Annotated in this window: 45 protein-coding genes (1 of these 45 only partly in view); 22 read left to right on the plus strand and 23 right to left on the minus strand. The window is 39.8% G+C overall.

Going from position 1 to position 57,671, the window contains the following annotated elements:
- Positions 1-59 precede the first annotated feature (59 nt).
- The 8 genes from ACOB82_RS01365 to ACOB82_RS01400 all read right to left on the minus strand — a co-directional run bounded on the left by ACOB82_RS01365 (position 60) and on the right by ACOB82_RS01400 (position 9,078).
- The gene (locus ACOB82_RS01365) at positions 60-1,841 is read right to left on the minus strand and encodes a GGDEF domain-containing protein (RefSeq protein ID WP_448211107.1); all 1,782 of its coding nucleotides are present in this window, start codon (positions 1,839-1,841) and stop codon (positions 60-62) included.
- A gap of 48 nt (positions 1,842-1,889) precedes the next feature.
- Positions 1,890-2,120, minus strand: coding sequence for a hypothetical protein (locus tag ACOB82_RS01370; RefSeq protein ID WP_448211108.1), 231 nt, complete (start codon positions 2,118-2,120; stop codon positions 1,890-1,892).
- A gap of 21 nt (positions 2,121-2,141) precedes the next feature.
- Entirely contained in the window at positions 2,142-2,948 is an 807-nt protein-coding gene (locus ACOB82_RS01375) for an SAM-dependent methyltransferase (RefSeq protein WP_448211109.1), read from the minus strand.
- Between the two features lie 80 nt (positions 2,949-3,028).
- Positions 3,029-3,622, minus strand: a complete 594-nt coding sequence (locus ACOB82_RS01380) for a GNAT family N-acetyltransferase (RefSeq protein ID WP_448211110.1) — start codon at positions 3,620-3,622, stop codon at positions 3,029-3,031.
- On the minus strand, positions 3,606-4,925 hold the full coding sequence (locus ACOB82_RS01385) for a pepsin-like aspartic protease (protein WP_448211111.1): 1,320 nt from the start codon (positions 4,923-4,925) through the stop codon (positions 3,606-3,608). The genes ACOB82_RS01380 and ACOB82_RS01385 overlap by 17 nt, the downstream gene beginning before the upstream one ends.
- Positions 4,926-5,030: 105 nt before the next feature.
- Positions 5,031-5,858 carry a substrate-binding domain-containing protein gene (locus tag ACOB82_RS01390; RefSeq protein ID WP_448211112.1) on the minus strand — a complete coding sequence of 276 codons (828 nt, stop codon included), beginning with the start codon at positions 5,856-5,858 and terminating at the stop codon, positions 5,031-5,033.
- A 654-nt stretch (positions 5,859-6,512) separates the two neighbouring features.
- Positions 6,513-6,737 carry a GIY-YIG nuclease family protein gene (locus tag ACOB82_RS01395; RefSeq protein WP_448211113.1) on the minus strand — a complete coding sequence of 75 codons (225 nt, stop codon included), beginning with the start codon at positions 6,735-6,737 and terminating at the stop codon, positions 6,513-6,515.
- 496 nt (positions 6,738-7,233) lie between these two features.
- Entirely contained in the window at positions 7,234-9,078 is a 1,845-nt protein-coding gene (locus tag ACOB82_RS01400; protein WP_448211114.1) for a M2 family metallopeptidase, read from the minus strand.
- A 1,065-nt stretch (positions 9,079-10,143) separates the two neighbouring features.
- Between ACOB82_RS01400 and ACOB82_RS01405 the strand changes: the two genes are divergently transcribed.
- The 3 genes from ACOB82_RS01405 to ACOB82_RS01415 all read left to right on the plus strand — a co-directional run bounded on the left by ACOB82_RS01405 (position 10,144) and on the right by ACOB82_RS01415 (position 13,366).
- On the plus strand, positions 10,144-10,764 hold the full coding sequence (locus ACOB82_RS01405; RefSeq protein WP_448211115.1) for a TetR/AcrR family transcriptional regulator: 621 nt from the start codon (positions 10,144-10,146) through the stop codon (positions 10,762-10,764).
- 156 nt (positions 10,765-10,920) lie between these two features.
- The gene (nagZ, locus tag ACOB82_RS01410) at positions 10,921-11,931 is read left to right on the plus strand and encodes a beta-N-acetylhexosaminidase (protein ID WP_448211116.1); all 1,011 of its coding nucleotides are present in this window, start codon (positions 10,921-10,923) and stop codon (positions 11,929-11,931) included.
- 1 nt (position 11,932) lies between these two features.
- Entirely contained in the window at positions 11,933-13,366 is a 1,434-nt protein-coding gene (locus ACOB82_RS01415; RefSeq protein ID WP_448211117.1) for an SLC13 family permease, read from the plus strand.
- Positions 13,367-13,523: 157 nt separating this feature from the next.
- On the opposite strand, the gene dsbB is transcribed toward ACOB82_RS01415, so the two are convergent.
- Complete coding sequence (gene dsbB, locus ACOB82_RS01420; RefSeq protein WP_448211118.1) at positions 13,524-14,042, minus strand: disulfide bond formation protein DsbB; 519 nt, start codon at positions 14,040-14,042, stop codon at positions 13,524-13,526.
- Between the two features lie 111 nt (positions 14,043-14,153).
- The gene (nhaB, locus tag ACOB82_RS01425; protein WP_448211119.1) at positions 14,154-15,746 is read right to left on the minus strand and encodes a sodium/proton antiporter NhaB; all 1,593 of its coding nucleotides are present in this window, start codon (positions 15,744-15,746) and stop codon (positions 14,154-14,156) included.
- Positions 15,747-16,030: 284 nt separating this feature from the next.
- On the opposite strand from nhaB, the gene fadR reads away from it, so the two are divergent.
- On the plus strand, positions 16,031-16,741 hold the full coding sequence (gene fadR / locus ACOB82_RS01430; protein ID WP_448211120.1) for a fatty acid metabolism transcriptional regulator FadR: 711 nt from the start codon (positions 16,031-16,033) through the stop codon (positions 16,739-16,741).
- Positions 16,742-17,070: 329 nt separating this feature from the next.
- Positions 17,071-17,916 carry a tetratricopeptide repeat protein gene (locus ACOB82_RS01435; RefSeq protein WP_448211121.1) on the plus strand — a complete coding sequence of 282 codons (846 nt, stop codon included), beginning with the start codon at positions 17,071-17,073 and terminating at the stop codon, positions 17,914-17,916.
- A gap of 107 nt (positions 17,917-18,023) precedes the next feature.
- On the opposite strand, the gene ACOB82_RS01440 is transcribed toward ACOB82_RS01435, so the two are convergent.
- The 5 genes from ACOB82_RS01440 to ACOB82_RS01460 all read right to left on the minus strand — a co-directional run bounded on the left by ACOB82_RS01440 (position 18,024) and on the right by ACOB82_RS01460 (position 25,343).
- Entirely contained in the window at positions 18,024-19,583 is a 1,560-nt protein-coding gene (locus ACOB82_RS01440; RefSeq protein WP_448211122.1) for an FMN-binding glutamate synthase family protein, read from the minus strand.
- Positions 19,584-19,788: 205 nt separating this feature from the next.
- Positions 19,789-21,294, minus strand: coding sequence for a SpoVR family protein (locus ACOB82_RS01445; protein ID WP_448211123.1), 1,506 nt, complete (start codon positions 21,292-21,294; stop codon positions 19,789-19,791).
- 9 nt (positions 21,295-21,303) lie between these two features.
- Positions 21,304-22,581, minus strand: a complete 1,278-nt coding sequence (locus ACOB82_RS01450) for a YeaH/YhbH family protein (protein ID WP_448211124.1) — start codon at positions 22,579-22,581, stop codon at positions 21,304-21,306.
- A 31-nt stretch (positions 22,582-22,612) separates the two neighbouring features.
- Positions 22,613-24,547 (minus strand): PrkA family serine protein kinase, encoded by a 1,935-nt coding sequence (locus ACOB82_RS01455; RefSeq protein ID WP_448211126.1) that lies wholly within the window; start codon positions 24,545-24,547, stop codon positions 22,613-22,615.
- Between the two features lie 214 nt (positions 24,548-24,761).
- On the minus strand, positions 24,762-25,343 hold the full coding sequence (locus tag ACOB82_RS01460; protein ID WP_448211127.1) for a Fe-Mn family superoxide dismutase: 582 nt from the start codon (positions 25,341-25,343) through the stop codon (positions 24,762-24,764).
- Between the two features lie 268 nt (positions 25,344-25,611).
- On the opposite strand from ACOB82_RS01460, the gene ACOB82_RS01465 reads away from it, so the two are divergent.
- Together ACOB82_RS01465 and ACOB82_RS01470 are read left to right on the plus strand one after the other, a co-directional pair.
- Positions 25,612-25,950: a Grx4 family monothiol glutaredoxin gene (locus ACOB82_RS01465; protein ID WP_448211128.1), complete on the plus strand. Its 339-nt coding sequence runs from the start codon at positions 25,612-25,614 to the stop codon at positions 25,948-25,950.
- Positions 25,951-26,062: 112 nt separating this feature from the next.
- Positions 26,063-26,668 carry a peroxiredoxin C gene (locus ACOB82_RS01470; protein WP_448211129.1) on the plus strand — a complete coding sequence of 202 codons (606 nt, stop codon included), beginning with the start codon at positions 26,063-26,065 and terminating at the stop codon, positions 26,666-26,668.
- Between the two features lie 102 nt (positions 26,669-26,770).
- Here the strand turns inward: ACOB82_RS01470 and rnt are convergent, their stop codons facing one another.
- Positions 26,771-27,430 carry a ribonuclease T gene (gene rnt / locus ACOB82_RS01475; protein ID WP_448211130.1) on the minus strand — a complete coding sequence of 220 codons (660 nt, stop codon included), beginning with the start codon at positions 27,428-27,430 and terminating at the stop codon, positions 26,771-26,773.
- A gap of 148 nt (positions 27,431-27,578) precedes the next feature.
- Between rnt and ACOB82_RS01480 the strand changes: the two genes are divergently transcribed.
- The 3 genes from ACOB82_RS01480 to ACOB82_RS01490 all read left to right on the plus strand — a co-directional run bounded on the left by ACOB82_RS01480 (position 27,579) and on the right by ACOB82_RS01490 (position 31,358).
- The gene (locus ACOB82_RS01480) at positions 27,579-28,454 is read left to right on the plus strand and encodes a flagellar protein MotY (protein WP_448211131.1); all 876 of its coding nucleotides are present in this window, start codon (positions 27,579-27,581) and stop codon (positions 28,452-28,454) included.
- Between the two features lie 89 nt (positions 28,455-28,543).
- On the plus strand, positions 28,544-30,385 hold the full coding sequence (locus ACOB82_RS01485) for a M1 family metallopeptidase (RefSeq protein WP_448211132.1): 1,842 nt from the start codon (positions 28,544-28,546) through the stop codon (positions 30,383-30,385).
- 139 nt (positions 30,386-30,524) lie between these two features.
- Positions 30,525-31,358, plus strand: a complete 834-nt coding sequence (locus tag ACOB82_RS01490; protein WP_448211134.1) for a hypothetical protein — start codon at positions 30,525-30,527, stop codon at positions 31,356-31,358.
- 116 nt (positions 31,359-31,474) lie between these two features.
- Here the strand turns inward: ACOB82_RS01490 and ACOB82_RS01495 are convergent, their stop codons facing one another.
- Positions 31,475-32,266 carry a hypothetical protein gene (locus ACOB82_RS01495; RefSeq protein ID WP_448211135.1) on the minus strand — a complete coding sequence of 264 codons (792 nt, stop codon included), beginning with the start codon at positions 32,264-32,266 and terminating at the stop codon, positions 31,475-31,477.
- Between the two features lie 138 nt (positions 32,267-32,404).
- Positions 32,405-33,133, minus strand: a complete 729-nt coding sequence (gene cysZ / locus ACOB82_RS01500) for a sulfate transporter CysZ (protein WP_448211136.1) — start codon at positions 33,131-33,133, stop codon at positions 32,405-32,407.
- A gap of 142 nt (positions 33,134-33,275) precedes the next feature.
- Between cysZ and smc the strand changes: the two genes are divergently transcribed.
- From smc to ACOB82_RS01530, 6 genes are all read left to right on the plus strand, one after another.
- Positions 33,276-36,932: a chromosome segregation protein SMC gene (gene smc / locus ACOB82_RS01505; protein ID WP_448211138.1), complete on the plus strand. Its 3,657-nt coding sequence runs from the start codon at positions 33,276-33,278 to the stop codon at positions 36,930-36,932.
- Between the two features lie 12 nt (positions 36,933-36,944).
- The gene (gene zipA / locus ACOB82_RS01510) at positions 36,945-38,069 is read left to right on the plus strand and encodes a cell division protein ZipA (protein ID WP_448211139.1); all 1,125 of its coding nucleotides are present in this window, start codon (positions 36,945-36,947) and stop codon (positions 38,067-38,069) included.
- A 63-nt stretch (positions 38,070-38,132) separates the two neighbouring features.
- Positions 38,133-40,091, plus strand: coding sequence for a helix-hairpin-helix domain-containing protein (locus ACOB82_RS01515; protein WP_448211141.1), 1,959 nt, complete (start codon positions 38,133-38,135; stop codon positions 40,089-40,091).
- A gap of 24 nt (positions 40,092-40,115) precedes the next feature.
- Positions 40,116-40,439 (plus strand): DUF3392 domain-containing protein, encoded by a 324-nt coding sequence (locus tag ACOB82_RS01520; protein WP_448211142.1) that lies wholly within the window; start codon positions 40,116-40,118, stop codon positions 40,437-40,439.
- Positions 40,440-40,470: 31 nt separating this feature from the next.
- Positions 40,471-41,118, plus strand: coding sequence for a hypothetical protein (locus tag ACOB82_RS01525; RefSeq protein ID WP_448211143.1), 648 nt, complete (start codon positions 40,471-40,473; stop codon positions 41,116-41,118).
- Positions 41,119-41,189: 71 nt separating this feature from the next.
- Positions 41,190-41,975, plus strand: coding sequence for a M48 family metallopeptidase (locus ACOB82_RS01530; protein WP_448211144.1), 786 nt, complete (start codon positions 41,190-41,192; stop codon positions 41,973-41,975).
- A 110-nt stretch (positions 41,976-42,085) separates the two neighbouring features.
- Here the strand turns inward: ACOB82_RS01530 and ACOB82_RS01535 are convergent, their stop codons facing one another.
- Positions 42,086-43,423 (minus strand): dicarboxylate/amino acid:cation symporter, encoded by a 1,338-nt coding sequence (locus ACOB82_RS01535; RefSeq protein ID WP_448211145.1) that lies wholly within the window; start codon positions 43,421-43,423, stop codon positions 42,086-42,088.
- A 191-nt stretch (positions 43,424-43,614) separates the two neighbouring features.
- On the opposite strand from ACOB82_RS01535, the gene ACOB82_RS01540 reads away from it, so the two are divergent.
- From ACOB82_RS01540 to hppD, 3 genes are all read left to right on the plus strand, one after another.
- Positions 43,615-45,984 (plus strand): Ig-like domain-containing protein, encoded by a 2,370-nt coding sequence (locus ACOB82_RS01540; protein WP_448211146.1) that lies wholly within the window; start codon positions 43,615-43,617, stop codon positions 45,982-45,984.
- A gap of 311 nt (positions 45,985-46,295) precedes the next feature.
- Entirely contained in the window at positions 46,296-48,071 is a 1,776-nt protein-coding gene (locus ACOB82_RS01545; RefSeq protein WP_448211147.1) for a DEAD/DEAH box helicase, read from the plus strand.
- Between the two features lie 289 nt (positions 48,072-48,360).
- Positions 48,361-49,404, plus strand: a complete 1,044-nt coding sequence (gene hppD, locus ACOB82_RS01550) for a 4-hydroxyphenylpyruvate dioxygenase (protein WP_448211148.1) — start codon at positions 48,361-48,363, stop codon at positions 49,402-49,404.
- Between the two features lie 109 nt (positions 49,405-49,513).
- Here hppD and ACOB82_RS01555 read toward each other — a convergent pair whose 3' ends face one another.
- Positions 49,514-50,623: an arginase family protein gene (locus tag ACOB82_RS01555; RefSeq protein ID WP_448211149.1), complete on the minus strand. Its 1,110-nt coding sequence runs from the start codon at positions 50,621-50,623 to the stop codon at positions 49,514-49,516.
- Between the two features lie 403 nt (positions 50,624-51,026).
- Here ACOB82_RS01555 and topA point away from each other — a divergent pair, with 403 nt between their 5' ends.
- Positions 51,027-53,681 carry a type I DNA topoisomerase gene (topA, locus tag ACOB82_RS01560; RefSeq protein ID WP_448211150.1) on the plus strand — a complete coding sequence of 885 codons (2,655 nt, stop codon included), beginning with the start codon at positions 51,027-51,029 and terminating at the stop codon, positions 53,679-53,681.
- 326 nt (positions 53,682-54,007) lie between these two features.
- Complete coding sequence (locus ACOB82_RS01565; protein WP_448211151.1) at positions 54,008-54,685, plus strand: hypothetical protein; 678 nt, start codon at positions 54,008-54,010, stop codon at positions 54,683-54,685.
- 43 nt (positions 54,686-54,728) lie between these two features.
- Here the strand turns inward: ACOB82_RS01565 and ACOB82_RS01570 are convergent, their stop codons facing one another.
- The gene (locus ACOB82_RS01570) at positions 54,729-55,061 is read right to left on the minus strand and encodes a ribosome recycling factor family protein (protein WP_448211152.1); all 333 of its coding nucleotides are present in this window, start codon (positions 55,059-55,061) and stop codon (positions 54,729-54,731) included.
- Between the two features lie 185 nt (positions 55,062-55,246).
- The gene (locus ACOB82_RS01575; RefSeq protein WP_448211154.1) at positions 55,247-56,014 is read right to left on the minus strand and encodes a hypothetical protein; all 768 of its coding nucleotides are present in this window, start codon (positions 56,012-56,014) and stop codon (positions 55,247-55,249) included.
- Between the two features lie 274 nt (positions 56,015-56,288).
- On the opposite strand from ACOB82_RS01575, the gene cysB reads away from it, so the two are divergent.
- Positions 56,289-57,263 carry an HTH-type transcriptional regulator CysB gene (cysB, locus tag ACOB82_RS01580; protein WP_448211155.1) on the plus strand — a complete coding sequence of 325 codons (975 nt, stop codon included), beginning with the start codon at positions 56,289-56,291 and terminating at the stop codon, positions 57,261-57,263.
- A 113-nt stretch (positions 57,264-57,376) separates the two neighbouring features.
- Here cysB and ACOB82_RS01585 read toward each other — a convergent pair whose 3' ends face one another.
- Positions 57,377-57,671 carry the 3' portion of an L-serine ammonia-lyase gene (locus ACOB82_RS01585; protein ID WP_448211156.1) on the minus strand. It continues 1,082 nt past the right edge of the window, so 295 of the gene's 1,377 nt are visible here — the last part of the coding sequence; its start codon lies beyond the right edge, outside the window; it ends in the stop codon at positions 57,377-57,379.

The following is a 57,671-nucleotide window of genomic DNA, read 5'->3' on the forward strand; positions in this document are numbered from 1 at the left end:
TTGAAGAGACCCTGTCTTTCGACAGGGTGACAAATTGATAGGGTTACGATACTAAAGCACTACAGCGTATTATCATAAATCGTAAACTGATTACGGCCACCGTCTTTTGCTTGATACAGCGCTTTATCGGCATCGGCAATAAGCGCACCTACATCATAGCCTGAAAGTTTAGTGGTGGTGATACCAAAGCTAGCGGTGATCTGGAATTTATGACCACTTTCTTTGGTATCAATTTGCTGTAAGGTGCTGATACATTTTTCACTAACATAAGTGGCGGCTTGTATATCGCAACTTGGCAGCATAATCACAAATTCTTCACCGCCTAAACGGGCAAAAATATCATGATCGCGAATACAGCTTTTTATCGCTTTGGCCGTGGCAATTAATGCCCAATCGCCAGCGCCATGACCATAGCTATCATTAATCTTCTTAAACTTATCTAAGTCTAAAATTATGCAAGTCACGGTTTGGCCCGATTTTTCTGCAAGGCTTACTGTATCTTCCGCTAAGGTCATAAAATGGCCGCGGTTATAAACCTTAGTTAAAAAGTCGTATTCTGCTAGTGTTTTTAAGCGTTTTTGCGTGCGCCATGAACGGTAACCAAAAAAGCTTAATAACGCGATAATCGCTAAAAATAACGCAGCAACTAATCGCGTATTTTCAGCTTCGGTTTTTACTAAATTTTGCTCCGTATTTAATAAGCGGTTTTGGTTGTTTAGCAACTCATTTTCTTTGTTTAATAGCGCAATTTCGGATTTTTGTTGAGCGGTTTTATGCTGAGCCAATTGAAATGCCACATTTTTCGCTGAAACGTCATTGAGGTAAGCTTTATCCGCTTCGGCATATTGAATATAAAACTTTAAGGCATTTTTAAAGTCATCACGATCAAACGCCAGTTGATATTTTATTTTATAGGCTTCTACCGTTTGTTTAGTGCTGTTGTAGGTAATATTGGCAATAGCAAGGTCGGCATATTGTTCACTTTTAACTTTATTGCCTAACTGAAAATAGGCATTAGCCAAAATATTATATGCTTCAATTATTGCTAATGAAAAACGGGTAGCTTTAATTGCTTCAATATGTGGCATTATTGTGAAAATAGCTTGTTGTAAATTGCCTTGTGTTAAATGTTCTTTAGCAAGGTATGTACGCACAACACTTACCGCTACTGGCCAATTAGCGTTTTCACATAGTTTTAGTGCTTGCTCTATTTGATAGGTTTCGAACGCTGGTGAGTTTATTAGATTCTGATTGGCTTCAATTTTTTGCTGTGAAAAATGACACTGTTCTTTCAAGTTTAATGTGTCTCTATCTAAGCTATCTAAATGTTTTAGTGCTAAATCAAATTGTTGTAATTGATTAAAGAAAACAATGACGACAAACTTGGCTAATTTAATTTGCTGTTGAATTTCTTTATCGTTTATCGAACTTAGTGCATCGGTTAGTTTTAATGTGTCTTCTATATACTGAAAGCCTGTTGCCCAATCTTTTTTGGCAATGGTTAGATTGATTAATCCATACTGCGCTCTTAGGCGTGTTGCTTTATCACTACTATTAGTCAATGCAAAGTTTAGTAACTTTTCTGGTTGCTGATAATCGCCAGTCATAAACGAGTTATATGCTTTTAATAGCGAAAACTGGCTTTGTTGCTCAAGCGTAAGCTTATCTGATATAGCTTCAAGTTCGGTTAGCAACTCACTAAATTTTTGAGGATCTTGTTGGCGATGTTTTTCGGCATCTGCAAGCAATTGTTCAATGGAAGGGCGAACAGTATTCGCTAACGAGTAGCTAGTGCAAAAAAACAATAAAAGGATAAATATCGTAGCGATAAAACTTTTCATAAATAGTTGGCGCCTGAAATTTTCAGGCGCTTATCTTAATTAGAGGTATTAAAAGTTAACCACATGAGACAGTGTATTTTCTGTCTCTTGCTGCTCTTTATTTTCATCTGATTGTTCATCGTTATTGTCATCATCTTCAGCTGGAACAACTATGAAACATTTAATTTCTGGAAACTCAGATGCTTGAAGTTCAGTGGTTAAATGCTCTAATTCTTCAGTGCTTAATGATGCTGAGGCATCGCTACCTAATGTTTCAAGCATTTTGATTAACTGAGTCATAAAATTCTCCTAATTATTATTTTATATAAGGGTTAATTTAGGTGTTGTGCGTTTTTTATCTAAGGTATTGAGCAAGGCTCTTAGTTTTGTGTTTTCAACCAACTTAGTTGCTGGCTGAATCACTAAGGTTGTTTCCATTTTTAAGTTGGCTTTGGCTAAATCTCTTAATTTTACTTGTTCTTTTCTTACTTGCTGAATGGGTAATACTTTAGCTTCATATAAAATAACTTCATGGTCAGCAGGGTAGTGTTCAAGTAATAATTCAACCAATAATTGCTTGTATTCAACGTCAGTCGACATTTTGCTCAACGTTTGATCACCAGCAATGCCGACTTGCCATAATATAAGGTGGGCGGCAGTATCAATTTGGCGCTTAAAAAACATAAATTGACTGGCTTCGTAATGAATGCAGCCGGTTTTTCCCGGATCTATGGTTAAATCAGCATATAAACAATCTTCGGCTGAAATTCCCGCTTCCATATGTGCGCTGTAGCCTGCTTGGTGTAAATAATTAATCGCTTTGTGTGCGACACAAGCAAATACACCGGGGTGGCCATAAAATGCCGCAGTAACTTTTTTACCCGTTTCAACTTCTTGGGTAATTGCCGTTACCATTTCTTGATAGGTAATGTGGCGAGATTTACCCTCTTGATAATATTGTTGAAGGCTTTCCGAATTTGGATTCATTGCGGCGACCCAACTTTCAACAATGCCGTTAGACATTAAGATAAATACTTTATCTGCCTGTTCAATGTGGCTTCTACTGATGGGACAAATATGGGCGCCGAGTGTCATACCAACGCCTACGCAAACCAAACTACCTGACATTATTACGAATTATTTTTGTAACTATTGGGTTAAAAGATACCAAGTTATTCATTTGATTGATACAAAAAATAGCAATGATATTAAAGCAACAATGTTTTTTGCCAATGGCATGAATTGAAAGATATTTTTATTGTGGCGGAATCAATATTTGATGAAAGAAAGTTAAAGCCTAATTTAGTAACAAAGCGTTTGGTGGCGAGGTTTTTTTGATCGAATTCAGCGATGATTTTTTTTATGTTTAACGAGGTAAAGGCAAATTCCATTAATGCGCCCATGGCTTCTTCTGGCAACAATTTTCCTTGTGCGGTTCTAGATAACATAATGCCAATTTCAAGCGTAGCATCGTCTGTGCAATTAGCCGAAACAAAAAGCACTTGAATACCAATTATTGCGTTAGTTTGTTTTGATAAAATAGCCCAGGTTCTAAAGTTGTTGTTAGTTTTAATATTGGCTTTTAAAGCAAGGTTAAACTTTTTAATCGCTGCGTGTTCCGAAATGGCGCCACCGCTATATTTCATTATTTTTTCATTGGTATGCAGCGCGATAAAAAAATCCTTATCGTTAGCGTTTAACAATCGGCAATATAATCTCTCGGTTTCAAAAGTAAAAGTTACTGCTTTTGGTAAATGAGTCTCTGGCAATTTGGCATCCGTTAATTTATCGGCGTTTGGCAAACTTTATTACTCCTGTATCGCTAACACTACGATCAAATATCGTGTAGTAGTTGGTAATAAGCGGTAAACCAATTAGCGTTTGATTTGGCCAGTTTGGCAGTTGGCTTAATAGTTTAAAACAGGCTTTGCCTTTTGTTGGCGTATTTATTTGCCAATAACATTCAGGCGGGCAAACTAATGTAACCTTTTCTTGATTTTCACCAGTGAAAGTAAAGCGAATAGCTGGCCAATCTGTAAGCTTAAGCTTTTCTGCATCAATACCAATATATTGCTGTTTAATATCACTAAATGGCGCGAGCAATTGGTTAAAACTAGCTTGCACGGCGCTTAGTTGGTTAATCACCTGATTGTACATATCGTGGGTTAACATGGTGAGGCTAGCACCAGTATCGACAATAGCGTTGGTAAAATAAGCGTGAACATTTTTTTCCGCAAGCGGCTCGGCAGCAATCGGTGGGTTATTGCCCACTTGTACCGACAGCAGTTCGACATTGTAATAAACATCGTGCAGCACTTTGATGGTGTGAAAATCGCCTTGGTAAAGTTCGGTTTGCTCTTCACCACCGCCAAGGATAAGTTTGCCCTGATTAAGTGGATCTTGTTTTAAAGTTTCCAATTGTTCACGGCTAGCGTTAGCGATATTGATGTTTTCGTCCGCAACATGAATACTTGAGCGCTTGGCGTAAAAACTAAAACGATCTTCAACGATATGTTGATTGGCTATTTGGGTAAATAGCGGTTTTAAGTCGTGCTCTGGGTGTTGCCATAAAAACGATTTAAAAGTGCGTAAATCAACAAAGTTAGGTGGCTCAGTCGGCGTTGGCTGGTCATTGCTAATATTAAATGGCCAGGGGTAGCTTTTATTTTGCTTAGCGGTATTTGCGCCTACGTTTGAATCAGCGCTTTGAAAATAGTTGCTTAAATCAAAACTTTTATTTAGATGATGATAAGCCATCCCTAAAATGCCATCGGCAAAGCCAAAGGTATCAGATTTCTCAGCTTCTACAATTGCGAATGATGCATCGGCTAACTTGGTGGCGTCGTTATGATCTAAAAAATGCAGTTGGCTGTGAATTACTGCGCCTGCCCAGCCGCCAATACCATAATTGACTTCCTGTACTACTGGCGTGGCGACCAAGGCTTTATCACTTTCTGGCTGGTAACTTTTCGGTTCAATGACCAAGGTACTGCTACCGGTATCAATAATTAAGTTAACTGGCGCTTGTTCACTACCAATATAAAGTGTGGCGGTGTAATCGCCTTTGGCATAAACATTGGTGAGGGCGAGGGTAATGCTGTTCATGTAAGTGAATGTATCGCTGCTGATTATTGTTTTTATTGTTAGTGCCGATAATACACGGTAAGCGTTAGTGAATAAATTATTGTTATTAAAAACTGGCGGTTAAGGCTAAGGTAAGGGCACAAAGTTGTATTGACTTAACAGCTGTTGGCCTTGGTCACTTAATAAAAACTCAATATAGCGTTTGGCAGCTAAGCTCGCCGTTGGCGTGATCAAAAAGTTTAACGGGCGTTTAAACGGGTATAGCGGGTTTATTTTGTTTCTAATTAGCGGTGGCTGTTCATCTAACGCAAGTAGCTTAATATTATGAACAGGCTGGTTTTGCTCAAAAACCGTATATGCTCCTAACGATTCAAATGCTAAGGCGTTTTTATGTCGAATAATATTAGCGACTGCCTGATTAACTTGATCAAACGTGTTAACGGTATGAGAGCCGTAAAGCTGATTTTCGCCTACTTGTTTAAATATGAGCTGGCTACCATCAGCAGAGGCAGACATTACATCGAGCTGAAAAAATTCAAGAAAGCTGGCAAGTGTACCGTGTTGCGGGGCTTTACTATAAAGCTCAAGACTAGTTAACGCCGAGCGTTGAGTATACAAATTAACCACTTGTTGTTTAGTTAACTGCGACATCTGGTTAGATGACTCAGTTAAAAATACGATTAAATCCTGAGCGACGGTAAATTGCCTAAGCTGTGGCCATTTTTGCACTTCTTGTGGGGTTAAATAGCGAGAAATAATACCAATGTCGGACACCCCTTCGCCAATGGCAACAACGCCTTTTTGTGAGCCGATGGGTCTAAGTAAAATATTAATTCTGGTCTGTTGGTAAAATGCTGCTTGTGTGACTTCTACTAACTTGGCTACTGAGGTTGAGCCTACAATAAATAAGCTAGCGAGCTCCGGGCTTGTTTGTTGAGCATTTGCTTTTGGCATAACCATTGGCATAACTAAAAGTAGTGAAAAAAGGTAGCACTTTAAGCGCCATGCGTGACACATAATGATCGACCTCCTTAACTAAGTTGCCTAGCGTACCTTATTTAAATTTAATCGAGCTAAGACCTAATCAAACTTAACCTCAAATTTCTATTAACTATAGACAATTATCATGAAGTTAAGATGAAATTGCGTATTGCGGCTGAGGTAATTTAGTGTGCCTTTTACCGTCGTCATCCCGTCGAAAGACGGGATCTTGTGTATTCATTGGTTAGGAGATTCCGGTTTTCACCGGAATGACGATTGTAGGGCGATAGTGTTATTGCCTCATCGAACCTGCTAATTCGTCATCCCGTCGAAGGACGGGATCTTTTTTATTCATTGGTAAGGAGATTCCGGTTTTCACCGGCATGACGGCATGGGTTTATATCGTTGTCATCGCGTCGAACGAGTAAATTCGTCATCCTGCCGAACGTGCTAATTCGTCATCCCGTCGAAGGACGGGATCTTGTGTATTCATTAGTTAGGAGATTCCGGTTTTCACCGGAATGACGATAACTACGGTTTTCAGTGGAATGACGATAACTTATGCTAGATAAGTTCAAAATAAAGGTCTTGCCAGTTTGGGTTTAACTTATTAATCAATTGTTCTTTCTATGCTCGACGCCAGTTTTTCAGGCGTTTTTCTCTGACAATAGCCGTTTCCATATCTTCATATTGTTCAAAATAAACCAGCTTAATTAGGTTGTACTTTTTAGTAAAACCGTCAACTAGCTTTTCTTTATGCTGATAAACCCGTTGGGGTAAATTGCTAGTAACGCCGATGTATAACACAGTGTTATTGCTATTGGTCATTATGTAGATACAAGGTAGCTTCATCGATGAAATCCGTTTCATTTATGGTAGGTATTATTTTAGCTAAGTTAATTTAGTTTGCTTTTTAATGTCGTCATGCTCTTAAGGGACGCAGCGTAGCTTTTGCGTCGTCATCCCGTCGAAGGACGGGATCCAATATGTGAAATGGTTAGGAGATTCCGGATTACGCCGGAATGACGGAAGTAGGGTTAAAGCATCGTCATCCCGTTGAAAGGCGGGATCTTATTTGTGAAATGCTTAGGAGATTCCGGTTTTCACCGGAATGACGGTATGGGATTTTAATTTTTTCATCCCGTTGAAAGAGGCGGAGCATAAGCATTGTCATCCCGTTGAACGTGCTAATTCGTCATCCCGTCGAACCTGCTAGTGCGTCATCCCGTTGAAAGACGGGATCTTGTATGTGCAATGGAGACTAATGACTGGTCATAAAAAATGCCAGCATTTGCGCTGGCATTTTAAAATGGTTAACTAGGTTACTTAATTAACGGTTTACAAGGAATTAAAAACCACAAGTGCGATCTTTATTCTTGTCTTTTAACCAAGTATGTAATGGCGCAAAGTAATCTAATATTGCGGTTGCATCCATTTGTTCGTTGCCAGTTACTACTTTATAAGCTTGTTGCCAAGGCTGGCTTGAACCCATTTCAAGCATTTCATTTAACTTTTCACCCGCTGCTTTATTGTTGTAAATAGAGCAGCGATGAATGGCTTCGGTATTACCGGCAATTTCACATAGCGCGCGGTGAAATTCAAATTGCTGAATATGCGCTAAGAAATAACGGCTGTATGGTGTGTTGGCAGGTACATGATATTTTGCACCCGGATCAAAGGCATCAGCAGGGCGTTCAACCGGCGCGGATACACCTTGGTATTTCTCACGTAATTCCCACCAAGCAGTGTTGTAGTTTTCTGGGGTAACTTCACCAGAAAATACTTTCCAGCGCCATTGGTCAACCAATAAACCAAATGGAATAAATGCCACTTTATCTAGTGCCATTTTCATTAATAAACCGATATCTTTTGATTCATCTGGCACTTGATCAATTAAGCCAATTTCTTTTAGGTATTTTGGCGTAACAGAAAGGGCAATGGTGTCGCCAATTGCTTCATGAAAACCGTCGTTTGCCGCTTCTTGGAAGTAAATCGGCTGGTTTTTATACGCGCGTTGGTAGAAGTTATGGCCTAATTCATGGTGAATGGTTGAGAACTCTTCGCCAGTTTTTTGGATACACATTTTAATGCGAATATCGTCAGCGCCATCTAAGCTCCATGCTGAAGCATGACACATAACGTCGCGATCCGCAGGTTTAGTGAATAATGAGCGCGTCCAGAACGTTTCTGGTAATGGCTCAAAACCTAGCGAGGTAAAGAAATGCTCAGCGCCTTTAACCATTTTGATTTCATCGTAATCGTGTTTGGCTAATTGCTCAGTAACGTCATAACCTGGATCGGCATTTTCTGGCGCCACTAAATCATAAATGTTGCCCCATTGTTGCGCCCACATATTACCAAGTAAGTGCGCAGGAATTGGTCCATCTTGCGGTACTTTATCGGTGCCGTAATGTTCGCCTAACTCGGCACGAACATAACAGTGTAAGTCATCATAAAGCGGTTTAACTTGACCCCAAAGACGGTCAAGTTCTTTGGCAAAGTCATCCGCTGGCATATCATATTTCGAACGCCACATAGCGCCTAAATCTTTGTAACCTAAGCCTTGTGCGCCTTCGTTACCAAGTTCTGCTTGTCTTTCGTATAAAGGCTTCATAGCTGGGCTTACTGTGCGCCAGCCTTGCCATAAGTCGAGTAATTCGTCGTAATCGCGTGAAGTTGCCATTTTGGCTGACATCGCGACGAGGCTTAAGGTTTCACCATTTTTAGTCGTGTAAGTACCTTTACCATAGATGCTGCCCATGTCGGCACCCAATTTAGCAAGTTCCGCTGATTTTGCTTCATCTTGTGGTGCTGGAATAACTAACGCTTGTTTTAAAATGTTTAGCTTGCGACGCTGCTCAGGGGTTACCTCAACGTTATCAAACTTTGCTGCTGCCATGGCAAAACGAACGCCGGCTTCGGTTGAACGTTGGCCGGCGTCGGCAGAAAGCACTGCTGTGTCGTCAGTAATAAAGTTTTGATAAATCCACTCGGCGCGCGCGCCTTCGATATTTAGCGCTTTGATTTCTTTAGCGGTATCGGCTAGAAATTGCTCGGCATCTTGAGCGGTAAGTGCTTTGGCGGCGGTTGTCGTAGCGGTTGGTGTTTGGGTAGTTGCTGTTGTTTCTTGATTACAAGCGGCGATAGACAAGGTCAATGCCGCTAGTGTAGTTAGTTTAAATAGCTGTTTCATGTCGTTATTTATTGTTGTTAATGAAATGTTGAAGCCAACAGTATAAAGCAGTGACTTTTTTTTTAAAGCAGTGAGTTTTTAAAGTAGTAGATATGTAAAAAGTTTTTAAAGTGCTAGAAAGAGTTCGGCCGCACAGCATGACAGCTGTACGGCCGGATTTTCATGAAACAAGGAAGTATTGTACAACACTCAACAATAGACTTAATTTAAGGCTGCTTTGCCAAGCAATTAAAGTGTAGACCTATATTTGTTTTTTAGCTGTGTTTTTTTGTATATATTTTTATCTATTTAAAAACTAAGGATAAAAAAATGCCCAATCGGGGGGATTGGGCAAAAAAACAATAAGGGAGTATAACAAAGTTACTTAACAAGCTTCTACCTTGGAAAGTGCTTGTAGTTTAGCTAGCTCCCGTGTTTTTTACTGTGGTAAAAATGTCAAAATTTGTACAGTTTAATTGATGTTCTGAATAGTGGCTTAAGTAAAGGTTTACGGTGAGTATTGAGATAAAAAAAAGCCCAATCAAGGCGATTGGGCAAAATCATTAAAGGGAGTATAACAAAGTCACTTAACAAGCTTCTACCTTGGAAAGTTGAGATAATTATATCGAGCGCTTAAGTCAGTATCTGTAGGTTTATTGTTGGCTTTATGTGATTAATTGTAATTACTAAGTTGCTATTGCCGTGGTTAACCTTTCGGTAAAACGTTGTTAAAAAATCAGACAAAAAGCAGCAGATAAAAAAAGACTCAGTGCCGATTGACAGATCAGGTCGCTGAGTCAGGGAGAAATGTGCTTTATACTGACTTTGAATACTGAAATTGATTTAAGTTCCCTGAAAGCCAAAAAAGAAATAAAAAGAACTAAAAATATTAAACTTCTCGTAGATAAAGTTCGTGAATCAAGTCTAATGGTGGATAAACTTTGAACAAGTTGAAATAATTCAGCTGTTTTATATTTTAAAGCTAGCCAATTGATTTGACCTTTGATTGTGTAGTACGTTATTTTAAACGCTCGTTTAAACTAGACGTTTAAATCATTTGGGTTTTCAGTTGTAGATGTATGGACTATGAGTACGAAAAATAAAATATTGGATGCGGCTGAAGAGCTTTTTGCAGTAAAGGGATTTAATGGCACTTCGTTGCGCGAAATTACCAGTCAGGCAGAAGTTAACTTAGCGGCGGTTAATTATCATTTTGGCTCTAAGAAAGAATTGATTAAAGCGGTAATGTCTCGCTATATGAATGAGCTTGCGCCTAAATTAGAAAGATCGCTAATTGATGTAATGAATGACAGCGAGTTGAATTTACATAAAGTATTTTCAGCATTTGTGCAGCCGTTAATTTCTTTAAACCAGTTTCGCGAAAATGGTACCAGTACTTTTTTACAACTTTTAGGCCGAGGATATACCGACAGCCAAGGCTTTCTACGTTGGTTTTTAACCACCCAATATCCTAATGTTATTGCTTACTTTGTTGATGCAGTACAAAAGGCTTACCCTGAATTAAAACCTGACGATATGTTTTGGCGTTTACATTTCACTATGGGGACTATTGTCTTTACTATGTCTTCTAGTGACGCCTTGCTTGATATTGCCAAAAGCGACTTTGGCCAAGACTTGGAAATAGAAGATTTAATTGAACAGGTTATTCCTTATATTGCTGCAGGCGTTGCCGCACCACTTAATTAAACACTTTTTGTAAAAATTTTATCTGAAAACTTTTATCTAAAAACTTTAGTTATAAAGCGATATTTAATATGGTTAAATATCGCTTTTTTAATGCTCGTCATTAATCTCGTAACAACCAATAAAGCAGCACCATAATAAATAATAAAAAGGGATACGATGGGACCAATAATGATGGATGTCATGGGGACATCTCTAACCGCCGAAGATAAAGAAATTTTAGCTCACCCGTTAGTTGGCGGTTTTATTTTATTTACTCGCAACTATGAATCTCCAGCACAAATAGCCGAGTTAACTCAGCAAATTCGCCAACATGCCCACAGCGATATATTAATCGCAGTTGATCACGAGGGCGGGCGAGTTCAACGTTTTAGATCGCAATTCTCCGCATTGCCTGCTATGGGGAAATTATGGCAGCAGGCGCAGCAAGACCTAGAAAAAGCCAAGCAACTGGCTAATTATGCTGGTCAATTGATGGCACTTGAAGTGATGTCGGTAGGTATTGATATTAGCTTTGCGCCCGTGCTTGATATTAATGGCGTTAGCGAAGTTATTGGCGATCGCGCGTTTCATCAAGACCCTGCAATGGTTGAAGTATTGGCGCAAGCGTTTGTAAAGGGCATGCACACGGTTGGCATGAAATGTACGGCCAAACACTTTCCAGGTCATGGCAGTGTTAAAGAAGACTCGCACATAGCGATGCCGGTTGACCGACGGGCACAAGCGGAAATAGTTGGCGTTGATATGGCACCATTTACTGCATTGATAGGGGCGAATGTAATAAACGCTGTGATGCCTGCTCATGTAATTTATCCTGCTCTTGACGATAAGTCGGTTGGCTTTTCACCATTTTGGTTGCAGCAGGTGTTACGTCAGCAACTTAATTTTGATGGCGTTATCTTTAGTGATGATTTATCAATGGCTGGTGCTGCCTCGATTGGTGGTTATGTTGAACGCAGTGAAGCAGCTCAGCAAGCCGGTTGCGATATGTTGTTACTTTGTAATAATCGCGATGCCGTGGTGGAAGTGATTGATCATGCCAACATTCAAATATTGCCAGATAGCCAGCGACGATTAGCGACTATGTTGTCAAAAACCGCAGTGAGTTATCAGCAGTTGCCAGAGCTCGCTCAGTGGCAGGCAGCCAGAACGGCATTAGGACTGAGTTAACATGAAAAACACGTTACCTACAGCGGGGTTGCTTGAACAGTTAAATAGTAAGTATGTTTATTTAGGATTAGGGCTAGCATTATCGTTACTAATGTACGCAGGGTTAACTTATGCCGGTTTGAATTATTTACCGTCAGTAGCCGCGGCCATTACTGTGTTAACCGTTGTTTGGTGGGTTACCGAAGCATTACCGATTCCTGCAACTTCTTTAGTGCCCTTTGCTTTGTTGCCTTTGTTTGGCGTGATTGATCATCAACAAGCGGCATCAGCACTCGGCAGCCACGTTATTTTATTACTAATGGGTGCATTTATTTTATCTAAAGCGCTAGAGCGAAGTGGTGTGCATGAACGCTTAGCGATGGGCATGATTAATATTGTTGGCACCTCTAGTGGTAAACGATTGGTGTTTGCCTTTATGTTTGCCTCAGCCATGCTCAGTATGTGGATTTCAAACACGGCAACCACCTTAATTATGCTGCCCATTGCCTTAGCCATTATTCATAAACTTAATAATAAAGTATTAGCATGTGCACTGATATTAGGCATTGCTTATTCTGCTAGCTTAGGCGGTGTTGCTACGCCTATTGGTACACCACCGAATGTTATCTTTATGGCGGTATATCAAGAGTATGTTGGCAAAGAAATGGGCTTTATCAGCTGGATGAAAATTGGTGTGCCAATTGTCGTCATTTCCTTGCCGTTTATGGCTTTATGGTTAACGCGCAATGTTAAAACGTCTCTTGATATTACTTTGCCAGAGCAAGCGCCGTGGCGGGTTGCTGAAAAGCGGGTGTTAATTGTTTTTGGACTTACCGCGTTAGCTTGGATCACGCGTCAAGAGCCATTTGGCGGTTGGACCGGGCTGCTAGGGTTAAAAGGCGTTGGTGATAGCACTGTGGCTTTAGCGGCTGTGGTACTGATGTTTATTGTTCCAAATGGCGAAGTAGATGAAAGTACAGGTAAGAAATTGCGCTTGCTTGACTGGCCAACGGCTAATTTAATTCCTTGGGGAATGTTATTGTTGTTTGCTGGTGGTATCGCCATTGCTAAAGGGTTTGTGGCCTCAGGTTTAAGTGAGTTGCTTGGTCAATGGCTATCTTCTTTGTCAGCTATTCCGGTGCTTGCTATGGTGCTAGTTATTGGATTAGTGGTGACCTATTTAACCGAGATCACCAGTAATACGGCAACCGCTACATTATTACTGCCTATTTTAGCGGTGGCAGCTGTGTCAATTGATCAAGATCCGTTAGTGTTTATGGTACCAGCTACTATTTGCGCTAGTTGCGCATTTATGTTGCCAGTGGCAACCGCACCTAATGCCATTGCTTATGGCACCGAGCAAATCGAAATCAAGCAAATGGTTAAGGAAGGTTTTATTTTAAGCTTACTGACGGTTGCCGTTACAACATGTGTAACTTATGTAGTTTTGCTTTAGGAACTGACAGAGTACTAACTAGAAATGATAGAAATGCGGTAGTTTAAATCTTTTTAACTACCGCATTTTTTACTATTGTCTGTTTTAATTATTATTTGCTTTTATTGTTGCCTATTTTAATAACGTATATTTAAATAGCGCACACTGGACGAAGGAACTATAAGTTTTTAGCCACGGTAATTCGTGCAGTTAAAATAGCAGAAAAAATAGCCGTGTAAACGCTATAAACCACAATCATCCATTGCGGCATGCTATATCCTAAAAATTGCCAACTAATTTCACCACAATCGCCCGTCGCTTCAAATAGCCCTGGAATCCACTCATGCAGTGGTGCCCAAGTTGGGAAGTTTGGCGTGTAATCGCAGGTGAAAAACAATGACAAGGAAGCTGACTGCATTTCCACATGCTCAAGGGCAATTAGTAGCCCCCAAATCGCACCTGTGCCCCACAAGCCATAACCGATTATTCTGACCAGCAATTGTTGCGGTGCAAAATAGCCAATTAGCCCTGCAAAAAATATCGCCCATATGGCTACGCGTTGATAAATGCACATGATACATGGAGCTAACCCCATGCCGTATTGAAAATACAGGGCGGTAATTTCAAGTAACAATGCGGTTAATGCTAGTAAGCCCCAAGCTTTTTTTTGTGTTGCTAAGTTGCTTAAAAAATTCACAATATTCCCTTTATTATTGGTTTGTCAGCATTATTGCTGAATACGGTGCGAAAAAAAACATAAAAAAAGCGCCAATTTGTAAGGCGCTTTTTCAGAAATTGCGGTTAGCGATTAATGTCCGCTAGGGGCGGCATCATTGCCTTCAACCACTTTATGGTGATGGATTAAGCCAGCTTCATAATACTTATCTGTTTGTGTTTGTAAGAAGCCGCTTGAAATCATTAATAAACCAACTAGCGTCAATACGATAGTGTAAGGTAATGCCATAATAACCATGCGACCATATGACAAGCGAATTAACGGTGCTAAAGCAGAAGTTAATAAGAATAAGAATGCTGCTTGACCATTTGGTGTAGCGACACTAGGTAAGTTGGTGCCGGTGTTAATGGCAACAGCTAACATATCAAATTGGTCTCGGGTAATGTGGCCCGCTAATAACGCTTTTTTCACCTCAGTAATATATACCGTACCAACAAACACGTTATCTGAAACCATTGATAAGAAGCCATTAGCTAAATAGAACATAACTAATTGCATATTACCTTCAAACGTTAATACCCACTCGATAACTGGGGTAAATAGTTGCTGATCAATAATCACGGCAACTACGGCAAAGAATACCGCAAGTAATGCTGTAAATGGCAACGCCTCTTCAAAGGCATGACCAATTTGGTGCTCTTCATTAACACCAGTAAATACGGTTGCAAAGATAATCACGGTTAGACCAATTAAGCCTACGGCAGCTAAATGAAGGGCTAAAGCAATAATCAACCAAATACCAACAACACCTTGCATCACTAACTTAATGTTGTCGCGCTTAGTACGCTTAGCTGATTCAGCTCGGTCAAAGTCAGTTAAAATTGTGCGTACACTTTCTGGTAGGTGGGCACCATAGCCAAACCATTTGAGCTTTTCCATTAAGAAACAAGTTAATAAACCGGCAATTAATACTGGGAATGTTACTGGTGACATGCGAATAGCAAATTCTAAAAACTCCCAGTTCGCTTGTTGGCCAATAATTAAGTTTTGCGGCTCACCAACAATGGTACAAACACCACCTAGTGCTGTACCTACACCCGCATGCATTAATAAGTTACGCAAGTAAGCACGGAAGCTGTCTAAATCGCCGCGCGAGACTTCGGTCATTTCATTATCAGAAGTATGGTCGTGGTCGTGACTGATATCTTTGCCCGATGCCACTTTGTGGTATACCGAATAGAAACCTACGGCAACGCTGATAATTACTGCAATAACCGTTAACGCGTCTAAGAATGCAGAAAGGAAAGCACTGGCAAAACAAAACATTAATGAAACGGTAGTTTTTGAGCGCACATTAGTGATTATTTTGGTGAATAAGAATAACAGTAAGTTTTTCATGAAGTAGATGCCGGCGACCATAAAGATCAGTAGTAGCAACACTTCGATATTAACTACGATTTCATGCATTACCTGCTCGGGCGAGGTCATGCCAATAAACACTGCCTCTATGGCTAGTAAACCACCCGGTTGCAATGGATAACATTTTAGTGCCATTGCTAAGGTAAAGATAAACTCTAATATTAATGCCCAACCAGCAACGTAAGGGCTGACATAGAAAAAGAGTATCGGGTTGATAACTAGAAACGCGATAATGGCGTATTTATACCACTCTGGCGAATTCCCTAAAAAATTTTTAAAGAAAGCATCGAAAAAAGATTGCTGCATAACTTACCTATTTATAATTGTAGTTCTATATGAATTCGTCGCTGCAGAGCGATTCTCTCACAATGTGATTTTGAATATATCACATAAATTTGTTAGTTATTAATAGGCTAAATAATTTTTTTTACCCGCGGTGTTAACTAAAAGTTAATAGCTTGTTGGGATTATATCGACAGCAAACCTAAGGTGAGTATTAATCGTGTAATATAACTGGTTGTACAAGATGAGCGTTCTGGTACAATCAGTTAAATTTGTGTGCATGCAGGTATTTAGAGGCTAAGAATAATATGGTAATAAAAGCACAAAGTCCGGCTGGATTTGCAGAACAGTATATCGTTGAATCTATCTGGAATGGTGGCTTCCCTCCTGGTTCTATTTTACCGGCAGAGCGAGAACTATCAGAATTAATTGGGGTCACCCGAACAACATTACGTGAAGTGTTACAACGTTTAGCGCGTGATGGCTGGTTGACAATTAAACATGGAAAGCCAACTAAAGTGAATAACTTTTGGGAAACCTCAAGTTTAAACATTCTTGAAACCTTGGCGCAGCTAGATCAAGACGGCATTCCAGAGTTAGTTGATAATTTAATGTCAGCTCGTACTAATATCAGCGCGATTTATGTACGTGCCGCCATTAAAAATAATCCTGAAAAAACTATCGAACTTTTAGAATCTTATAAAGATGTTGAAGACGATGGCGAAAAGTTTGCAGAGTTTGATTATCAATTAAATAAAGAACTGGTAACGGCTTCTGGAAACTCGATTTATTTACTCATATTAAATGGCTTTAGAGGGCTATATTCACGTTTAGGCGCGCTTTACTTTAAGCACCCAAAAGGGCGTGAAATTTCTCGACAATACTATGAGCGTTTAATCGCGTTGGCAAAAGCGGGTAAGTATGACGAATCTATTTTTGCTGTTAGAAAATTTGGTATTGAGTCGGGCAATTTATGGCGAGAGCTTAAAGACGAAGTATTAAAAGAGTTAGCTGAATAGAACTAAAAAGCTGATTTTAAAAGCGAGTAACTACTTTGTATTTACTCGCTTTTTTTATGCCTAAATTTGGCAAATAGCGATTTTGTGATAAGTGGCACAAATGAAGGGGTAAGTGGTGTGTTAATTAGCATTTAGCAATCTAGTATGAATAGTTAATCTTTAAAAAAGCTAAAACAAGTTAAATGCTGTTTGCTTTTTATACAAAGTTTAACAATCCCCCTAGTTACAATGCTAAACTGGGTTTACAACTTTATCGTTAACCTAACCTCAGGTTAGTGAAAGTTAAATAGATTAAGAAAATAAAGCGTATTAACTAATAAGGATTTTTTATGATGAATTTGGATAACGCTAAACGCAAAGTGAAATATTTGCTGTTGTTGGTCTGTGCTAGTTTATTGAGTGTTACTGTACAAGCAGAAGAAATTGCACAATGTGACACGGCAAAGTGTGTTGATTATTTTGAGAAATATCGTACTGCAGCAAAACGTGGACACCCCTTAGCAATGTTAACGTTAGGGCAGTTTTATCACCACGGCTATGGTACAGAAATTAATGAGAAAATGGCGCTTAAGTATTATAAAAAAGCCGCGCGCCATGGCTATACTTCAGCGCAGTTTAAAGCCGGCTATATCTATATGTCGAATGATAAATTGCGCGATATTGACGACAGTATTGATTACTTAGAAAAAGCCGCAGAATACGACTATAAAGGGGCAAACTTTTTACTGGGTATGATTTACTTTGATAAAAAATATGACAATAGAAACTTAGCTAAAGCTGATGACTATTTTGCAGAAGCTTATCTTGATAAGCATGAGCAAATGCCAACAGTAGTTAAGTATATTGAAGCTGAGATGCCAATCACCGAACAGTCGTTCCCTAAACTGTTTGCCGCGATGAATGATCTGCCATTAGAAACAGCGAAAGATGGTAGTTTAATGTTTCCTAAGTCGCGTATGGAAATTATTACTATAACGTCACCGCCATTAGAGCAAACCTTTAATCGACAGTTGGTGGATTTCCGAAAAGCGATTAAATCAACAGGTACCCGTTTTCAAGGAAAAACTTGTACGGAACGTTTAACCTGTATGCAGCGAGCAGATATTGCTGATTCAACAGATTTTAATAATTTATTTTTAAGTGGTTTTTCTGGTGCTGATGTTAGTGGCGGCTAGTGTAATTTAAGGCTAACGACAGGCTGTTAAAATTAGTTTCCAAGCCAACTAAATATAAACCTAGTACTTTCGTTTGATGCTAAGTGCTAGGTTTTTTATCACTGCAATTAAGCTTGCTGCCAATCAGAGCTATAGAAAGCAGGAATATCATCAGTTAACAGTTGTCCGGCGGTTAATTGTGGTAATAATTCGGCGTAGCTAATTGATTGACCATTGTCTAAACGGCGATAGATTTGACTCGCGGTTAATTGCTCAGGTGATGTATGGCCCATAGCGCCAAGCAAATTGCTAAAACTACGTAAACTTGCCTGATGTAGATTATTAACTTTTTTACCGTGAGTGTTAGGATCAACTGCGGCACCTCTGGCGGGATCTTGTGTGGCGACGCCAGAAGGGCAGGTATTTGAATCGCAACGTCTCGCTTGAATACAGCCTAAAGCAAACATCATTGGTCGAGCCATATTCACCATATCTGCACCAAGGGCAATTTTTGATAAGATGTCAAAACCAGTCGTTATTTTTCCTGAAGCGATCAACTTAATTTGATCCCGTAAATTTGCGCCAAGCAGGGCATTGTGAACAAAGTTCAAACCTTCAATTAATGGCATACCTAAACGATTGCTAAATTCATAAGGGGCTGCACCCGTACCGCCTTCTGCGCCATCTATGGTAATAAAATCAGGAGTTATACCTGTAGCAATCATCGCTTTAACAATGGCAAAAAACTCATGGCGACGACCAATACATAATTTAAAGCCAATTGGTTTACCATCGCTGAGCTCGCGTAATTGTGCAATAAATGCCAATAAACCTTCCGGGCCGTTAAAGGCAGTGTGACTCGGCGGTGAAATACAATCTTTATCTTGAGGAATTAATCGAATTCGGGCAATTTCATTGGTTATTTTCGCGGCTGGCAATATTCCACCGTGAGAGGGTTTAGCGCCTTGTGATAGTTTAATTTCAATCATTTTAACTTGGGGGAGTGCAGCTGTTTTAGCAAATAATTCGGGGCTAAAGCCTCCTTCTGGTGTTCGACAGCCAAAATAACCCGTACCGATTTGCCAGCATAAGTCCGCACCATATTGTTGATGGTAGGGGCTTAACCCACCTTCACCGGTATTATGATAAAAACTTCCGAGTTGGGCCCCATGATTAAGCGCTAGTATAGAGTTTTTTGATAAGGCGCCAAAACTCATGGCAGAAATATTTAGTCGAGATGCCAGATAAATTTGTTTGCACTTACTGCCACCAATAGCAACTCTCATTTGCTGCGCAGCAACTTGTTTAGGATAGAGTGAGTGATAGGCAAATTCGATACCGCTAGCCAATAAATTATATTGTGTGCCAAAGGGCATGGTGTCATTAACCCCTTCGGCGCGATCATAAATTATTTTGCGTTGCTCTCTATTAAATGGCGCGCCATCATGTGGACCTTCAACAAAATATTGATGAATTTCCGGGCTAATAAATTCCAGCATATAACGTAAATGACCGACAATCGGGTAGTTGCGTAAGACATTGTGCTTGGATATATAAATGTCATAAATTGCGACAGTGCTTAGAATAAGAAATATGATGTTTAGCCAGACGAATGCCGGCCAGAAATAGCTGATTACGCCATTAAGTAAAAATGCCAATAGCAGGGTGGTTACTATGGTTTTTCGCATATAAACGCTCCTGATAGTCAGGTATTTACCGTCTTTTGCTTGATTGAACATGAATAACTATCAGGCAGGGCAAATAACTAGCGACGTTTTGGTAAAGCAAAATATGATTAAATTAACCTGCTAATAAGTTAGCATTAAATTATTGATTTTTCATTGGTATATTGTGATTTTATCTACAGCAAAGTTCAACACGCTCTGGCCATTGTTAGTCATTATTGGCTGGTGGGCAGCGGCCAATTTCAATATCTTCTTCATCACCATTAGCTTCAACTAACTTAACGTCAAATTGCCATAAGTAATGTAGATGCTTTAATACTTCATCAGTACTGTCTGCTAGTGGAATATCGTTTTGTGGGGTGTATTTTAATGTTAAAGAACGATCGCCATTGATATCGGCTTCAATAATTTGAATATTTACCTCTAAATTACTTAAATTGTATTGGTTAGATAAGGTTGAGCGAATATCTTGGTAGCCAGCGTCATTATGAATTGCAGTCACTTCGACATAACTATTTTTACCATTGTCTTTTATGTGAAATAGTTTGAAGTCCCGAATCACTTTTGGCGATAAAAACTGACTAATGAAACTTTCGTCTTTGAAATTCTCCATAGCAAAGTGCACAGTTTCCAGCCAGTCTTTACCAGCAATTTCCGGAAACCAGCGTTTATCCTCTTCAGTGGGGTTTTCGCAAATTCGCCGAATATCAATAAACATATTAAAGCCCAACGCATATGGGTTGATACCAGAATAGTAAGGGCTATTGTAATCGGGCTGTGCAACGACATTGGTATGACTGTGTAAAAACTCCAGCATAAATTTGTCGGTAACTAAGCCCTCATCATATAAGTGATTGAGAATGGTGTAATGCCAGAAGCACGCCCAACCTTCATTCATCACTTGGGTTTGCTTTTGCGGATAAAAGTATTGCGAAATTTTACGGACAATACGGACAATTTCTCGTTGCCAGGGTTTTAAGAGTGGTGCATTTTTTTCAATAAAATATAACAGGTTTTCTTGAGGCTCACTGGGAAAATGTTGGCGCTTCTTCGATTTGTTTTTTTCGGTTTCTGGCAAAGTACGCCACAGTGAATTTACTTGCGACTGTAAGTATTCCTCACGTTCTTTTTGGCGCTTTAGCTCTTCATCTAACGATATTTTCTGAGGGCGTTTATAGCGATCAACCCCGTGGTTCATTAACGCGTGGCAGGCATCCAATGTCGCTTCAACTTCATCAATACCATATTTATGCTCACATTCAGCAATATAATGTTTGGCAAATAATAAGTAATCGATAATCGAACTGGCGTCTGTCCACGACTTAAATAAATAATTTCCTTTGAAAAATGAATTGTGGCCATAACAGGCATGAGCCATAACCAGTGCTTGCATGGTCATGGTATTTTCTTCCATTAAATACGAAATGCAAGGGTCGGAATTAATGACAATTTCATAAGCTAAGCCCATTTGACCGCGCTTGTACGTTTGCTCGGTTTGAATAAACTTTTTACCAAATGTCCAGTGGTTATAACCAATTGGCATGCCAACGCTAGCATAAGCGTCCATCATTTGTTCGGCAGTGATCACTTCTATTTGATTAACATAAGTATCAAGACGGTAATGCTCAGCGACCCGAGCAATTTCCGCTTGGTAAAGCTCAAGTTTATCAAAGGTCCAATCAGGACTGTCATCTAACGGAGTGCGTTTTTTCATAGAATGTCCTTACGCCGCCGATTTTTCATCTTTGCGAAATAGCTCTCTAAATACTGGGTAGATATCTTCAACGGTTCGAATATGACGCATCGCAAAATAGCTGCACTGATTAGCAACGTCTTGATATTGGTGCCATAAGGTTTGATGAGCGCGTTGGGTGATTTCGATATAACTGAAGTACCGAGCTTTGGGGAGAATATTTTCTAACAGTATTTGTTTACATAATGGCGAGTCATCCGCCCAGTTATCGCCATCAGAGGCTTGCGCGCCATAAATGTTCCAGTCATTAGCGCTATATCGATCTTGAATAATTTCATCCATTAGCTTTAACGCACTTGAGGCAATAGTGCCGCCAGTTTCCTGAGAGTAGAAAAATTCCTGTTCATCCACTTCTTTTGCTTGGGTGTGGTGGCGAATGTAAACCACATCGATTTGTTTGTAAGTGCGAGTTAAAAATAAGTACAACAACAGATAAAAACGTTTAGCGATATCTTTGGTTGCTTGGTCCATTGAGCCTGAAACGTCCATTAAACAAAACATCACGGCTTTTGATGTCGGTACCGGTTGTTTGGCATAGTTGCGATAGCGCAAATCGAAAGTATCAATAAAGGGCACTTTATCTATTTTGGCTTTCAGTTCGGCTATTTGTTGATCAAGGGCTGCGATTTCACTGATATGTTCATGTTTGTCGTTAATCAGCTGTTCGCGCGCTTGTTCTAATTCATGTAATTGCCGGCGCTTATCTGAGGTCATGGCGATGCGACGGGCAATGGAGCCTTGTAGTGATTTCACAATATCAATATTGGCGGGTACGCCTTCGGCAGTATAGCCACTGCGCACGGTTTTATATTCAATCAGTTTATCTAGCTGATTTTTTTCTAAATTGGGTAAGGCAAGGTCTTCAAACAATAAGTCGAGATATTCGTCTTTTGAAATAGAAAAAACAAAGTCATCTTCGCCTTCACCTGTGTTGCTGGCATCTCCTTGACCTGAGCCTTGCCCAGCACCTTGCGGCGGTCGATTAATTCTATCGCCAGGGGTAAATTGATCATTGCCTGGATGAACTCGGTCGCGAATACCACCTTTTCCTTGGTGAAAGATTGGCTCGGTTAAATCCTTCCGCGGAATGGTAATACTCTCGCCACTTTCGACATCGGTGACGCCACGCTTATTGATGGCATCAGCGACTGACTTTTTGATCTGACTTTTATAGCGGCGAATAAAGCGCTGGCGATTCACCGTGCTTTTATTCTTGCTATTAAGTCGTCTATCAATAAAGTTGGCCATGTTACTGCTCCTTAAACTGTTACTTGCTAATTTAAGAAGATTTTCTGACGCGTAGATACCATTCAGACAGCAGTCTAACTTGTTTTTTGGTATAACCTTTAGCCATCATGCGCTCAACAAAGTCATCATGTTTTTGCTGATCATCGCTTGAGGTTTTGGTGTTAAATGAAATCACCGGCAATAAGTCTTCGGTATTTGAAAACATTTTTTTCTCAATAACGGTGCGCAGTTTTTCATAACTGGTCCATGTTGGGTTTTTGCCATTGTTATTAGCTTTAGCACGCAAGACAAAATTGACGATTTCATTACGGAAATCTTTGGGGTTACTGATACCCGCGGTTTTTTCTATTTTCTCCAGTTCATTGTTTAACGCTTCGCGGTCAAACAGTTGGCCAGTTTCAGCGTCGCGGTATTCTTGGTCTTGGATCCAAAAATCTGCATAAGTGACGTAACGATCAAAAATGTTTTGACCATATTCAGAATACGACTCTAAATAAGCGGTTTGAATTTCTTTACCGATAAATTCGATATATTGCGGTGTTAAATAACCTTTTAGAAAGTTAAGGTAACGTTCTTGGGTTTCTTTGGGTAATTGCTCTCGCTCAATTTGCTGTTCGAGCACATAGAACAAGTGAACTGGGTTTGCAGCAACTTCCATATGATCAAAGTTAAAAACCCGAGATAAAATCTTAAATGCAAAACGAGTGGACAAGCCGCTCATGCCTTCATCAACACCAGCATAATCGCGGTATTCTTGGTAGGATTTTGCTTTAGGATCGGTATCTTTTAAGCTTTCCCCATCATAGACCCGCATTTTTGAGTAAATACTGGAGTTTTCAGGTTCCTTTAACCGTGACAGCACTGAAAATTGCGCTAGCGTTTCTAAGGTATCAGGCGCACATTGCGCATTTTTTAATTCGCTGTTATCTAATAGTTTTTTATAAATCTTAACTTCTTCGGAAACTCGCATACAATAAGGTACTTTAACGATGTAAACCCTATCCAAAAATGCTTCGTTGTTTTTGTTATTTCTAAAAGTTTGCCATTCAGATTCATTGGAATGCGCTAAAATCATGCCGTTAAACGGCAGGGCAGATAAACCTTCGGTTGGGTTGTAGTTGCCTTCTTGCGTGGCAGTTAATAAAGGATGTAGTACCTTAATCGGCGCTTTAAACATCTCGACAAATTCCATTACCCCTTGGTTGGCCCGACACAATGCGCCAGAATAGCTGTAGGCATCAGGATCGTTTTGGGCGTAATGTTCAAGTTGGCGAATATCCACTTTACCTACTAACGCTGAAATATCTTGATTGTTATCATCTCCCGGCTCAGTTTTAGCAATGGCAATTTGGTCAAGAATTGACGGGTAAACTTTGACCACTTTAAATTGAGCAATATCGCCTTTAAATTCATGTAAACGTTTCGCTGCCCAGGGCGAAATTATTGGATTTAAATAGCGTGCTGGTATTTTGTAGTCATCTTGTAGTATTTTGCCGTCAGATTCTGGATTAAATAAGCAAAACGGATGGTCATTAACTGGGCTACGAACGCCATTAGCGCTTAGTACATAAATCGGCTCTTGTTGCATGAGTGCTTTTAGCTTTTCAGCTAGCGATGATTTACCACCGCCAACTGGGCCAAGCAAATAAAGAATTTGCTTTTGCTCTTCTAAGCCTTGAGCGGCATGTTTTAAATAGGAAACTATTTGTTCTATGGCTTCTTCCATGCCATAGAAGTCTTTAAAAGCTGGATAGCGAGCAATAACTCTATTAGAAAAAATTCGGCTAAGGCTAGGCACTGGCGAAGTGTCGATCATTTCGGGTTCGCCAATGGCCTTTAATAGGCGCTCTGCGCTGCTGGCATAAGCCATTTTATCTTCACGGCAAATATCTAGAAATTCTTGCAGTGAATACTCTTCTTGCTGTGCTTGTTCGTAGCGCGATTGATAATGCTTAAATATACTCATAACCGCCTCCAAATAGAACTCAGGTCACGTTAAATTAGACCGCGAATAAGTGATTTCTATTGTTAAGTTTAGTAGCAATTTGCTTAACTGTGAGAAAAACAACAAGAAATTTTGTAAATGAAATTTAGAGGTGACGGGTTATTGTTAGGCAAAAAGAAGATATAAAAAAGCCAGCAGATGCGCTGGCTTTTCAGTGGGATAAGCTGTCGACTAATTAAGCGAAGTTTGCTGACGCAAAATCCCAGTTAATTAAAGCCCAGAATGCTTCCATGTAGCTAGGACGTAAATTACGGTAATCAATGTAGTAAGCATGTTCCCATAAATCGACTGTCATTAACGGTGTTAAGCTGTCATCAGTTAATGGGGTTGCCGCGTTTGAGGTGTTAACAATGTCTACACCGCCGTCAGCTGTTTTGACTAACCACGTCCAGCTTGAACCAAAGTTGTTCACTGCTTTGTCGTTAAACGCTGCTTTGAACTCTTCAAAAGAACCAAATTTTGCATTGATAGCATCGGCTAATGCGCCTGTAGGCTCGCCACCACCATTAGGGCTTAAGCTGTTCCAGTAGAATGTGTGGTTCCAAATTTGCGCTGCGTTATTAAATACACCGCCTTCTGAAGATTTTACGATGTCTTCTAAAGATTTACCTTCAAAATCAGTGCCTTCAATTAAGCCGTTTAATTTTACAACGTAAGTGTTGTGATGCTTACCATAGTGAAACTCTAACGTTTCTTGTGAAATGTGTGGTGCTAATGCATCCATAGCATATGGTAACGCTGGTAATTCGATAGCCATTATTATCTCCAGAATTTTATATTGATTAGAAAATATTGTTCTTAAACAAAGCCGAAGTTTAACTTTGTTTTTCTGAAAAACCGAGTAAAATACTCAAGTTTTTGAAGCCATGCTTAGTTTACCGAAATATATAGGTATTACTAGCGTTATTATCAAGGCTTTAACCTGAATAATTAGATGATTTTTATTTGATTACATCGAGCCATTGAATTTTTATGGCGCAGCCCATATTAAATAAATCAATCAAACGACACCACAAGAGGTAACTATGGAAACGATTGAACGCATTAAAGAGCAAATTGCTGAAAACCCAATTTTGTTATATATGAAAGGCTCTCCTAAGCTACCAAGTTGTGGTTTTTCTGCTCAGGCTTCTCAAGCGCTAATGTCTTGTGGCGAGAAGTTTGCGTTTGTTGATATTTTGCAAAATCCAGATATTCGTGCTGAATTACCTGCGTATGCTGATTGGCCTACCTTCCCGCAATTATGGGTAGAAGGTGAGTTAATTGGCGGTTGCGACATTATTTTAGAAATGTTCCAACAAGGCGAGTTGCAAACAATCATCAAAGAAACTGCTGAGAAACATAAAACGGAAGAAAATTCGTAAAAAATTTTTATCAGGCATTGAAATAATTTTTTGTATCACAATACTTGTGATGTGAATTCACTTTTAATGAGGCTTTGCCTTGTTAACACTTAATAAAATATTGGAGAATAAAATGAGTGTATTAGTTGGTCGTCCGGCTCCTGACTTTACTGCCGCAGCTGTATTAGGTAGTGGTGAAATCGTAGATAGCTTCACGTTATCTGAAGCAATCAAAGGCAAAAAAGCGGTTGTATTTTTCTATCCTTTAGACTTTACATTTGTTTGTCCTTCTGAGTTATTAGCATTTGATCACCGTATGGAAGAGTTCAAAAGCCGTGGCGTAGAAGTTATCGGTGTTTCAATTGACTCACAATTCAGCCACAACGCATGGCGTAACACGCCAGTTAACGAAGGTGGTATTGGACCAGTTCAATACACTTTAGTTGCTGACGTTAAACATGAAATTTGTCAAGCGTACGATGTTGAGCATCCAGAAGCTGGCGTTGCTTTCCGTGGCTCTTTCTTAATTGATGAAGACGGTGTTGTTCGTCACCAAGTAGTTAACGATTTACCGCTTGGCCGTAACGTTGATGAAATGATCCGTATGGTTGACGCTTTACAATTCCACTCTGAGCACGGCGAAGTATGTCCAGCGGGTTGGAACAAAGGCGACAAAGGTATGACAGCTTCTCCAGAAGGTGTTGCTTCTTATCTAGCTGACAACGCTGATAACTTATAATCAGTTACTAAGCTATATTAGCTAAATAAAAAAGTAGTGAACTAAAAACCAGCGAAAATGCTGGTTTTTTTATGGCTGAAACTTGTTACCTGAACAGGTTAACTAGACTGGCCAGCCGCCGAGAGCTTTCCATTTATTAACGATTTTACAAAATAGCTCAGCGGTTTTTTCAGTATCATACAGCGCAGAATGTGCTTCTTTATTATCAAACTCTAGTTCAGCGGCAACACAAGCTTTAGCTAATACCGTTTGGCCATAAGCAAGTCCTGCTAACGTTGCTGTATCAAAGCTAACAAAAGGGTGGAATGGGCTGCGTTTGATATTACAGCGCTCAGTGGCAGCATTAAGAAAACCTAAGTCAAATGCGGCATTGTGGGCAACAATAATAGCGCGCTGGCAACCAGCCGCTTTCATTTTTTTACGGACTAGTTTGAATATTTCTTTTAGCGCGTGTGCTTCTTGCACGTTACCACGAAGTGGATGGTGCGGATCGATGCCGGTAAAGGCTAAAGCAGAAGGCTCTAAATTGGCACCTTCAAACGGCTCAATATTAAAGCAAATGCTTTCATCAATCGAGAATTCACCGGTTTCATCATTTAAATGTAATACACTGGCCGCTATTTCTAGTAAAGCATCGGTATTTGCATTGAAACCGGCGGTTTCAACATCAATTACCACAGGGAAGTAACCACGAAATCGTTGGGCAAATAGGGATTTTTCAACAACAGGCTCTGCTGGCGTTGTTACAGCTTCTGGCATCATTTATTTTGTATAGTTCGACTAAGGCGGCTATTATCGCAAAAAATTAAGCTAAACTCGATAACACCGTTTAAAAAACCCAGATTTGCGATTAAAGTTAATAGTGAAGTTGCCGATAAAAGTTAGTCTGTATTAGTTTAAGCGCCGAAATATGAAAAAAATATTATCCTTTGTTATAAGTGCTTTGCTTGCCGGAAATTCACAGGCGGGAATACGGCAATATAGCGCTTCTCTTGAAAACTCACACTGGCAGGTGTCGAGTAATACGCGACTTAATTGCACCTTATCCCATGTTATTCCCAATTACGGTGAAGCTATTTTTTCCAGTAAGGCCAGCCGCGATAACAATATGTTGTTTGAATTAGATATGTTGCGCTTGCCTGATAACTATTCATTAGCAGAGGTGCGCTCTGTTGCTCCTAGTTATAAACCGGGCTTTAATGACTACAAACTTGCTGATCTTAAGCTGTATAAACAATTTTCTCCGAGCCTAGGTAAAAAAATTGCGTGGACTATGCTGAATGAGCTTGAGCAAGGTATGAACCCGACGTTTTATTACAATGGCTGGTACAGTGAAAACGATAAAATTGCTGTTGGCTTGTCAACCGCAAGGTTTAGCCGAGCCTATAAAGAATTTATTGGCTGTGTTGGTAATTTACTGAATTACAGTTTTGAAGATATTGCTTACACCGTACTTAACTATCAATCAAACAGTGACAAGTTTACTAAGTCGTCTGAACGTAGAATGGCAATGATCACTGAGTACCTGAAGCTTGATCAAGACTTAGAGCTGGTGCTTATTGATGCATATTCTGATAGTTACGGTGGTCGTTGGAATAACTTGAAATTATCAGAGCGCCGGGCAAACAAAATTAGAGAATACTTTGTTAGTAATGGTATTGAAGCCAGTAGAATAGAAGCCTCGGGCTTTGGTGAGAAGCGCCATATTGCGTCGAACGAGACAACTTTAGGGCGTGGTCAAAACAGACGTGTAGTTATTCAAATGGAAAAACCAATACAATTTTAGACAGATAATCTGATGAATTGAGTTGAATACGGCGGTAGATTAGGTTTAATCTACCGCCGTATTTTTTTAACTGTAATAAAGAGTTGAAGATGAAAAAAATTCTAACGGGTGCTCTGATTTATTTCTTTGCCGCGCTGACAGTGCAAGCCAAAGTTAATGATGCATTCACTTATGCTAATTATGATCAAGTTGTTATTACTAACACATACTTAGACCTTGCCGTTGACTTTGAACAAAAAGCACTCAAAGGTTTTGCTGAGTTAGACCTAAAGTGGTTGACCAAAACTAATCAGCCTATTTTTTTAGATACGCGAGATTTAGTGATAGAACGGGTATTAGCTAAAACAGCTAATGATGACTGGCTTAAAGCTGAATTTAATTTAGCTAAGCGTGACAGTGTTTTAGGCAGTAAATTAACCGTAAATTCGCCAGTTAAACCAAGCAAGTTACGTATTTACTATCAATCAACCCCTGAGGCCTCGGGTTTACAGTGGTTAACTCCTGAGCAAACTGCTGGCAAGAAAATGCCATTTATGTTTAGTCAGAATCAAGCGATTCATGCGCGTTCTTGGATCCCAACTCAAGATACACCAAGTGTTCGTATGACTTATAGCGCCCGTATTACCACGCCAGATAATATTATGGCGGTGATGAGTGCCAATAATAAGCCTGATACCATGCGCGATGGTGATTATTACTTTGAAATGCCACAGGCGGTGCCGCCTTATCTTATTGCTATTGCTGCTGGCGATATTGTCTTTAAACCTATGAGTGAGATCACAGGTGTTTATACTGAACCAAGTTTAATTGATGCGGCTGTTGCAGAGTTTGATGATACGCAAGCCATGATCGATGCAACTGAAAAGATGTATGGCCCGTACCGCTGGGGGCGTTATGATTTGTTAATCTTACCGCCAAGCTTCCCTATTGGTGGTATGGAAAACCCGCGTTTATCTTTTATTACGCCAACAGTTATTGCTGGTGATAAAAGCTTAGTGAACTTAATTGCTCATGAATTAGCACATTCTTGGTCAGGTAATTTAGTGACTAATGAAACGTGGCGTGATTTATGGCTTAATGAAGGTTTCACTAGCTATGTGGAAAATCGCATTATGGAACGAGTATTTGGTCGTGATCGTGCGCTAATGGAACAAGCACTTGATGCGCAGGGCTTAAATTATGAAATTGCTGAACTAGCACCAGGTGATACTCAGCTTTATATCGACCTAAAAGGCCGAGATCCTGATGATGCGTTTACTGGCGTGCCATATACCAAAGGTCAATTATTCCTCATCTATTTAGAGCAAAAGTTTGGCCGTGAAGTATTCGACCCATTTATGCGTCAATATTTCGATGACCATGCATTTCAGTCGTTAGGCACACTGGAATTCGTTGAGTATTTAATGACAGAGTTAGTGGATAAGCATCCTGGCATAGTGACAAAAGCAAAAATTAATGAATGGATTTTTGAACAAGGTTTACCAAGTGATGTACCTCGCGCTAAGTCTGACGCATTTACCACGATAGATAGGCAGATTAGTGCCTATATTGGCGATAAAATGACATTGTCTGAACTGCCTACAACAAACTGGACATTGCATGAGTGGTTACACTTTATTAATAACCTGCCGCTAAACATTAGTTTAGATAAAATGGCTGAATTAGATAACGCATATAGGCTGACTACCAGCAAAAATGCTGAAATCGCCCACGCGTGGTATTTATTATCATTACGCGCTGGTTATCAGGCAATTTACCCAGCTATGGAGAAGCATTTGATCAATATTGGTCGTCAAAAGCTTATTGTGCAATTGTACAAAACCTTAGCTGAAACCCCTGAAGGAAAAGCTTGGGCAATCAAGGTTTATCAAAAAGCTCGGGCGGGATACCACCCACTGGCACAAACTACGGTTGATAATATCTTGAAGTAAGCCTTATTGGCTTGAGTCGATAAATTGAAAAACCGCCATTTGGCGGTTTTTTATTTTTCTTCTACACTTATTTTTGCAAATGAGATTTTGCAAATGGACTTTAGCAAATGGATTGCTAACCCTATCATAAGGATATGCTATGAAAATTCGTCTTTTCGGCGGGCTGGTACCTATAATATTGCTGCCTGCTATTTTAATCTTTTCACTATTTACACCTGTAACCAATGCTAACCTGATAGACAATATAATCAGTGATGATTCCTTGGCTTTAATAGGTTATCAAAATCAATTTACTGATAAATTTACTTCACCAGAAGATGCCGCAAGAATCTTTATAAACACTCAAGGGGCAGTACCCGATGTCTTGCTTGATAGCTCAAAATCTGATGACCGAGATGATTACGGTATTGTCGATTCAAGTGTATTAAGTAAACCTTTTTTCGGCATTGTGGATACTGTTAATCCTGATAATGAACTCGATGAGATAAACGCATTTTGGCAATTTGATATTTCATCCACATTAACGTCAGCGTTACAGCTTTCTTTTGCTATAGAAATGGCAGCAATGGGGGACTTTGAAACTGGCGACTGGTTTCAATGGCATTATCAAATTGATGGTGCTCGCTGGCAAACATTGTTTGCAAGTCAGGTAAATGAAGACGCTAGCCAATCTTATCAATTGGCTTCAGGGAAAAATGTTGAGCTAAATGATCCTATGATGGTCGGAAATCGCATCTTAACGAATGCGTTCAGCCATTTTAACCATGGGATTAATGGTGCTGGGCAATTGCTTAATGTTCGGTTAACGGCAATTACTAATGCTGGTACTGAAGCATTTGCTTTTAGACAGATGTCGATAAAAGCCAGTGAAGTTAATCAAGTAAATTCTATACCTGAGCCAGAAAGCTTGAGTATTAGCTTGGCTATTTTATTGGGTTTTCATTTGCTTCGAATAGCTAAAAATAGGCACTAAAACTTGGCACTAAAAAAACGCGGTAATAGCTAATAACTATATTCCGCGTTCCTTTGAATGAATTTTAAGTTTAGTTGCTGTAATTAACTGCCGCAATTAATTGTAGAAATGGCCTGCTATAAAGCCGCGTTCTCTTGTAACACGTCTACTTGACGGTAATTATCTTGCTCAGAAATTACCACGCGGGTAGCGATATCATTATGGTAATAAATGACAGTTAAGCGACCACGCTTACGTTGCTCATCAACGGGCTCACCATAATAATTGGCATAAAAAGCAATGACTTCATCTTCAGTTGCGTGAGTATAAAAGTTAACTACGGCTGGCAGTTGATCGGTAAACTCTGCAAATACCTTCGCATCAGTTAATACAGGAATCGAGATATCTCCAGTTTGTTGTACTGGTCGTTCAAAGTTATATACATCACTTTGTTGCATCTCGTTTTGCTGAGTTTCACTTTGCTGAAGCTCACTTTGCTCATCGCTTGTTAATTCAACACCATTGTCTTCAAAAAACGTGTCTTCAATAACTGTGTCTTCAGTAATAGTGTTTTCAGTAACTGTGAGTTCGTCAACTTCGATTTCAACAACCGCTTCTGCGCCTTCGCTTAATTCCTCATCAACAATCAGTTCGACAACCGTCTCTTCCAAAATAGCTTCCTGAGCAAGGGCCTCTTCTAACGCTTGTTCATTGACTAATTGTTGCTCTGACATTTGCTCATCACTAACAACCACTTCATCTGCTGGTTGAGCTTGTGGTGCCTGAGTTTTTTCGTCACTTTTAACCGTTACTTCGGCGGTTGTTTGACTGTCTTGCGGGCTTTGGCTGGCATCCGTGTTATTTGCACTTACGCTTGGCGCTTGCAGTGCAATTAATAGTGCAAGCGCAGAAGTTATTTTCACGTTCATCAAAAAGATACTCCATGACTTTTAGTTAACTGTAAAAGCAACGTACTAGCTGGTCAACCTATATTTAGTGAAATCGCTGAATTCAAAGGCGTTTATCATTGCTATTGGTTGTCGTTTATTTGTTTTTATCACTGCTTTTTATCTAAGTAACGGCCTTTTATGGTGATCAACCCATAACGCGGTTGCGCCACATATGGCAACGGGCATGACTATCATATTAACAATAGGAATCATGGAAAACAGCGCTGTTGTTATACCGAAGCTGTAACTTTGGCCTTTCTTTTCATTGAGTCTTTCGCGCATTATATCGAAATTAATTTTATGATTATCAAATGGATAATCTAAATATTGAATCGCCATCATCCAAGAAACAAACAGGAACCAAATTAATTGGCCAATCACTGGAATAAACCACATGATAATAAAAAAGCCTATAGCACGCGGTAGGTAATACCTAAACTTGCACCATTCTCGGCTTAGGGTACGAGGAATATCTTTGATTACATCGGAAATGCTGCCGCTGTTATCGTTTTTGCCAGTAAGAATAGCCTCGACTTTTTCTGACAGCAGACCATTAAACGGCGCTGCTATCCAGTTGGCAATGGCACTAAAAATAAATGAAAAGCCAACCAATATTGTGATAACGGCAAATGGCCAAATAATATATTCTAGCCATATTAACCACTCAGGCAGCCATGCGAGTAGCTTAGATATATACAGGCTAATTTGGCCAAGAATGGCATAAAAGGCTACGCTGAAAATCACTAAATTAATGGATAAAGGTATTAAAACAAAGCGTCTGATCCCTTTGGTATTGATTAAATCAAAGCCTTTTAAAAAGTAGCCACTACCGCTATTTGCAAACATATTTAACTTATATTAATTAATTTGTTCTGATTATAAGAAATTTAGCCATCAAACCAAGCATTCAATCACTTTGTCTGTTACAAATTACGTCAGCATTTGCTAAATTAGCCCAATAATAATTAAAGTTAGCACGCCTTAAAATATGCGTTTAAAGCAGATCAAACTTGCTGGGTTTAAATCATTTGTTGATGTGACTAAAGTACCTTTTCCACATCAGGTTACCGCTATTGTTGGACCAAATGGTTGTGGCAAATCTAATATTATTGACGCAGTAAGGTGGGTGTTGGGAGAAAGCTCGGCAAAAAACTTACGTGGCGATGCCATGACCGATGTTATTTTTAATGGCTCTACAGAGCGCAAGCCTGTTGGCTTGGCGAGTGTTGAACTTATTTTCGATAACTCAGCGCAAACTTCAACTTCAGCCCAAAATTCGGGCTCAAATCCAGACTTAAATTCAGAGATTAGTCCAAATAAGGCTAATCTTGAATCAAATTTCAACAGACAATTACCACCTAATGTTGCCCACAGAAGTGAAATATCAATAAAGCGTAGCGTAAATAGAGAAGGCAGTAATGTTTATTTTCTCAATGGCAGTAAGTGCAGACGCAAAGATATTACCGATGTGTTTTTAGGCACCGGTTTAGGGCCAAGAAGTTATGCCATTATTGAGCAGGGCATGATCTCCAAGCTTATTGAATCTAAGCCTCATGAGCTAAGAGTTTTTATTGAAGAAGCTGCTGGTGTTTCTAAGTATAAAGAGCGACGCCGAGAAACCGAATTAAAGATCAAAAATACCCGAGAAAACTTATCGCGCCTAGCTGATATTTCACAAGAGATTTCAGTTCATATTGACGTATTAGCGCGCCAAGCCGAATCGACAAAACAATATCGCCAATACAAAGCACAAGAGCGCGAGCTTAAATTTGCCATTGCCAAATTAAAACACGATAAAGCGAGCGAAGCGCTAACAAAGGTTAATAGTGAATTGTCGGTACTTGCAAAAACCAGTGTTTCAATGCAGCAGGAAGCCGATCATACACGGCAGCAACTTGACGGTTTAGATAATGATATCGAGCAGCTTCATCTCAGCCGTAACCTCGAGTCAGAAAAATTTAATGACCTAAAGCAGCAGTATGCATTACGTCAACAGCAGCTTGTGAATAGTCAGCAGCAGCAAAATCAGCTGCAATCAAACAAGGTTAAAATTAGTGAGCAACGCGAGCTAAGTTTGGTAAAAAGCACTGAGCTTTCACAAGAACTTAAACAAGCTAAACAGCAGTTAGTGGGTGTTGAAAATAATGTAGCCGAGCTCAATCAGCAGATGGAAACGGCAGAAAAAACACTTAACGACGTTCAACAAAGATTATTAACCAAAGAGCAATACTGGCAATTAGCCAATACTCAATTAGTTAAAACGCAGGAGCTTCAATTACAGGCTGAGCGTCAGTTAATGGTGTTAGAACAAACCATTGCCAATAAGCAATTTCAACTTTCCGAAAAGCAAAGTCAGCTTGAAGGCATTAATACTATTGATGCTATTGAAGTTAAAAATGTTGAACAGCAGTTAACGGCAACAGAGCAATCAAGACAATTAGCAGAGCAACAACAGAGTCACTTATTGGCAAAAGTTAGCGCTCAACGCGCGCATTTAGCCGTGCTGGAGCAACAAATTGATAGTATTCGACAGCAAGCTCATCAGCGTGAAGCGAAGCTGACTATTTTATCTGAGCAACTTAATGTTCAAGCACATTGGCAAGAAGCAACTGAGACTTGGTTAGCTGCTAATAAAATTGAGAGTGTTGGCGTGTATGGCCGTAATATTGAGGTCAATGAAGATTGGCAAGCGGCGGTTGATAATTGTTTAGGTGCTTGGTTACAAGCTTATGTCGTTACCCAGTTACCGCAAGATGTTGAATTAGACAGCTATTGGTTGATCAATCAATCAGCGTTGATTCAAGATAAACAGCCAAACTCGTTAGCGTCAATTATTGACTCTGAGCTTGGCGTTTTACCTTGGTTTAATTCGATTTTGCTGGCTGAAGATCAAGCACAAGCTCAAGAGATTGCTAGCACTATGGCAGATCACCAAGCGGCGTTGTCAAAACAAGGTGTTTTACTATTCAACGGCGCGGTTTGTCGTGGCGAGCATTTATATGCTAATTCAAATGGCGTAGCCAACGGTTCGGCTTCAGGTAATGAAAATAAAAGTGATAACATTCCTTTAAAAAATAGCCTACAACTTCAACAGCAATATCAAAACTGTCAAACCGAATTTCAAACATTGCAACAGCAACTTGTTGAGTTAAATGGTGAAAAAGAGGCTTTAGTAGAGCAATTACAGCAAGTTGAAGTTGAACATACTGAGTCAAAACAACAAATAGCCAGCGTTAATGCTCGTAAAACACAGCTGCTAGAGCAGCAAAGGTTTTTTAATCAAAAACAAAGCGAACAACAGCAAAAAGCTACTCAGCTGCAAAATGATATTCAATCACTAGCACTGGAAATAGAGCAATTAACTGCCCAGTTAGTGACACAAAAAGCACCGAATACCCATAGCCAAAATATTACAAAAGATGTTTCGGGAGTGAATACAAGTGCGTTAGAGCAAGATATTGCCTTACTAAAAGCCGAGATAGAGCAATTAAGAGCGGAAGCTAATCAGGCGCAGCAATCACTTCAAAATAAACAACAAGCCTTGATGGTGAAACGAAATTTGCAGCAACAAGTCACAATGACAATGACGCAACTTGAACTGAAATTAACTCATGTACAGGAGCAAATTGCTAGTTTCGACATTCAACAGAGTCATAATCAGCAAGCGCAGGAAGCATTAACTGATAGCGTTAAACTTGAAGCTGAGCTTAGCGTAATGGCTGAAGCTATCGAGCATCAGCAACAGGCTATGGCAAGTTTAAATGAGCGCTTGATAACGAGTCGTGAACAAAAGCAATCTCTTAGCCAAAAAAATAGCCAACTCTTAGCTGAACTTGATAACAATCGACAGCAGCAACATGCTAAGGCGCTAACTAAAGAGCAATTAACGTTTGAGTGCAATGCTGCTGGTGAGTTATTGGCGGAGCTTGGCGAAAATATCAATCAAACATTGAATTTAATGGCCAATATGCCATCGCTTACTGAATGTCAGCGAAAACTTAAACAAGTAGCTCAGGCATTAAATGAAATAGGTGCGGTTAATTTAGCGGCAATTGATGAGTATCAATTGCAAGAAACCCGAAAAAATCAAATAGATTTACAAATAGATGATTTAACTCAGGCGCTAGCCACGTTAGAATCAGCGATAGCGAAAATAGATAAAGAAAGTCGCCAAAAATTTAAAGCAACTTTCGAGCAAGTAAATAAAGATTTTACTGCACTTTTCCCTAAAGTATTTGGCGGTGGCAGTGCTTATTTAGCATTAACTTCTGATGATATGCTTGAATCGGGCGTTAGCATTATGGCTAGACCGCCAGGGAAAAAAAATAGCACAATCCACTTATTATCGGGTGGTGAAAAAGCGTTAACCGCATTATCATTGGTGTTTGCTATTTTTAGATTAACACCTGCGCCTTTTTGTATGTTGGATGAAGTGGACGCGCCGCTTGATGATGCCAACGTTGAACGCTTTTGTAATCTCGTGCGGGAAATGTCTAAAACAGTGCAATTTATTTATATCAGTCATAATAAAATCGCTATGGAAATGGCTTCGCATTTAACTGGTGTTACTATGATGGAACCTGGGGTTTCACGTATGGTCTCAGTAGATATTGATGAAGCAATGGCTATGGCAGAAGTATCATAAACAGGCTTGATGATGGAAGATAATTTCAGAAACGCATTAATTATTATTAGCGCAATTATTATTGCGGCAATTTTTATCCACGGTTTGTGGACAATAAGAAAAAATAAAAATCCTTATAAATTAAAAACTAAACCAACAAAAGTTGATCCTGTGACTCGAGACTTTGATCCATCAGGGTTTGATCAAGATGGTGTTAGTCAAATACGCGTTATCAAGCCAACCGCGCTTACCGGAGAAATTGATAATCCGCCTGCTGAAGATGAAATACCTCACCAGCCAGCGCCAGCGCCTGAGTTTAGCGCAGAGCCTTTACCCGTTGATTTACCTGTTGATGCTGAACCTATGCCTGAACAAGACACTCAGCCTATCGAATTACCTGACGATGCGTTAGGTGAAGTTACGTTAGGTGAATTAGGGAAGGCCGCGGGAGAGCCATTAACCTTAGAGCAAGAACTTGCGCCAGAGTTACCGTTAGAGCCGGAAGTGGTGATCCCTGAACAGGAAACCAAAACATCTGTCTATAAAGAGCCAGTGATTCAGGCCAAACCTTCGGCACAAATTAACGCCGCTAAAAGTAAAGCTCGCGCGAAGCAAGAGTCACCGAAAAAGAATCAGTTTGAATTAAACTTTGATGGTGCTGTAGATGCAATCGAAGATCGCAAAGAACCAACGTTTGGCGAAGAAAAATCGCCTTCAGAACCACTAGAAACCGAAGTGTTAGCGGTGTCCGTTGTTATGCCGGAAGGTCAGTTGATTTCTGGTGCTGCCTTGCTACCAAGTTTATTAACACTTGGTATGAAATATGGTGATATGAATATTTTTCATCGCCATCAAGATAACGCAGGTAATGGTAAAATCACCTTTAGTTTAGCTAATATGATTAATCCTGGCACCTTTGATCTTGATAGTATTGAAACGTTCCAAACGCCAGGTGTCAGTTTATTTATGACGCTACCAAATGCTGGCGATGCTTTTGAAGTGTTTGAACAAATGCTTGGCGCGGCAAAACATTTAGCTCAAGAGTTTAATGCTCAGGTGCTTGACGACAAGCGCAGCGTGATGACAAAACAAACCGAGCAACATTATTTAAGTAGAGTCAGAGAGTTCGAGCGCAAAAGCCGAATAGCTAACGCTTAATTGCGAATACCAAATTTACTATGAGCCTCCTATTGGGGGCTTTTTACCTTAGAAAGAAAATAAATGTCAGCAATACAATTAAACCAAGAACAACGAAATATTTTCACCCAAGTCGCGCCAGATCTTGCTGAAAATGAGTTCATTACCTTATTAAACCGTGCAGATAATGGGAACAATGAATTAACAGTTGAACAGCTAGTGTTGTTACTAACCGTTACTAATGCTATGTATCGCGCTGGTTTCCCGGTAATAAATGATCAAGCTTACGATGCATACACTGAACAATTAAAATCAATAGCGCCAGAGCATGATTATTTAAATACGGTAGAGCCTGAAGCCATTGTCGACGGTAAAACCGTGGCATTGCCACAAAAAATGCTATCAACAGATAAAGCCTATTCGTTTGATGAAATTAGAAAGTGGCTTGATCGAATTTTAAAAGCGGCCAATGAACTTGATATCGATAATGCTGATATTGATATTCGGGTAACACCAAAACTTGATGGCTATGCAGCTTACGATGATGGCACGACCTTATATACCCGTGGCGATGGTAGCCGAGGTCAAGATATTACTCGCGCTTTTACTAAAGGCTTACAAGTAGCAAATAATGGTGCCCGAGGCTTAGGTCCAGGTGAAATAGTTATTAAGAAAAGCTATTTTGATGAAGTGCTAAGTAGCAGTTTCGAAAATTCTCGTAATATTCAAGCGGCTATCATTGCTGAGAAAAAAGTTGATGCCACCATTCAACAAGCACTAGATGAAGGTGCCTGTGTGTTCTACCCGTTTGAATTGATTGAAAACTGGACGGGACATTATCAGCAAGTACTGAAAAATTTCGACAGTATTGTAGATAGTGTTTGGAATGCGGTTGATTACGATATTGACGGCGTCATTCTGGAAGTAACTCACGATGCGATTAAACAGCATATGGGGGCGACCAGGCACCACCATCGCTGGCAAATTGCTTATAAAGTTAATGATGAATCTGCTGAAGTAAAAGTTATCCGTATTGTTCCGCAAACCTCCAGAACAGGGCGAGTTTCACCTGTTGCTGAGCTTGAGCCTACTAAATTAAGTGGCGCAACTATCAGCCGAGTAACAGTTCATCATTACAATATGGTGAAAACAAACCGAGTCGGGCCTGGCGCTGTTGTTCAGCTAGTGCGCAGTGGCTTAGTGATCCCGAAAATTGAAAAAGTCATTACTGGGGCTGAACCTGAAATTCCTGAGCATTGCCCAAGTTGTGGTTCGCATCTTTTATGGGAGTCGGATCATTTAGTGTGCCCAAATAAAACAGATTGTCCGGCGCAAACTGAAAATACTTTAGTACATTTTTTCAAAACCTTAGGTAATAACGACGGCTTTGGTCCAAAAGTCATTGAAAAGCTGACGCAATATGGCATTAAGCATATCAATGAAGTGTACCAACTAACGCCACATAAACTGGTGAGCTTTGGTTTTGGTGATAAAACATCACAAAATCTTGTTGACCAGTTACAGGCTAGCCGAGAAATAGAAATTGAAGATTGGCGATTTTTAGCCGCATTCGGTGTTAGCCGCTTAGGTGGTGGTAATTGTGAAAAGTTACTTGAACATCACGCTTTAGCTGAGTTATTCAATATTAGTGTTGATGATATGGTCAAAATTGATGGTTTTGCTGAAGTTAGCGCCGAAGCAATTGTTGAAGGGCTTGAAAATATTAAAGAAGAGTTTTTTAAGGTCTATGAGCTTGGTTTTAATTTAGCGGTTACGCCTAAACTTGCTGAGCAATCGGGACAAGACTCGCCAATAGTCGATAAAATTATCGTATTTACCGGTACCATGGTGCAAGGCTCGCGTGGTGATATGGAAAAGCAGGCGAAAGCACTTGGCGCTAAAGTGGCTAAATCGGTAACAGGTAAAACGTCATTTTTAGTTACTGGTGAAAAAGTCGGTGAAAGTAAAACAAATGCAGCCAGAGAAAAGGGCGTAGAAGTATTGACTGAAGCCGAATATTTAGCCTTGATTTCAAAAGCATAGTAAATTGTAAGAAGTAGGTAGTATATGCAAGGGCTTTTAATAGATTTAGCACAATGGTTTCGACCGTATCAAAGCCAATGTGCGATGGCGATTATTGCTACATTATTAGTATTGTTTGGTGGTGAAATTTCGCAATCCATTAGGCAGTTAATTAGAAAGCACCATATTATTTTTCGCACCATTATTTTTGTTTTTGTCTGTGCATTTGGTTATGGCGCATTAACAGTTTGGTTAAGTGGCTTACTTGCAGAGTTTTTATCTAAAATTAGTGACTTATACTTGGTGCCATCAATTGTGGCGATATTCGTTATACTGGGTTTATACGCGCAAAAACAGCGTCATATTTAGCCTAATCTAACGAAAAATTAGAAGGAATTAGATGTTGAAAAAATTTAATGCAGCACTAACTATTGGTCATGTGTCTGCTGCTTTATTATTCGTGCCACCACAGGCAATAAGTGCTTCAATCGCTGAACAATTAGTTGAGATAGCAGATCATAACGTGAGCTATGAGAAAAGTGATGAGAAAAGCGCTAGTGAGGAAAACACGTTGGCTAAACCAATAAATGTCGCTAAAAAAATAACCGTGACCGCGCAAATGTTAACGGATAATGCGGGTTTAACTTATGTTGGGGCGACGGTTGATCAAACTGCGGTTGCGCAATATTTAACGAGACTCAATCAAATCTTGCAGCAAGACTTTCAGCGGTTTCGTCAAAATCAGATAAATAGGGATCATGGCAAGTTCCATATAACCTTAGTAAACCCTTTTGAGATTAAAGAGTTAACTGATTTTCAGGTTCAGTCACTGGTTGATGGTAAGCATCAATTTGAGTTTGATATTATTGACCTAGGCATGGTTAAGAACGAAACAGGCTCTGCTTATTTTGTCGTTGCAGAGTCAGAAAGTGCTGAAGCTTTGCGTAAAGGTTTGCAATTATCGGCAAAAGACTTCCATATTACGCTAGGGTTTGCGCCGAAGGATGTTCACGGTGTAGCCAAGGATAGAACAACAATCGTCAACTAAGCTTATTTAGTGATTATGTTAACTAGTCTTAAGTAGAATTAGATTAATTATTTGAAAAACAGGAATTTTCTATGAAATGGTATTTATCGGTAATCGCCACTTGTTTATTAGTCTCAGGTTGCTCAACATCATCAACTGGCCGACAGCAGCTAACACTTTTTTCCAGTGGCGAGCTAGATAAAATGGGCGTTGCTTCGTTTGAGCAGTTAAAAGAAAAAGAAAAAATTTATCAAGATAAAAACACCAACAGATATGTGAAATGTGTTGCCGACGACATCGTTAAGCAAACCGCTGGACGCACGCAAATTAAAGAGTGGGAAGTGGTGGTTTTTGACTCTGAACAAGTCAATGCGTTTGCGTTACCGGGCGGTAAGATTGGCGTTTATACGGGGATACTATCGGTAGCTGAAACACCGGATCAGCTGGCGGCTATTTTAGGTCATGAAGTAGGGCATGTCTTAGAGCATCACTCAAACGAGCGTATGTCTTCAGGGCAGTTAGCACAAATAGGCATGCAAGTAGCTGATGTTGCTATGGCTAGTCAAAATGTTCAATATCGCGATGCATGGATGGCAGGATTAGGTGTAGGTATACAGTACGGCGTGTTAATGCCGTATAGCCGTACACATGAATCAGAAGCGGATATTGTTGGTCAGAAGTTGATGGCGCAAGCTGGCTATAACCCAGAAGCTGCGGTGCAATTGTGGCGCAATATGGCGAAATTAAGCAAAAATGCACCACCTGAATTTTTATCAACTCACCCATCGAGTGATACCCGTATAAAACAGTTAACCAATAACTTACCGAATGTTACGGGAACATATAAAAATGCAACTAAAGCCAGTTGTAAAAAGTAGTCCAACTCTTTAATTTATCGATATAAAAAAGCTCGCTTAACTTTTTCATAAAGGTTAAAGCGAGCTTTTTTGTTACTTGTTTTTTATTTTTCGCAATGAATTAACACTGATTAACCTTTTAAGTGATGGAAATCAATTTCTTCAATGTTATGTCCAGCATCTGGGTCTAGGTAGACATCGCGATCAAATTGTTTTTCTGATTTGCCGACGACAATTGTTACCATACTATCGCCAGTCACATTAACTGCGGTACGGGTCATATCAAGTAAGCGGTCAACACCAATAATCAATGCAATACCTTCAACCGGTAAGCCTACTTGCTCAAGTACCATCGCCAGCATAATTAGACCAACGCCTGGCACACCAGCTGTACCAATTGACGCTAACGTCGCTGTCAACACAACCATTAAATAGTCAGTAAGAGTTAGGTCTTGATTAAATACTTGAGCAATAAAGACTGTGGCGACCCCCTGCATAATTGCGGTGCCATCCATGTTTATGGTAGCGCCTAACGGCACAGTAAATGAGGCAATTGAATTTTTTACCCCCATTTTTTTTGTCGCGGTTTCTAGCGTTATTGGTAACGTAGCATTACTGCTTGAGGTAGAAAATGCAAAAATCGCGGTATCGCGCATTTTCTTTAAAAATGGCACAGGATTTAAGCCAGTAAATGCTTTAAGCAAAATAGGGTAAGTGACCAGCCCATGAATGATTAACGCAAAAAATACCACTAGAAAATACACGATTAAATTACCGAATGTTTCTAATGATAAGTCAGTAAATAAACCAGCTAATAAACAGAAAACACCATATGGTGCAATATTCATTAATATAGTAACCAAGCGCATGATCACTTCATTCATGTCTTCAAACAGGCTGGCGATGCGTTCACCCGCTTTACCTGATAGCGCCATTGCAATACCAAATAATAAAGCAAAGACAATTACTTGCAGCATATTGCCTTGCGAAAATGCTCTAAACGGGTTACTTGGAAACATTTGAATAATGGTGTTAGCTAATGATGGCGCTTCACGACTAGCAAACGTCGTGTCTGCAGTCATGTTAACCCCTTCACCTGGGCTGATAAGTAATGCCAAAGACATAGCAAAACTAATCGCAATCGCAGTAGTGATTAAGTAAAGGCTGATAGCTTTACCGCCTATCTTTCCGAGCTTAGATGTATCTTTTAAAGAACAGGTACCACAAATTAGTGAAACAAACACTAACGGTACAACCAACATTTGTAAGCTGGAGATAAAGATTTGTCCAATAACTTCAAACACACCTTCAACGAAGAAACTTCTGATGGAAAAATCGAATAATCCTAGAGGGATCAAAATGTCTGAGCCTTTAGGCATTAACCACTGTAGCAAGGTACCAACTAAGATACCTGCAACCATACCAGTGACTATTCGTTTAGTAAGATTAGAATTTTTTTCTATAGTCATAATGTTGTATACAAACCATTTATTGTTATTAATCGCAAAACATTGTTTAGGGTAACAATTAAATTCGAGATAAAAAACCAAATTAATTGGCCTAGTATAAAGGCTTTTTGCATTTAGGTAGTGACGTTTTTCATATTTATCAGTTAAGATGGGTTAGAATCTATAATAAAAATGTTCATGGAGATGACAGTATGGAGCTGTTTCGACGCTTAAGTTTTGCCATGGTGCTATTAACGCTTGTTGGCTGTGGCGGTGGTGATGGTGGTCTAAGTAATGGAGAAAACCCAGACCCAGGTGACGGTGATACTACCGAAGCCACGATTTCACTTTCTCTTTCAAATGATACTGTATCGAGGCAATCGCCAGTAACCATTACGGCAACTGTGATGAAAGATACAACTCCAGTTGCTAATAAGTTAGTGACATTTACCATTGATGATCCAGAGTTAGCCACTTTCTCACCAGAAAATGGTGCAGCTACTACAAACAGTGAAGGTATCGTAGAAATTATACTACTTGCTGGCACCAAAGCTGGTGGTGGTGAAATAATTGCGTCGATAGATGCTGGCGATATTGCTTCAGATGCTGTTGGTTTCAATAGTGCTGGTGATGGTGACGTTATCGATGAAGGTCCAGTAGTTGCAGACATCTCTTTAATTGCCGATAGCCTTCAATTGGCTTCGAGCGGTGCTCAAGAAATTACCTTAATTGCCATCGCTAAAGACAGCAGTAATAACTTGCTAAGTGATGTAACCATTTCATTTGCTTCTGACTCTGGTCAGTTGCAAGTTACAAATGCTGTAACAGGTGAAAATGGTCAAGCCACAGCGATATTAAGAACACAAGGCGCGCCAGAAAACCGAACTATCCAAGTTGCAGCGAGTAAAGGCGATATTGCTGATGTAATTGATGTAGAAGTAGTTGGTACAACGGTTCAATTAACCGGTTCAAGCTCTTTGCCATTAGGTGATCAAAATACCTTTGTAATTAACGTACTAGATTCTGATAGCGAAGGTGTTGCAGGAGCTGAAGTACTTTTATCTTTAACTGGTTTATCAACCGTTGCTGGTGGTAGTGTCGCAGATATTACCATTCCTAGTTCTGTAACAACCGATACTACTGGACAAGCTAAGTTTACTGTTGTTGGTAATAGCGGTGGTACTAATAGCATTTTAGCGACATCATTAGGTGCAAATGTTGTAAAAACCGTTTCAGTTCAAGCCGATTCGTTTTTATTCACGGGCTTCAACAATGGCGCTGGCGATGTAGTTAACCCATCTGCTAGTAGTGCGCCAGAAACACCTGACGTATTACTATCAGATACGGCTACAGTGACTTTAACTTGGACGCGTTCAGGTGTTGCTGTACCAGATGGTACAAAAGTTGAATTCACCACTACTCGTGGCACGCTATCTGCAAATGAAGGCACAACTGTTGGTGGCAAGGTATCTGTTACCTTAACTTCAACAGACGCAGGTTTAGCAACTGTAACTTTTACCGGTACAGACGGAGATATTCAATTAAGTAATCAAATTGAGTTTGAATTTGTTGCAGAAACAGTAGATACCGTTGTTGCCCAAGCTTCGCCAAACTCTGTAGGGCCAAGTGGACAAACTTCAACTATTTCGGTGGTTGTGCGTGATGCTAATGGAAACTTGGTAAAAAATAAGACCATTGATTTTAATTTAAGTGATACAACCGGTGGTACTATTTTCCCTGCAAGTGCAATTACCGACAGCAACGGTAGTGCATCAACGGTTTATACTTCTAATACAGTATCAGCTCAAGATGGCGTTGCAATTACCGCAGTTGTTAGAGATCAGCCTACTAAAAAAGATACGGTTACACTAACTGTTGCTGATCGAGAATTATTTATCGTGATTGGTACTGGTAATGAAATTGAGCAAACGAATAACGATACAACCTATACCAAACGATTTGTTGCTATCGTAACTGATGCCGATTCAAACCCAATTGTTGGACAAAGACTGACTATTTCTGCAGTGCCAGATGCCTACTATAAAGGCCAGTGGGCACCAATTTACCGCGATGAAGCAGGTGAAGAGTTTATTCGTTGGATGACGGTAGGAACGGTTGCAGATCACTTGTTTGATGATGAAGGTAACTTAATTCGTACACCTGTACTTAGATCAGATTTTAATAACAAGTACTGGTGTGTAAATGAAGATACTAATATTGACGGTATCCTTGATGATGGTGAAGATATCAACGGTGATGGTCGATTAACTCCTGGTAATGTTATTTCATCTATTTTAACGGTTTCAACTGAAGGTGATGATACTGCAAGTGCCGAGGCAATTACTGATAGCGAAGGTAAAGTAACTATTGACCTAGTTTACCCACAAAGTATGGCGCATTGGGTTAATATTAACTTAGTGGCTTCTGGTAAGGTTGCGGGAACAGAAAGCTTTACTACCACTACTTATACATTGCCTGTTGCGGGAGAAGATGTAGGTAGTGAAGATCTTACGCCTCCAGTTCAATCAATTGGAACAGTTGGACCATTTGGTTTCCTTCCTGATTGTACAACTCCGAATTAAATTCATTATTAGTTAAACTAAAAAGCCCTGAGATTATAATCTCGGGGCTTTTTTATTAGTGCTACTGGCGACAGCATTTTTCTTTTAATATCTCTTTAACTTGCTAAATATTGTAAGGTCTGTATAATGCGCGCCTCGATTGTTGGTCATTTACCAATGAAACAATCGTTAGAAATTGAGTAGGGGTTATATCCGCCTATTAGACTTGCCTTGTACAGCGTTTGCGCTGACCTATCGAATGTGCCACAAGTCTCCTTGGTGGTTTCCTCAATGATGTATCGCAGGATTTCCTGCCAAGAGATTTAATAAATATGAATGAACAGCACAACGAAGCTGTAGGCTTTGACGCCCTCGGTTTGCCTGAAAATATCTTATCGGCCTTAATAAAATTAGGTTTTCAATCTTCAACAGCTATTCAAGCGCAGACAATTCCGCCGTTATTAGCGGGTAATGATGTTTTAGGTGAAGCACAAACAGGTACGGGTAAAACCGCTGCTTTTAGTTTACCTGCACTTGCTAATATTGATCCTGAAATCCGCAAACCACAATTGATGGTATTAGCGCCAACACGTGAATTAGCTATTCAGGTGGCCGAAGCTATTGAAAGCTTTTCAGTAAATATGAAAGGCTTAAAAGTGGCAACATTGTACGGTGGTCAATCTTATGGTCCGCAATTTCAACAATTAGAGCGTGGCGCTCAAGTTGTTGTTGGTACGCCTGGCCGCTTAATGGATCACTTGCGTCGTAAAAGTCTAAAACTTGATGAATTAAAATTATGTGTGCTTGATGAAGCTGATGAAATGCTCAATATGGGCTTTTTAGAAGACATAGAGTGGATTCTAGAGCACCTTAATGAAAATACACAAATGGCATTGTTCTCTGCAACTATGCCTCCTGCTATTCGCAAAGTAGCGAATCGTTTCTTAAAAGATCCGGTACACGTTAAAATTGCAGCGGTAAAACAATCGAAAGCTAACATCGCACAATATGCATGGAAAGTTAGCGGCATAAACAAGTTAACAGCCCTAGAGCGTATTGCTGAAACTTTTGATTACGATGCAATGATTATTTTCGTGCGCACGCGTAATGACACAGTTGAAGTAGCTGAAAAGTTAGAACGCCAAGGTTATCCTGCCGTAGCGTTAAATGGTGATATGAACCAAGCGCAACGTGAGCGTACGGTAGATCAATTAAAAAATGGTCAATCGTCTATTTTGATTGCTACCGACGTGGTTGCTCGTGGTTTAGATATTCCACGTATCGACTTAGTAGTTAACTACGACTTGCCAGGTGATAGCGAATCGTATGTTCACCGTATTGGCCGTACTGGCCGTGCAGGTCGCAGTGGTACGGCAATCTCGTTTGTTCGCCCTCGTGAAATGTATCAATTACGTCATTATGAGCGTTTAACCTCCGGCGTAATTAATCCATTTGAATTACCGACAATTCAAGAGATTGGCCAAGCACGTATTGCTAAAACTCAAGTAGAATTAGCTGATGTTTTAGCGAATCAAGATATTAGCGCTATGAAAGAAATTATTGAGCAAATGGCAAATGATGCTGAGCTCTCAATGACCGACCTAGCTTCTGCGCTACTTTATTTGAAACAAATTAAACAGCCGCTTAGACCGAAAGAAGATCCTAAACCTCGTCGTGAATTTAATGAACGCAATGATCGTAATGACCGATCTGGTCGTGATGGTAAGCGTCGAGATATGCGTGACGGTCGTGGTAATCGTGACGGTCGTGATAACCGTGGTGAGCGTCCGCAACGCAAAGCAAAACCAGTTCGTAATGATATTGATTGGCAAACTTACCGCTTAGAGGTAGGTAAAGAGCATGGCGCTAAGCCTGGTGATATCGTTGGTGCAATTGCTAACGAAATTTCACTTGATAGCAGCTATATCGGCGCAATCAATTTGCATGATCGCCACAGCTTTGTGCAGTTGCCTAAAGGTATGCCAACCGCTTCATTTAAGCAGTTGAAAAAGGTTCGTGTTAGACGTCAAGCATTAGAAATTTCAGTTTCTGAAGCGCCAGTGGTTACTGAACGACCTAAACGTCGTGAGCGTAGAGCCAGTAATTAAGCTTAAAAAGCGATTAAATAGTTAAATTTAAAAGGTGCTTCGGCACCTTTTTTAATGCATAAATTACCGAAAATTACATCAACTTTTATTTCATATCTTGTGGTGGAATAAAATCTTTACGTCATCTTCGTAGGCCTTGTAAAGCCTAGCTTGAAGTTGATGATATTTAACTCACAAAGTACGTACAAGAAGATTTACAACCACTGATTTATTGAAAAGTCATTGGCTACTTCCGCTATTTGAAATCTGCACAGATAATGGCGTTATAACCATATTCAGAGAGATGATAATGACTGAAGTAGCAAACCCACTTAAGCTTTGTGGCATTGAATTTACCGAGTACGCTACCCCTGATAGCGACTTTATGGAAAAAGCGTTTTATGGCTTTGGTTTTTCTAAAACCAAAAAGTTTAAAGGCCGTGATATCGATTACTTTAACCAAAATGATATTCATTTCTTATTGAACAACGAACAGGCTGGTTTTTCTCGTGAATTTGCTAAAAGCCATGGCCCGGCAATTTGCTCTATGGGCTGGCGCGTTGAAGATGCAGAATTTGCTTTTGAACAAGCGATTAAGCGCGGTGCAAAATCAGCAGAAAACGCTGCCAATAAATTACCATACCCAGCCATTTACGGTATTGGTGACAGCCTAATTTACTTTATCGATCGTTTTGGCGCTAAAGGCACAATTTATGATCAAGACTTTGAAACGCACCCTGCGCCAGTAGAAGTTGCGGATAAAGGCTTTAAAGCGGTTGACCATCTCACCAACAATGTCTACCAAGGCACAATGGAGCATTGGGCAAACTTTTATAAAGACGTGTTTGGCTTCACTGAAGTACGTTATTTCGATATTAAAGGCGAGAAAACGGCATTAGTGTCTTATGCGCTTCAATCACCGTGCGGTAAGTTCTCTATCCCTATCAATGAAGGAAAGGGTACTAACAATAACCAAATTGATGAGTACTTAGATGAATACAATGGTCCAGGTGTTCAGCATTTAGCGTTTATTACTGACGATTTAGTCAGCTCATTAGATAGCTTAGATAGCGATATTATTGATACGCTTAATATCGTACCTGAGTACTATGATGACGTATTTAAGCGTATTCCTTGGGTAAAAGAAGATCACGAAAAAATTCGTCAACATCAAATTTTAGTCGATAGCCAGAAAGAAAATTCATACTTACTGCAAATTTTCACTAAGAATATTTTTGGACCAATTTTTATCGAAATGATCCAGCGTGTTGATGATAAAGGCTTTGGTGAAGGCAACTTTACTGCACTATTTAAGTCGATTGAATTAAACCAGATGGAACGTGGTGTACTTTAATCAATAATGACTGATTGCTGTATAAACAAAAAAGCTGGCAATGCCAGCTTTTTTTATGCTCAAGTTTTTTATGTTCAACTTTTTTATGTTCAAGTAATACTGTAGCAGCTTACATTTTATTAATTTGCTGAATGAGATAAGCAGAAATTTCGGCACCAACTTTTAATGTGCGTTCAGTGCTAATAGCGCCTAATCCTGAGCTGTCGGTAAATGGCGCAATCTCCATCATATCTGCGCCCGTTATTGGGTATATTTCGCCTAGTGTTGTGAGTACTTTCATTGCTTCCTCTGGCGTTAAACCATCTGCTTCTGGCGTACCTGTGGCGGAAGCAAATTCGGCGTCAAGAGCATCAATATCAAAGCTAATATATAGCTCGTCAATATTTTCATTAACCAGTTGATTTTTAATGTTATTGATCACACGTTCTATACCTAATTCGCGTACTTCCTTAGCCCAATGCTGTTTCACGCCAAAGGTGTTTTCCCAATGGGATTTCTCCTTGCCACTTGAGCGAATGCCCACTTGAATTAGGTGATGTGGCTCATGTAAATCAGCTAAAATATGAGTACACCAAGAGCCAAAGCATAAATCGATACCTAAGCGCTCGACGAGTAAATCGGTGTGGGCATCAAAATGAATGATAGCACAGCGTTTACCGGCTTTTTTCTTGGCTTGTAAATAGGCCTTGGTTAACGGGTAGCTCACTGAATGATCGCCACCAATAGCAAAAATCCCTTTGTCTGGATTTTCTCGGTAAAAATCATGCAGTACATCTTCGGTGATCGATAGTGGACTAATTGGCAACTTAGCATTGCTATCGCCATACAGCGCTTTACGACAATTGCTAATTGTGTGGTCGTTTAGGTATTTATCATGTAATAAATGTGGAATAACTCGAACGTCACCCATATCAAAATAACTTAGATCTGGATATTGTTCTAGCAAGGTTGAACGTAAAAACAGCGGTCCCCAGTTGGCACCACGTAAAATACCTCCGCCACAGTCTGAGGCTACGCCTAGTATAACTGCCTTGTGCTGACCTTGATATTGACTTAACGCGCGTTGCCATAAATCATCAATATCTGTGGTAAAACCATATAACGCTTTATGTAATGTTTCTTTTCGTTCTTTAGCAGTATTTACAGTAAATACGCCATTGCCAGGCGGGCATAAACATTGAGTTATTTTATTAAGATAACTCGGGCTAAAACCTGTCATAGTGTCACTCTTGTTGTGTGTTATCTGTTGTATTGGGTAGACGCTTTAAAGCAAATAGAGCAGAGGATTTTGCTAATGAATTTGGTTAATAAACTAGCAGAATTAATTTTATTATGGCTATCCCCTTAATATTTTCGCGAAAGTCGATTATGATGCGCGAAAAAGTGATGGATATTATAGCGAATTAGGGTATTTAGGTGAACACAATTAAATATTTACTTGTCACCTTGCATATTTATGGATATACCTATTAATAGTTATTTACGTGATATTTAGACAGAAATAATTTAAGCCGTCGTAATAGTTAGGGGTAATGTTGCCTCGACGATGAATGCTTTTTTCTTAGTCTCCAATAGGCCATTGCATAATAATGTAGGCTGTTTAAGCAGGAAACCTAATATATATGGCAAAATCTCTGGTAATCGTCGAATCACCAGCGAAAGCGAAGACGATTAACAAATACCTTGGCAAAGACTTTATTGTGAAATCCAGTGTTGGTCACGTACGTGATCTACCAACGGGTAGTACCGGAAAGAAAGTTGCAGCAAAACCTGCAGCTGAAGTTCGAAAAATGTCTCCTGAAGCGAAAGCAAAATATAAAGCCAAGCGTGATAAGCAAGCGTTAATTAATCGCATGGGTATTGATCCTGAGCATGACTGGAAAGCGTCTTATCACATCTTACCGGGAAAAGAAAAAGTTGTTAATGAGTTAACCAAGCTGGCAGAAAAAGCTGACACCATCTATCTCGCAACCGATTTGGATAGAGAGGGAGAGGCCATCGCTTGGCATTTAAAAGAGATTATTGGTGGCGAAGACGAAAAGTTTCGTCGCGTGGTATTTAATGAAATTACTGAAAACGCCATTCAACAAGCGTTTGCTTCACCAGGTGAATTAAGTATTCCTGGGGTAAATGCTCAACAAGCTCGCCGATTTTTAGACCGTGTCGTCGGCTTTATGGTTAGCCCATTATTGTGGAAAAAAGTAGCTCGTGGTTTATCGGCTGGTCGCGTTCAGTCGGTAGCGGTAAAGCTGGTTGTTGAGCGTGAGCGTGAGATTAAGGCATTTATTCCTGAAGAATTTTGGGAAATAAGCGCCGATACGCAAACCAATGATGGCGAAAAGTTAGTGCTCGATGTTACCCATCAAGCAGGAAAGCCGTTTAAGCCAACCAATAAAGCCGATACTGAAAGTGCTGTCGCGCTATTGGAAAAAGCGGCCTATAGCGTAGCTAAGCGCGAAGATAAGCCTTCAAAAAGCTCACCTTCAGCGCCATTTATTACTTCGACTCTTCAGCAAGCAGCAAGTACACGTTTAGGTTATGGCGTGAAGCGTACTATGGGCTTAGCGCAACGTTTATACGAAGCCGGCCATATTACCTATATGCGTACTGACTCTACTAATTTAAGTGCCGATGCCGTGAACATGGCGCGAGAATATATTAGTAGCGAGTTTGGTGAAAATTACTTACCAGAAAAGCCAAAGGTTTATGGTAGTAAAGGTAATGCGCAAGAAGCGCATGAGGCAATTCGTCCATCAAATGTTAAATTGGAAGCGGCATTACTTAATGATGTTGATGCTGACGCGAAAAAACTTTATGAACTCATTTGGCGCCAATTTGTTGCCTGTCAAATGACCGCAGCGCGCTATGATGTTTCAACGTTAACCATTGCTGCTGGCGATTTTGAATTAAAAGCTAAAGGGCGTGTTATGCGCTTTGATGGTTGGACGCGTGTTCACCCACAATTAAATAAAGGCGATGACACACATTTACCTGACCTAGCGGTTGGTGAATCGGTGAAGCTAGAGCAGTTAAATCCGTCTCAACACTTTACCAAGCCACCGGCGCGTTTTGGTGAGGCATCGTTAGTAAAAGAATTGGAAAAACGTTCAATAGGTCGTCCGTCTACTTACGCATCGATAATTTCTACTATCCAAGATCGTGGTTATGTCCGCTTAGAGAAAAAGCGTTTCTATGCTGAGAAAATGGGGGAAATTGTCACCGATAGCTTATCAGAAAGCTTTAAAAGCCTGATGAGCTATGACTTTACCGCCAATATGGAACAAGAGCTAGATGATATTGCTGAAGGCAGTATCGACTGGAAAACGGTATTAAACGAGTTTTATAAAAACTTTACCGAGCAGCTCGAAAAAGCAGATCTGCCAGCAGACGAGGGCGGTATGCGCAATAATGAGCCAGTGTTAACCGATATCGACTGTCCAACGTGTGGCAGAAAAATGGGTATTCGCACGGCCTCAACTGGTGTGTTCTTAGGCTGCTCTGGTTATGCTTTGCCGCCGAAAGAGCGTTGTACCACCACCATGAATTTAACGCCGGGTGAAGAAGCGGTAAGTGTATTAGCAGAAGATCAGGAAACTGAAGCGCTTAGAGCGATGCACCGTTGTCCGAAGTGCTCTACTGCAATGGACAGCTATTTAATTGATGAAAAGCGTAAGTTGCATGTTTGTGGTAATAACCCAGTTTGTGATGGTTTTGAGCTTGAAAAAGGCGATTTTAAGATTAAAGGCTATGATGGTCCAGTTTTAGAGTGTGATCGCTGTCATGCAGATATGGAGCTTAAATCAGGGCGCTTTGGTAAGTATTTCGATTGTACCAACAGTGAGTGTAAAAATACCCGTAAGCTATTAGCGAATGGCGAAGCGGCGCCGCCGAAGGAGGATCCGGTACAGTTGCCGGAATTACCATGTGAAAAGTCTGATGCACACTTTGTGTTACGTGACGGAGCTGCCGGTATTTTCTTAGCTGCTAGTACGTTTCCTCGCTCTAGAGAAACGCGGGCACCTAAAGTGGCTGAACTTAAGCAATTTAGGGATAGAATTTCACCTAAGTTTTATTACTTAGCCGATGCCCCTGAAAAAGATGCTGAAGGTAATCTCGCAATCGTTCGCTTTAGCCGAAAAACTAAAGAGCAGTACGTAATGACGGAAGTCGATGGCAAGGCGACAGGTTGGACTGCCAAGTATGTTGATGGTAAATGGGTGGAAGAGCTTCCCAAAAAGCCAGTAGCGAAAGCTAAGGCCAAAGCCAAAAAGAAATAAGTTAAGAAGATAAATAAAGCGCCTAAATGGCGCTTTTTTTGAATCTTAAAATGATAAAAACTCTAAATGTATCATTGAAACAGCACTAATATCAGATAACGGAAGCTTGTATTAACTCTGTACTGTCCAGATATTTTACAGTTGTGATTGCTCGTCTAAATTAACTAGCTGATTATCATGAAGTTAAATGTGGTGGCGTAAACAGTGCATGCGCTAAGTATCGGCTTTGGTGTATACACAGTTAGTAAAATATCAAAGCTTATTTACTATATTCTTGCTCTAAGCAAATAGTTTTAGGATATAAAATAAAAAAGAAGGAGTTAGTCATGCGGTTATATAAATTTATCGGAATTTTTACGAGCTTATTGCTGGTCATGTTTAGTCAGAGCTCATATGCAAACTTTATTTATAATATTAATGTCAGCAGTGATACGTTAAACGGTTCAGGTTTTGTTGAGCTCGCCAACCAATCTTGTAATCCGCTAATTGAAAACTGTAATGAAAGTATCATTGATTTTTCGTTGTCGTTATTGGCAACTAGTATTACGCCACGCCCAGATCCAAATGCCCCAGATTACGTATGGGATATACCTTCAATTTTCAATAAATCTCATTTAAATGCTGCGGAAAATAGTTGGAATATCGGTGCATTTGGGGAGTTGTTAGCTATCAGTCTTAGTGGTGAGCTGCTCAACCAAATCCAGGTAGGAACTCAGTTAATTTTTGATGATAATGGTCAACCTATAGGTTCTGTGCCAGTTTATCAGACAGTGACGATGCATTCTCTTAATTTGAGTGTTGATAGTGCTGTTCTAGATTGTGAGCGAGTCACTGGCGGTGGTTCTAACCATTGCTCTCATCCTATACCTGATTTATCTTTTACCACATTTGATGGGGAGGCAACATTTAGCGCAGTTTCAGTCGCAGTTCCACAGCCCCCTGTGTTATCGCTATTTATGGTGGCGATTGTTGCTTTAATTTATCGTAACAGAAAATTAATCTAAATTATGATAGCGATAGAGTGCAATGCGGGTTATTGATTGCACTCTATGAAAATTCTTCGTCATCAAATTCAAGCTCATCAATTACTCGTCTTGCTTGCGCTACAGTACAGTCAGTTTTTGCCATCAATTGATTCACGGTAATGCCTGGTTGCTGTTTGGCAAAACTCATTAACTCATCTTGTGTGATTGCTTCTTGTTGATTACGCAAATGTTTAGCAAGCCAAAGCCAGCTTTGTTCATCTGCCTGTTCAATAAGGCCGATAATGGTAATAACCTGAGTTTTTGAAGCAATCAATTGCCAATTGCGGGAACGACCGACTCTACTTAGTTCACAACCTAAACCTCGTATTTGGGCTTTTAAAGCATAGGCTTTCATCGTCCGTCGAAGGAAAGAAGGTAAAATGATCCTATTTGCTGTCGCTTTAATCAAATCAGTATCTGCTAGCTAAAAATGGCAATAAAGCTTAAGTATAAGAAAAATTTACCTTGCTTAAAACCGAAACAACCAGCTTTAAGCTGGTTGTTTCGGTTTTGTTCACAGCAGCGTTTTGCCGTGTTTGCTTACCATTTCTTTTTGGGCTGAAATAGCATGTCCAAATCGTCTTCTTCGTTTTTCGCTTTTTTAGCAGCATCTCGAGCATTAGTATTTTTAAGTTCACTACTAATTTGCTCTAATAACTCTGAAATTTCAGCTTTACGAGTTTGGGTGTACTCATTTTGATTCGTAGTATTGTCAATGGTTGACAAGGCTTTTTCATAATACTGACGTGCTGAGCCAAGCATGTCTTTAGAATGAGCCATTTGCCCACGCTTTAACAAGCTTTCAATATTGATTTTTACTTGCATGCTATCTAAACGCAGGTCTAATTGCATAAATGCTTGCGCATCTAATGCACCCTTAGCTTGCTCTGACTTTAACATGGCACGCAACTTTTTAATGCACTGTAAAATTTGAACTAATTGCTGTTCATTATCTGGCAAAATAAAGTTTTGCTCTGGCGGCGTCGTTTGTGCAAGTTCAGCAGATGCCTTTAAGCGCGACTCCAATTCTTGAATGCGGCTTTTTAATCCAGCGATACCTGGCATAATTTTCGCCATTTCTCGGGCTGCATTTAAACAACGACGATTTAATACCTCGATAATTACAGGGTTTTCTGGGAGCATTGCTAAATTTAAAATTAACTCTTCAGTTTCGTCGATAATTGCCTTTTGTTTCGCAACCAACGCACGTTTTTCTGCTTCTACTTTTTCTTTGTGCTGCTGTATTGCGTTGACGATAACGACAAAAATAATGAGCGCGATAATTAAACCGACAATTATTGCTATCATAGTGGTTCTCTATTAATAATTTACCTTTACTGCTATAGCAGTCTACAAAAATTCATCTGGTTATCCTAGCGCTAAATATCTGAATTTTAGAAAACATTTAGCGTTAGAATATTTTTAATGTGTTTTTGCTTAATTTTAAAGCGCATTTTTAAGGTTATTTGCTAAGCTTTTGGTTATAACTTTCCATATTTTAAAAATGATATGGAATATTATGATTAAAAAGTATATATTTTTGGAATAAGAACGCTCGTGTCATGTTAAAAATGGAATAAAAATGAAGCTTCAACAATTACGCTATATTGTCGAGGTATTAAATAATAACCTCAATGTTTCTGCTACCGCAGAAAGTTTATACACTTCTCAACCAGGGATTAGCAAGCAAGTAAGAATGCTTGAAGACGAACTAGGCATCCAAATTTTTGGTCGCAGTGGTAAACATTTAACTCATGTTACCTCGGCTGGCCATGAAGTAATTAACATTGCCACGCAAATTTTAAGTAAAGTTGAAGCAATTAAAGCGGTTGCGCGCGAACATACACAACCGGATGAGGGTAAGTTACGCATAGCAACTACGCATACACAAGCACGTTATGCCTTGCCTGATGTCATACAAGGCTTTATTAAAAAATACCCTAAAGTGTCGTTGCATATGTACCAAGGTACACCGTCACAAATTAGTGAAGCATCAGCTAAAGGAGAGGCTGATTTTGCCATTGCAACTGAATCTTTGCATTTATACAACGATTTAATCATGCTGCCGTGCTATCACTGGAATCGCAGTATTATTGTGCGCAAAGATCACCCTCTAGCCAATAAAAAAGGTTTAACGATTGCTGATATCGCTAAATATTCATTGGTGACTTACGTTTTTGGTTTTACTGGCCGTTCGGAATTGGACAAAGCATTTAATGCTGCAGGCTGTGAACCTAAAGTGGTATTTACTGCAACCGACGCTGATGTAATAAAAACTTATGTCCGTTTAGGCGTTGGTATTGGTGTGATAGCAACTATGGCGATGGATCCGCAGGCTGATAGTGATTTGGTGGTATTAGATGCTAGTCACTTATTTAAAGCCAGCACAACAAAAATAGGCTTTAGACGCGGTACGTTCTTGCGTGGTTATATGTTTGATTTTATTGAGCGCTTTGCCCCGCACTTAAATCGAGATTTAGTGACTAGGGCGATGTTACTTAAAAACAACGAAGAAATTGAAGAGCTACTGGCGGATATTGAGTTGCCGACGAAATAGTTGCTAGCTGAGAAAAGTAAAGCTAACGAATAGTAAAGGTAATAAAAAAGGCGCTATTTCATATAGCGCCTTTTCTATTTATAAAGAAATAAAAGTATGCTCGATAGTTCACATTAACATTCGATAATATTAACCGCTAAGCCACCACGCGATGTTTCTTTATATTTAGTTTTCATGTCGTTACCGGTATCCCACATGGTTTTAATCACTTTATCTAGTGATACTTTTTGGGTGCCAGTGCCTCTAAGTGCAAGGCGTGAGGCGTTAATCGCTTTTACAGCGCCCATGGCATTTCGCTCAATACATGGCACTTGCACTAAGCCTCCAACCGGATCACAAGTTAATCCTAAGTTGTGCTCCATACCTATTTCTGCGGCATTTTCAACTTGCTTAGGCGAGCCGCCCATA

Source organism: Colwellia sp. MEBiC06753 (genome assembly GCF_053470325.1).

Bases quoted from the DNA above. Each gene is read 5' to 3' on its own strand.
- ACOB82_RS01365 (WP_448211107.1), bottom strand. From the start codon at position 1,841: ATGAAAAGTTTTATCGCTACGATATTTATCCTTTTATTGTTTTTTTGC.
- ACOB82_RS01370 (WP_448211108.1), bottom strand. From the start codon at position 2,120: ATGACTCAGTTAATCAAAATGCTTGAAACATTAGGTAGCGATGCCTCA.
- ACOB82_RS01375 (WP_448211109.1), bottom strand. From the start codon at position 2,948: ATGTCAGGTAGTTTGGTTTGCGTAGGCGTTGGTATGACACTCGGCGCC.
- ACOB82_RS01385 (WP_448211111.1), bottom strand. From the start codon at position 4,925: ATGAACAGCATTACCCTCGCCCTCACCAATGTTTATGCCAAAGGCGAT.
- ACOB82_RS01390 (WP_448211112.1), bottom strand. From the start codon at position 5,858: ATGCCAAAAGCAAATGCTCAACAAACAAGCCCGGAGCTCGCTAGCTTA.
- ACOB82_RS01395 (WP_448211113.1), bottom strand. From the start codon at position 6,737: ATGAAGCTACCTTGTATCTACATAATGACCAATAGCAATAACACTGTG.
- ACOB82_RS01400 (WP_448211114.1), bottom strand. From the start codon at position 9,078: ATGAAACAGCTATTTAAACTAACTACACTAGCGGCATTGACCTTGTCT.
- ACOB82_RS01405 (WP_448211115.1), top strand. From the start codon at position 10,144: ATGAGTACGAAAAATAAAATATTGGATGCGGCTGAAGAGCTTTTTGCA.
- nagZ (WP_448211116.1), top strand. From the start codon at position 10,921: ATGGGACCAATAATGATGGATGTCATGGGGACATCTCTAACCGCCGAA.
- ACOB82_RS01415 (WP_448211117.1), top strand. From the start codon at position 11,933: ATGAAAAACACGTTACCTACAGCGGGGTTGCTTGAACAGTTAAATAGT.
- nhaB (WP_448211119.1), bottom strand. From the start codon at position 15,746: ATGCAGCAATCTTTTTTCGATGCTTTCTTTAAAAATTTTTTAGGGAAT.
- fadR (WP_448211120.1), top strand. From the start codon at position 16,031: ATGGTAATAAAAGCACAAAGTCCGGCTGGATTTGCAGAACAGTATATC.
- ACOB82_RS01435 (WP_448211121.1), top strand. From the start codon at position 17,071: ATGATGAATTTGGATAACGCTAAACGCAAAGTGAAATATTTGCTGTTG.
- ACOB82_RS01440 (WP_448211122.1), bottom strand. From the start codon at position 19,583: ATGCGAAAAACCATAGTAACCACCCTGCTATTGGCATTTTTACTTAAT.
- ACOB82_RS01445 (WP_448211123.1), bottom strand. From the start codon at position 21,294: ATGAAAAAACGCACTCCGTTAGATGACAGTCCTGATTGGACCTTTGAT.
- ACOB82_RS01450 (WP_448211124.1), bottom strand. From the start codon at position 22,581: ATGGCCAACTTTATTGATAGACGACTTAATAGCAAGAATAAAAGCACG.
- ACOB82_RS01455 (WP_448211126.1), bottom strand. From the start codon at position 24,547: ATGAGTATATTTAAGCATTATCAATCGCGCTACGAACAAGCACAGCAA.
- ACOB82_RS01460 (WP_448211127.1), bottom strand. From the start codon at position 25,343: ATGGCTATCGAATTACCAGCGTTACCATATGCTATGGATGCATTAGCA.
- ACOB82_RS01465 (WP_448211128.1), top strand. From the start codon at position 25,612: ATGGAAACGATTGAACGCATTAAAGAGCAAATTGCTGAAAACCCAATT.
- ACOB82_RS01470 (WP_448211129.1), top strand. From the start codon at position 26,063: ATGAGTGTATTAGTTGGTCGTCCGGCTCCTGACTTTACTGCCGCAGCT.
- rnt (WP_448211130.1), bottom strand. From the start codon at position 27,430: ATGATGCCAGAAGCTGTAACAACGCCAGCAGAGCCTGTTGTTGAAAAA.
- ACOB82_RS01480 (WP_448211131.1), top strand. From the start codon at position 27,579: ATGAAAAAAATATTATCCTTTGTTATAAGTGCTTTGCTTGCCGGAAAT.
- ACOB82_RS01485 (WP_448211132.1), top strand. From the start codon at position 28,544: ATGAAAAAAATTCTAACGGGTGCTCTGATTTATTTCTTTGCCGCGCTG.
- ACOB82_RS01490 (WP_448211134.1), top strand. From the start codon at position 30,525: ATGAAAATTCGTCTTTTCGGCGGGCTGGTACCTATAATATTGCTGCCT.
- ACOB82_RS01495 (WP_448211135.1), bottom strand. From the start codon at position 32,266: ATGAACGTGAAAATAACTTCTGCGCTTGCACTATTAATTGCACTGCAA.
- cysZ (WP_448211136.1), bottom strand. From the start codon at position 33,133: ATGTTTGCAAATAGCGGTAGTGGCTACTTTTTAAAAGGCTTTGATTTA.
- smc (WP_448211138.1), top strand. From the start codon at position 33,276: ATGCGTTTAAAGCAGATCAAACTTGCTGGGTTTAAATCATTTGTTGAT.
- zipA (WP_448211139.1), top strand. From the start codon at position 36,945: ATGGAAGATAATTTCAGAAACGCATTAATTATTATTAGCGCAATTATT.
- ACOB82_RS01515 (WP_448211141.1), top strand. From the start codon at position 38,133: ATGTCAGCAATACAATTAAACCAAGAACAACGAAATATTTTCACCCAA.
- ACOB82_RS01520 (WP_448211142.1), top strand. From the start codon at position 40,116: ATGCAAGGGCTTTTAATAGATTTAGCACAATGGTTTCGACCGTATCAA.
- ACOB82_RS01525 (WP_448211143.1), top strand. From the start codon at position 40,471: ATGTTGAAAAAATTTAATGCAGCACTAACTATTGGTCATGTGTCTGCT.
- ACOB82_RS01530 (WP_448211144.1), top strand. From the start codon at position 41,190: ATGAAATGGTATTTATCGGTAATCGCCACTTGTTTATTAGTCTCAGGT.
- ACOB82_RS01535 (WP_448211145.1), bottom strand. From the start codon at position 43,423: ATGACTATAGAAAAAAATTCTAATCTTACTAAACGAATAGTCACTGGT.
- ACOB82_RS01540 (WP_448211146.1), top strand. From the start codon at position 43,615: ATGGAGCTGTTTCGACGCTTAAGTTTTGCCATGGTGCTATTAACGCTT.
- ACOB82_RS01545 (WP_448211147.1), top strand. From the start codon at position 46,296: ATGAATGAACAGCACAACGAAGCTGTAGGCTTTGACGCCCTCGGTTTG.
- hppD (WP_448211148.1), top strand. From the start codon at position 48,361: ATGACTGAAGTAGCAAACCCACTTAAGCTTTGTGGCATTGAATTTACC.
- ACOB82_RS01555 (WP_448211149.1), bottom strand. From the start codon at position 50,623: ATGACAGGTTTTAGCCCGAGTTATCTTAATAAAATAACTCAATGTTTA.
- topA (WP_448211150.1), top strand. From the start codon at position 51,027: ATGGCAAAATCTCTGGTAATCGTCGAATCACCAGCGAAAGCGAAGACG.
- ACOB82_RS01565 (WP_448211151.1), top strand. From the start codon at position 54,008: ATGCGGTTATATAAATTTATCGGAATTTTTACGAGCTTATTGCTGGTC.
- ACOB82_RS01570 (WP_448211152.1), bottom strand. From the start codon at position 55,061: ATGAAAGCCTATGCTTTAAAAGCCCAAATACGAGGTTTAGGTTGTGAA.
- ACOB82_RS01575 (WP_448211154.1), bottom strand. From the start codon at position 56,014: ATGATAGCAATAATTGTCGGTTTAATTATCGCGCTCATTATTTTTGTC.
- cysB (WP_448211155.1), top strand. From the start codon at position 56,289: ATGAAGCTTCAACAATTACGCTATATTGTCGAGGTATTAAATAATAAC.